Genomic DNA, 57,671 nt, shown 5'->3' with positions numbered 1-57,671 from the left:
GCGCACGCCGGCCGAGCTCGACGCGGGCGCGCCGAGCGTCGCCACCGCGAGCGGGCCGGCCGGTATCGGCGCGTGACCGGCGAGGGCGCTGCGCGCCGCGGGCGACAGCGGCGCATAGCCGAACTGCCGGATCGGCGAACGCCCGCTGTCGAGCTCGAGCGTGTCGGCATAGCGGCGCCATTGCTCGGGCGTCATCTGCGGCGCGAGCGCGAACGCGCCGCGCGTGCTTTCGAGCACGGCGACGCCGGCTTGCAGCTCGTGGCGCAGCATCGCCGTCACGTGCGTGGTGCGTCGCTCGAAGCGCGTATGGACGGCGCCTTGCCACTGCTCGCGAACGAGCAGCGCGACGCCGAGCGACAGCGCCGCGCCGGCGAACAGCGTAACGACGCCAGCCGCGAGCGGCTGGCGTAACATGATCTGGAAGCGCGTGGGCCCTCGGGCGTCACGCGGCGGGGTTCCACTGGCGGTCATTCGATGGCCATTCTGGTGTCGGGGCCGCCCGTGGCACTCGGGCGGCGCGGCATAACCGGGAAAAATCGCACCGGCCGCGTACGGCGTCTATTTTCAAGATGAAATTGTGCGCGTTTTATGCGTTTTTTGTAATAGGGTCAGCTAAAAATGAGATAGCCGGGCGGTGCAGCGGGCGTCCCGGCCGCGATTGACACGCGTCAACCGGCGTGTCGGCACGTGGGGCAGACTGTTCGGCAGGCGAGCCGGCATCGGGCCGGCTTGCGATGACGGGGGCGTCGTGCGCGCGATGCGCGACGCGCGCCCGGTCGGAGGGTGGACCATGTACAAGCGGATTTTCGTCGGGCTCGATGGCAGCCCGAGTGCGCGTCTCGCGCTGAACGAAGCGATCAGGATCGCGGCGGCGTCCGGCGGCGAGGTGACGTGCGCGTATGTCGTCGAGCACCGGCCGCAGCTCGTCGACGTCGATGCGGGCTTCGCGGCCGAACACGACGGCGACGCGGCGGCAACCGATGCGGCGACGCCCGTGCTCGACGATGCGAAGGCGGCGCTCGCGCAGCGGAACGTGCCGGGCACCGTGCGCGCGCTCGACGCGTACGGCGAGGACATCGCCGCGGTGCTGATGCGCACGGCGGCCGAGGCCGGCGCCGATCTGATCGTGATGGGCACGAGCGGGCGGCACGGCCTGCGCCGGCTGCTGCTCGGCAGTGTCGCGGAATCGCTGCTGCGCGCGGCCGACCGGCCCGTGCTGCTGGTGCGCCACGACGAGCCGGCCGCGGCGGCATCCGCGTAACGGGGCGGTGCGGCGTCGCGCCGTGAGCGGCGGGCGGGTGGTTGCCGCGCAGATGCCGGTGTGATGGCGCGTGCGGCGGTGCGTCCGCTGCATCGATCGACGTGCGGCCGATATCTGGCGTCGCTATGGTGTGATCGCGCAGCGCCGGTTGCATCGCGGCCCGCACTTCTGGCAGCATCGGCCGGTGTTCGCTTCATCGTCGCGCGCCGCGTTTCGCGCGCGATTCAGTCGCCGCGTGCATGGTCGCGGCGATCGACGCAGCGGCACGCGACGTCGGCCGACGGGATTCCCGAACGGCCGGGGCGTGTGCCGCGTGCCCGGTTCATTCCTTCACCGACGTCATCCGCCATGCCGATCTCCGCCGCCGACCTGATTCACCAGTTCGATCTGCAACCGCACCCCGAGGGCGGCTATTTCCGGGAAACCTACCGCGCGGCCGACACGGTCGTGCGTCCGGCCGACGGCGCGCCGCGCGCGGCGTCGACCGCGATCTACTACCTGTTGTGCGACGGCGCGTATTCGTCGTGGCACCGGATCCGTTCCGACGAGGTCTGGCATTTCTACGCGGGCGATCCGCTCGAAGTGTGGGTGCTCGACGAGCACGACGGCCTGACGATCCACCGGCTCGGCAACCCGCTCACGCACCCCGGCACCGTATTCCAGGCGGTCGTGCCGGCCGGGCGCTGGTTCGGTGCGCGCTGCGCGTCGCCGGAGCATGTCGCGCTCGTCGGCTGCACGGTCGCGCCGGGGTTCGAGTTCGCGGAATTCGAGCTTGCGGACGCGACGGCGCTGGCCGCCGCGTTCCCCGAGTACGCGGAATACGTCGCGGCGCTCGCGCAGCGCCCCGACGCGTGAGCGCGGCGGCCGCCTCCAACGGTAGCCGTTGCGCGCGGTCCCGGCCAAACCCGTTTAGAATGCACGATGGTGCGGGATCGGCCGCGGACGTACCGCGGCGATCGCTGCCAGCCGTATCGACGGCCGCCTCCGTCGCACGGTCAGCATGTCTTCCAGGAGCGCCGCCGTGTGGCACTTTCCCATTGCGATTCCCTCGTCGCTCGGCCCGTGGGCCGTGTTCGCGAGCGTACTGATCACGCAGCTCGGCGTGCCGGTGCCGGCCGTGCCGATGCTGATCCTCGGCGGTACGATGGCGGCGATGGGGCAGGCGTCCTGGACGAGCATGTTCGCGGCGGCGATCGGGGCGACGATGCTTGCCGATTCGCTGTGGTTCTTCATGGGCCGCACGCGCGGCCGGCGCTTGCTGAACGGGCTCGTGCGATTCTCGCTGTCGCTCGACACGACGCTGCGCTTCGCACGTAACGTATTCGAAAGATACGGCGCGCCGCTGCTCGTCCTTTCCAAATTCCTGCCGGGCCTCGGCCTCGTGTCGGCGCCGCTGCTCGGCACGACCGCGATCGGCATCGGCGTGTTCCTGTTCTGGGATCTGGCCGGCGCGTCGCTGTGGGCTGCGTTCTGGCTCGTCGGCGGCGCGGCCGTGCATGACCAGATCGTGCAGTTCGTGCTGTGGGTGCGCGCGAGCGGCGGCACGATCCTCGATGCGTTCCTCGCGATCTTCATCACGTTCCTGCTGTACCGCTGGGTGCGCCGCGTGCAGTTCCGCCGCTATCTCGCGCAGGTGCGCATCTCCCCGCCGCAGCTCGTCGAAATGATGACGTCGAGCGAGCCGCCGCTGATCTTCGATGCGCGACCGCGCGCGATTCGCGAACGCGAGCCGTACCGGATCGCCGGCGCGGTGCCGGTCGATCTCGATTCGCCGGACCTGCTGGATCCTGAGCTGCTGAAGCGGCCGATCGTCGTGTATTGCGTGTGCCCGAACGAGGCCACGGCCAAGCGTTTGATCGCGAAGATGCAGCGCAAGAAGATGATCCACAACATCCGCGCGCTGAAGGGCGGCCTCGATGCGTGGGAAAAGCACGGCTATCCGGTCGAGCCGCTGCCGGCCGATCTCGATTCATCGCGGTATTTCGTGCGGCCGGAACATGGCGTCGCGCTGGAAGGCGAATATACGGTGCGCGCGACGTTGTCGAAGTGATGTCCGGAGGCTGTTCCGGACTTTCATCAAACGTATGTCGGCATCGTGAGCGCGGCACTGCAAATGTGTCGCGCGATTACCACACTGCTCCGATGATGTTGTGCTGCAGACGGCAGCCGGTCTCGACATTTGCCGTGGAGCAACTTGCTACCCCGATTTGTCATTTGCTGACGGCCCAACATCTCAAATTTGGGCCGTGTCGCGTAAGCGAACCGCGTACTGGTCAAGCGGGCAGTCGTCGATCAGACGCGCCTGCATAGTATTTTCTTTGATTCGCGCTGTGCATTGAGTAAATGTGCATCCATCGACGGATGGGGCGCCGGCTATCTCGAATTAACATCCGAAAAATTATATGGAAATGTTAATTCTGATTTTCTCAAAAATAATCAACCGCATTCCAGCGTGGAAAATCATCCCGCGTCAGTCAATCTGATGATTTCTGACACCGTGGCATAGCCGCCTTCTGGTACGCTCGCGTCCACGGATTGCGGGAGACCAATAGCATGCGCATTCGGAGTTTGGATGCATAACGGGGGGAGCAGCCATTACCTCGCGAGTCCTGCACAGCCCCGGCCATGGCTGTGCAAAGCGACGATCGATTCGCCCCGGATGTCGATTTCAAGAAAAATTGAAGCAGCGACGTGATTTGCGTCGAATGACTAATGAATAAAAACCGCTATCGGGTTGTGTTCAATCGCGCACGAGGCGCGATGATGGTTGTTCAGGAAAACTGTAGTTTGCCGCATGCAGCCGGGAATTCGCAGGGCATAAGCGCGCCGCGGAGGTTGTGCATCGTTTGGCAACCGATCGCGACGGCGGCTGCGTTGCTGTTCGGTGTACCGTTATTCAGCTTCGCGCAAATCGCGCCGACTCCGGGCACGAGCGCACACGTGATCCAGACGCAGAACGGCATTCCGCAAGTGAATATTGCCGCGCCATCTGGTGCGGGCGTGTCGGTGAACACCTACAACCAGTTCGATGTTCAAAAACCCGGCGCGATCCTGAACAATTCGCCGACGATCGTGAACACGCAGCAGGCGGGGATGATCAACGGCAACCCGAATTTCGGTGCAGGCCAGTCCGCGCGGATCATTGTCAACCAGGTCAACAGCACGGCCGCGAGTCAGATTCGCGGTTACGTCGAGGTTGCGGGAAATCGAGCGGAGGTCGTGATCGCCAATCCGGCAGGCATTGTCGTAGATGGAGGGGGCTTCATCAATACGTCACGTGCCACGTTGACGACAGGACAACCTTACTACGGCGCAGAAGGCTCGCTTGCCGGGTACAACGTCAATCGCGGTCTCATCACCGTGCAAGGCGCGGGTCTCAATGCGTCGAACGTCGACCAGGTCGATCTGATCTCGCGCGCGGTGCAAGCCAATGCGGCGATCTATGCGAAAAATCTGAACGTTATTGCCGGTGCGAACCGGGTCAATCATGACACGCTGGCGGCAACTTCGATAGCGGGTGACGGTGCGGCACGCGCTATCGCAATCGACGTGAGCCAACTCGGCGGGATGTACGCAAACCGCGTGTTTCTCGTAAGCAACGAGTTTGGTGTCGGGGTCGCGAACGCGGGGACGATTGCAGCACAGGCAGGCGACCTGACGTTGCAGTCGAACGGCCAGCTCGTGCTGACCGGCAAGACAACGGCAAGCGGTAACCTTGGTGCAACCGCGAACAGTATTCAAAACAGCGGTACGACGTATGCGCAACAGAGCGCGAATGTTTCGGCGGTCGGTGTGTTGTCGAACAGCGGCACGCTGGCTGCGCAACAGAATACGACGGTCAATGCGGGCGCGATCGATTCGACGGGAACACTCGGCGCGGGCGCAAACAGCGATGGTTCAGTCCGAGGAAGTGGCGACCTGAATCTGTCGAGCACCGGCCAACTGACGGCGACCGGGCAGAACATTGCCGGCGGTAATGCGTCGATTTCAGGCGGTGCCGTGAATCTTGCAGGTAGCCAGACGGCGGCGAACGGTAATGTGTCGTTGAGCGCGAACGCCGGGAATCTGAATCTTTCGAACGCGACAGTGAGTGCCCAAGGCGCCGTCAATGCAAATGCGGCCGGCGCTCTGATGAACGATCACGGCACGCTGTCGAGCCAGGGCAATGCAACACTGGCCGCAGGCAGTATTTCGAACCAGGGCGGCAAGATATCGGCGCGCGGTCCGCTGAACGTGCAGTCGAACGGCGCAATCTCCAACCAGGGCGGCACGTTGGTTTCCGAAAGTTCGATGCGCGTGCGCGGCGGTGCGATCGCGAACACCCAGGGCACGATCCAGAGCGCCGCGGGAATGAGCATTTCGGGAAGCTCGCTGGACAACAGCGCCGGTCGCGTTACGTCGCTGAATTCGGATGGTTTGTCGATCACGACGACAGGCCAACTGACGAACGCAGCCGGCACGACTGTACTCGGTGCACCGGGCGGCGTCATTGGCGGCAACGGTGACGTGACAATTCAGTCGGGCAGCGTCGTGAACCACGGCATGGTCAGTGCGCAAACGAATCTGCAGGTCGATTCACAATCACTCGACAACGGCAGCGGTGCGTTGTCGGCTACCCAAAACGCGGTGATCAATGTGGGCGCGCAACTGACGAACGGCTCGGGCAGTATCGCGGCCGGGCAATCGGCCACGGTCAGTGCGGCGACGCTGAGCAATGATGCGGGTTCGATACAGGCAGCGCAGTTGTCTCTTGCCGCGACGAATTTATCGAACCACGGCGGCTCGATTACACAAACCGGGACCGGCGCAATGAATGTCGCCGTCTCGAACACGCTCGATAATTCGAGCAACGGCGTTATTCAGACCAACAGCATGGACCTGAACCTGACGCCCGCGACGCTCGTCAACGACCACGGGAAAATCACCCACGCCGGCAGCGGCACGTTGTTGATCGCAACCGGTGCACTGTCGAATCAGGGTGGCACGATTGCGACCAACGGTGCGTTGAGCGTGAAGGCCGCCGCCGTTTCGAATAGCGCCGGTACGCTGGCCGCACAGCGACAGGCTGCGCTCGACGTGCAATCGCTCGATAACCACGCCGGCGGTTACATCGGCGCCGACAGCATAACGTTGAAGGCGCAAGGCCCAGTCGATAACCGTGCAGGCACGCTCGAAGCAAACAACGGCGTTTTGGTGACGGCGGACAGCGTCGCGAACGACGGTGGTTCGGTCAAAAATATCGGTACGAGCGCATTGTCGGTTACGACGGCAAACACGTTGACGAATACGGCTGGTGGCACGATCGGCGGGAATGGTGATGTTACGTTGTCGGCGGGCAGCGTCGATAATTCCAGCGGTTCGTTGCTGGCGGGCCGAGCGCTTTCCGTGCAGTCGAATGGCGCAATCACGAATGCGGCAGGGCTCGTTCAAGCGAATGGAAATTTGGCGCTGCGAGCACAAGGCATGATCGACAACCACGCAGGACAAATCGAAGCGAACGGTCCGAATTCGACGCTCGCATTGTCGGGGAGCAGCGTCGACAACACGGATGGCCGCATCGTCAATATCGGTAACGGAGCAACAACGGTCGATGGCGGCTCATCGATCATAAACACGAACGCGTCCGGCAAAGCGGGGGCGGGTACGATCGGCGGTAATGGCGATGTTACGCTCAGCGCGCAAACGTTGACGAATGCTCAAGGCGGCCAGACGCTTTCCGGGCACGATCTGACGCTGAACGTGGCAAACAGCATAAATAATGCGAATGGCGTACTGTCGGCTGCGAACAACCTCAAATTGATTGCGGCAAACGCTGCGCTATCGAACCAGGCCGGGGCGATACGTGCAAATGGTGCGCTGTCGCTGAATACCGCATCGATCGACAACTCGTCCGGCAAAATCGGTAACGACGCAGGCAGCGGGGGCAGCGTTTCAATCCAGACCGGTGCGCTTGCCAACCAGAATGGCGCCATCGGAAGCGATCAGGACCTGTCGCTGAGCACCGGCACGTTAACGGGCGATGGCGCGATCGTAGCCGGTCGAAACGGCACCGTGGCGCTCGCCAGTGACTACACACAGACAGCAGCGAACAAGCTGCACGCGAACGGCGATCTGAGTTTCTCCACGTCGGGCAAGCTGACGAACCAAGGTGTGCTGGATGCCAACGGCGCGTTGACGGTGAATGCCGCGAACGTCGAAAACCAGAGCGGCGCGGGTTTGAATTCCGCAAACACGACGGTCAACGCGAGCGGCGGCACGATCGATAACGCGGGCCGGATCGAGGGCGATTCGGTTACGACCAACAGTTCGACGCTGAACAACACGGGCACCGTGATCGGAGCCAATGTCACCGCGATTGCCAACACGATCACGAATACGGGCGCCGCTGCCGTATTCGCCGCGGCCAATCGGCTGAATCTGTACGCGACGAATCAGTTGTCGAACACGGGTGGAGCGAGCCTGTTCAGCGTCGGCGATATCAATATCGCCGCAAATGGTCAGCGCGATGCCAACGGCTTGCTTGCCAACCGCGCGCAGAACGTGCTGAACGACCAGTCGACGATCGAAGCGCAAGGCAACATCGAACTCGCTGCGGGGACGTTCACCAATTCGCGCCCCGCGCCGACCGTGACGACCGAAACCACCGGCACGACGACCAAGCACGAAACCAAGCGCCAGAAATACATCGTTTGCGCGACGATGAACGCGGACCCGAACGGAGGCTGTTCGCAGGCGATGTGGGTGAACGGCTATAAGACTCCGCTCACTACAACCTATAGCCCTTCGCAGGTTGTATCCGAAACGTCCGGACCGAACGCGACAGACAAGGTATTGGTCGTGAACGTGAACGGCAAGCAGCAGACGATTTACTACAACACGCTGACGACCAACGTGGACGGCACGGTTACGGTCAACTATTGGGATGCGTACGATCCGCACGTCAACTATGTTCCGGATACGGAATACACGACGCGCAGCGACGGTCACAACGGCTATCAGCGCGTCGAAATCTGGCGCGATACCACGTCCACGACTCAGCAAGACAAGGTAACGAGCGAAGCGAAACAAGCGCAGTTGGTAGCCGGCGGAAGCATCACGATGGCGAACGTCGGGACGCTCAACAACAACTACAGCGCCATCACGGCCGGCAAGTCGATTCAAATCGGCAGCACGCAGCAAAACGGCTCAGTCGGCAGCGGGAGCTATGGTGGCACGGTCGTGAACAACGTCGGCCGAACGCTGTATCAGTATCAGACTGACAATATCGTGTCGATGTACGCGTGGAACGAGGACACGACTCAGGATCGCGGCACCGTTGTTGAGCCGTCCGTAGTTCACATGCCGATTGCGATCGGTGGAACGGGTGGCACGATCATCGCAAATCAGTCGGTGTCGATCGACGCGCAGAACGTCAATAACCAGAACGTCGCCGCGCAAAATTCCGCGACTGGCGCGACGGGGGGCACGCTTGGCAACAACGCGGCCAACCAGCGCGTATCGGGCAGCAATCCGTCCAGGGTCGGCGCTGCCGACGGAACGACGAATGTACCTGCATTGCAATCGGTCGCGAGCGCGACGGGCGCTTTGTCGATTGCGCTGCCGACAAGCGGGATGTATTCGATTCATCCCGCGCCAGGGCAACCGTATTTGATCGCCACCGATACGCGCCTCACGAGTTACACGAACTTCATTTCCAGCGACTACATGCTCGGCCAGCTGAACCTGAACCCGGCGAGTATCCAAAAGCGCTTGGGTGACGGGATGTATGAGCAGCAGATGGTGCGTAACCAGATTACACAGTTGACGGGGCGTACCTTCCTGCCGGGTTACGAAAGTGCTGAAGACGAATATCGCGCGCTGATGACGAACGGCGCGAATTATGCGAAGGAATTCGGGTTGATGCCGGGGATGGCATTGACGGACGCGCAGATGGATGCACTGACGAGCGATATCGTATGGTTGGTCGACCAGACCGTGACTTTGCCGGATGGCAGCACGACGCATGTGCTGGCCCCAGTTGTCTACATGGCGCAGACGCACGCGAACGATCTGCAACCGACCGGCACGCTGATCGCGGCGGACGATGTCGAGATTCATACGGCCGGCAGCACGACGAACTCGGGTGTAATCAAGGGCGGCACAAAGACCGTGCTGACGGCGACGGATATTTTGAACCGCGGCGGCACGATTTCGAGTAGCGGCAAGAATGGCACGACGGTCGTGTCGGCTAGCAACGATGTGGTCAATGCATCCGGGCAGATTTCCGGAAATCGAGTCGCCGTAATTGCTGGCCGCGATATCTTCAATACCACGTTGGTCGATACGAAGGGCGTTTCGGCTGCCTCTGGCGATAGCAAAGTCAAGACCGGCCTGTTGGGGCAGCAAGGCACTATTGCTTCAACCGGCGACATGATCGTCGGCGCCGGTCGCGACCTCACGATACACGGTGCGAATCTGTCGGCGGGCGGTGACGCACTGATAACGGCGGCGCGCGATATCAACGTCGATGCGGTTCAGTCGAACACTTCGCAATCCGTGACGAAGAATGCCAATCACCATTGGGAAGAAAACAGTACGATCAACGAGACGAGCGCAATTTCCGCGAGCGGCAATCTCGCGGTTCAGAGCGGCAACGATGCGACGTTCAATGGCGCGGACGTATCGGCCGGGAAAGAGCTGAGCGTTATTGCCCGTGGCAATCTCACGGCGACGACCGTCACCGACACTGCGCGATACAACAACGTCGCGACTGACGGCAAGGCCCGCAAGGAAGTCGATCGAACTTACGATGAGCGCGCGGTCGGCACGACTTTCTCGTCTGGCGGGAATGCCACGCTCGCAGCAGTCAGCGCGGACACGAACAAAGGCAACATGACGTTGACCGGTTCGTCGTTGACGGCAGGTGTCACGAACGGGAAGGACAACGGCACGGGTACGGCCAGCATCGCGGCAACGGGCAATGTCACCATCGATGAAGGTCGCGAGCAGCACGATAATTTCGTTCAGACGCAAGCTAAACGCGGTAGCTTCGTTTCGGGTTCCACCACGGACACGATGCAGGACACCCACGCGAATGTCGGCATCGCGAGCACCGTGTCGGGCGATACTGTTTCGATCCGTTCGGGGAAGGATCTGACGGTGCAAGGCAGTAATGTCGTCGGGACCAACGACGTGAGGCTCGCTGCTGCGGGCAATGTGAATGTCACCACGTCGCAGGACACGCAAACTTCCGAAAGCTACTATTCGAAGCGCGAATATGGTTTCCTGTCGGGCCTGAATCCGTTGAATCAGCTCGACGGCGGATTGCAGGGTTACACGATCGGCGTGCGCAAGACCACGGATGCACAGCAGGCAACGCAGGTCACGAACAACGCCAGCATGATCGGTTCGCTGAATGGCAACCTGAACATCAGTGCGGGCGAGGGTTTGCATGTCACCGGCAGCACGCTGCACGCAGGGAACGACATCAATCTCGGCGCCAAGAAAGTAACCATTGATGAGGCGCGAAACATCGCGACACAAAGCGAACAACAATCGTTCAGTCAGACGGCAATCTCCGCAGGCATCAGCAATCCCGTTATCGCGGCAGTGCAGACGGCAAACCAGATGCGCAAGGACGTCAAGCAGACGAAGGGTGATGCACGACTGACTGCGCTGGCGGCGGCAACGACCGGCCTTGCGGCGAAGAATGCCTACGATGCTGTCGCGAGCGATCCGACGAGTGCGGGAGGTGTCGGTATCAATGTGTCGCTTGGAACGAGCCACAGCAATAGCAGTTCGTCGGCGTCGTCCAATACGGCAGTCGGCAGTACGGTATCGGCTGGCCATAATCTGAACATCGCCGCAGCCGGTGCAGGGGCCGATAGCGATATCAATGTGACAGGCAGCACGCTCAGCGCAGGCCACAATGCGACGTTGAACGCGCAGGGCGATATCAATCTGCAAGCTGCGCAAAATACCGATAGCCAACAGAGCAGGAACAGCGGCTCGAGCGCCAGTATCGGCGTGACGTTCGGAGTCGGCAAATCGAACGGCATTTCGTTTCAGGCGGGTGTCTCTGGTACGAAGGGTCATGGCGACGGCAGCGATACGACGTGGACGAACACAAACGTTGCGGCGGGCAACAAACTCACGCTGCAATCGGGCGGCGATACGAACCTGACCGGCGCTGTTGCGAGCGGTAAGCAGGTAATCGCCGACGTTGGTGGCGATCTAAATATCAAGAGCCTGCAAGACACGAGCCATTACGATTCGAAGCAGGCGAGCGGTGGTGTGTCTGTCAGCGTTTGCGTGCCGCCGATTTGCTACGGCGCATCGAGTGTGTCCGGGAACATCAGTCAGCAGAAGATGAACAGCGACTACGCAGCGGTTGGCGAACAGTCGGGTATCAAAGCTGGCGACGGCGGATTTCAGGTCAATGTGAACGGTAATACCGATCTGAAAGGCGGGGTGATTGCGAGCAGCGATAAAGCTGTTCGCGATGGTGTGAACAACCTGACGACGGCAACGCTCACTTCGAGCGATATCCAGAATCACGCGTCCTACGACGCGTCCTCGGCCGGGATTTCGGGCGGCTACGGCGGGGGTATCGGTAAAAACCAGAAGGGCACCGCTGACAACGTCAATCCCGTTTCGGGCACGACGTTGCCGAAGACCAACGGCGGCAGTGCGCCGGGTTTGCAAGTCGCGCCACCGATCGCGATGAGCGCGTCCGATGATGCCAGTTCGGTAACCCGCAGCGGTGTGAGCGGCGGCGCACTGACGATTACCGACAGCGAGAAGCAGCAGCAGTTGACGGGCCAGACTGCAGTCGAAGCCGTCGCGAGCATCAACCGCGATACGTCCGACACGGGTGGCGCGCTTGCGCCGATTTTCGATAAGGACAAGATTCAGGCTGGGTTTGATATCACGAGCCAGTTCGTCAATCAGGTTGGGACGTTTGTATCGAACAAGACGAGCGAGATCGATAGACTCAAACAGACGGCGAACGACCCGAATGCGAAGGATGCGAGCGGCAACCCGCTGACAGATACGCAGCGTCAGCAGATGCTCGCACAAGCGAACGATATCGAACAGACCTGGGGGCCGGGGAAGCCAGGGCGTCAGATCATGACGGCGTTGACGGCGGCGGCTGGTGGAAATGTAACGGGAGGAACGGGGCAGTTTGCGGCGAATGCCGCGATCGGCTACGTCCAAAGCCTTGGGGCGAACAAGGTCAAGGAACTGGCGGATTCGTTCGGTCAGGGAACGCCATCGGCGGAATCAGCGCGAGCGGCGCTGCATACGATTGTGGGATGTGTGGGAGCCGTAGCCGGAGGTCAAGGATGTGGTTCTGGCGCGATGGGTGCGGCGGCCAGTTCGTTGATTGGCTCGGCGCTTGGCTCGGCTGAAGGGCTGACGGAGCGGGAGCGGCAAGCGCGGATCGATCTGGTAACGAGCATCGTGGCTGGGATCGCGACGGTGGGCGGGCTGGATGCGGCGATAGCGGGGAATGCGGCGAAGATCGAGGGGGAGAACAATTGGGCGGCGATGGTTGGCGGAGCGCCGCAATTATTGCCGCCGGGGATTCCGGGCTATAAAGGAGAAGCGGGGCAGAAGGGCGAAGGTGTGATCGTTGACAATGCGACGGAGCTTGATCCAAGTGCGAAGGCGGGGCCGATCATTACGCCGAATCCGGGGCCGAAGATGCTCGAGGCGCTGATTACAGCGGCTGTGCCAGATAGTATCAAGCAGCTTGTGCAGGCGGTTGTGAATGCGATCGGAGGGGATGGTGACGGTAGCCCATTCTGGTCTTCTACAAAGAATAAGACGCCGGTTGAAAATGCATATGGCCATTCGACCAAGCACGGCGGCGAGTTTACGGAGCATCAAAATTCCGTACAATATGTTAAGGGTGCGCAGGACTTTGTGAATAACCCGCCACCAGGAACGTTAATCAAAAACCGACCGAACGGCGATACACTGTATTACGATCCTTCAACGAACACCTTTGCTGTAAAAACACAGGACGGTGCTCCGAAGACAATGTTTAAACCCGATCCTGCCCAGCACGGATATCCAACTAATCTGGACTACTTCAATGCGCAAAAATAACTGTCGAGTATGTGGCTATGAGTTGTCATCTGCCCCTTGGGGGGATGATGGAGATACTCCATCTTGGGATATATGTCCATGCTGCGGCACCGAATTTGGTTATGAGGATTGCACTTTGGTAAGTGTCAAAAATAAACGAAACCGGTGGTTTGCCGATGGATGCAAGTGGTTTGAGCCGAAGAGTAGGCCATTGGATTGGGATTGTGAGAATCAGTTAGAAAATATTCCGGATGAATTTAAGTGAGAATGGGTAATGTGAAACTTTTATTCAATGGGGGTAGGGTGAAATGGCGATGATTGAGTATATTTACTAATTAATTGGATGGATTGAAAGGTGTGTGCAACATGGATTTCCTGTCAAGACCCGAACATGGATCCGAGAGCGCTTGTTGCAAAAAATGTTTTCTCATTGTCCGCCTACGATGAAAAATCCTTTGCTAGTGTCTTGCATGAGCGAGGAATCTGGCACGAGTAACAATATTGGCTGCTGGAATTGGCGTTGTATGCGCTTGCCCACGAAGAGGCGATCGAAGTCGATCTATATGCGGCGGTTTTTCGGATTTTCAATTTCGTGACAAATGCTATTTTTTTCTCATCTCGACCAGAATGATCTGTACGAGATGGAAAATCTTGATCGTGAGAAAGTTTATGATTTGCGCGAGCGAATCCGCATGGTCTTTGAGGGCTTCTACATCAGAAAAATGCCGGATCAAGAAACATGCTTCGATGAGAAAAATCCGTTGCTCGCAAACATGAGGGGCAATTGAAAGATTTGGAGTTGAATCGAATAAAAACCTTGTTACGGGACTTGGCGCTGTTGCGCGGTTTGACGGATGCTGAGTTGAATTCCTGCAGTGTACGAAAAGATGATAACGAATGGCATATCAATTGGAAGAGAGATCAAGGCGAGGCATTCGATAAGAGAATGCAATCTCTCGAAGGGGCAATGGATCTTTATGAATCAGCGATGGCGAAAATGGGATGCGTTGACAGCGAAATCGGGATTAATTCATGCTGGAATCGATCTTCAAGACCCGTCGAATTTCTTCGATGGTTTAATGTATGACGTCAAAAGGGCTTATCGCGGTCCTCGCTTCGGTTGGCCAAAATTTCCAAGTGATGATTGGAAAATTACACCTGAATATGAGTTCACGGAATGACCGATCAAATCGGCGAAGTGAAATCGACGGTATGGTCTATTAAGGTCAAGTCATAAAAAATGCGAGAGACCAAAAAACTTCCGCTCGTCGTTGATCTGGATGGCACGTTGACGGTCTCGGATACCTTGATGGAATCCGTGATATGTGTCGTCAAGCGAAAACCTGAAAACCTACTGCGCCTGCCTTTCTGGCTCGCGGGCGGTCGCGCTGCGTTTAAGGCTAAGGTCGCAGAGCATGCCGACTTTCGAGTGGAAACCCTTCCATATCGCGAATCGCTGATCGACTACCTCGCCCGCGAACGTGAGGGCGGTCGGAAAATCGTACTCGCAACTGCAGCACATCGTTCGATCGCAGAGCGTGTGAGTATGCATCTTGGCCTGTTCGATCGCGTCATCGCTACCAGTGACGACACGAATCTGAAGGGAGAGGCCAAACTGGCCAGCATTCGCCAGCAAATCGGCAACGACTTCGTGTATGCGGGCGATAGCAAAACCGATTTGCCGGTTTGGGCTGGCGCGAGAGGTGCCGTCCTTGCTGGCGTTTCATCTGATGTCGCCGCCGATGTCCGGAGACACGTTCCCATCGAGCACGAATTCGCGAATGTACGCGCAACGTTCACCACATGGTGCAAGGCCCTGCGTGTTCACCAATGGCTCAAGAATCTGCTGTTGTTGGTCCCACTATTGACGGCCTTTGAATTCCTCGATATCGACAAGGTCGGTTTGCTTGCGCTTGCGTTCTTGTCAATGTCGCTCGGCGCGTCGGCGACCTACATCGGCAACGATCTTTGGGATTTGGACAACGATCGCCGCCATCCAAGAAAGTGCAATCGTGCCTTTGCAAGCGGAGTGTTGTCGATCACCCAAGGCGTTGGCTGCGCAGTGCTGTTGCTGACATTGGCGTTTGTCCTGGCGTTCGCGGTGTCGGCGAAATTTGCTGGCATGTTTGTGCTGTATCTGTTGCTCACGTCCGCGTATAGCTGGTACCTGAAATCGATTGTGCTACTCGATGTCATTGTGTTGTCGTTGCTATACACGTTGCGCATTGGTGCAGGAGCCGTCGCGGCGGAAATCGAGGTCAGCCGTTGGCTTCTTGCGTTCTCCGTGTTCGCCTTCCTGAGCCTCGCGCTCGTGAAACGCTGTTCTGAATTGGTGTTCTTGCGACAGAGCGACAAGGCCGCATCGGCCGGACGGGATTACCGCGTGGGTGATCTCGAAGTGCTTTGGCCGTTTGGCATCGGCGCATCGCTTGCTGCGGTGGTCGTGTTCGGTCTGTTCATCAATGCCCCGGAAACGGCGGCCCGTTACGCGATTCCTCACCTTCTCTGGTTTGTACAGATCGGCTTGATCTACTTGTTCGGCCGACTATGGATCGCAACAGTGCGCGGCACGATGCACGACGATCCGATAGTTCATATTCTCGAAAATCGCGGTAGCTTCAGCATGCTTTGCGTCATGGTAGCGATCGTGCTGGCTGCTCACTTCTTGCCAACGCCGTGAGCGGCACAATTCCTATGACAGAACAAAACCGAAACCGCATGCTGGCGTTCTGCCGCTTCGCCATCATCTATGTGCTGCTGTTCGTGTGCGCGGGAAACATTACCAACAGCATGTTGCTGAAGTGGGGGTTCCGCGACGATCAGAAGGGCGACTTTGCAACAAGCTACAGCCTCGTTGGCATGATGAACGGCGAGGCACCGAAGCCGTATGTTTACCGCTCGTCGTTTCCGAGGGCCGCAAAATGGATCGCCATGCGGCTTGGTCAGGAAAAGCAGGAAAAACTTTTCAGATCGATCAAACGGCACGATTCGCTGCGCACCGCGTACTTCACAAGTGTGCCGGATGAATACTGGACGCCGGTCGTAGCGCTCGTCTATCACTTGACGTACATCGCGATTGTACTGTCGACCTTGTTTTCGTTGTTGCTGGTCTACAAGTTCGCCAGGCTGCACGGACTGAGCTTTGGGCATTCCGTCGGCTTTCTGACGGCGTTTAGTTTTGCCTATCCGCTGACGTTTCAGCAGGGGGGGTATTACTATGATTTCTTCGAGCTGCTAGGTGTACTTGGGGCATGCTACTTCTTGTTGAAGAAGCGGATGCTGGCATGCACGTTGATGGTCTCCATCTTCTCCCTGAACAAGGAAACGTTCTTCCTTGTTCCGCTTGCGCTGTTCTTCCTGCATGAGCGAGAAGTCCCGTTATGGAAGAGAGTCGGTTGGCTGATGCTGCAACTTGCAATCTGCGTCGGCACTCGCCATTTCATCATGAGCGGATACGACACGAATGCAGGCGGTTTCGTCGAATTTCATGTGTGGGACAACCTGAAATTCTGGCTCAATCCCTTGTCTTACCTGTCGTTCTACAACCTGATCGGCAAAGGCATCTTTACGCCAAGTCTCGAAAATCCGCTGATGCTTGTGCCGCTGACGGTGTTCTTCGGCTCGGCGTGGCGTGCGACGCCACATCGATATCGCATCTACTTTTTTGCGGCATTCCTGCCGGTTCTGGTGTTGTTCCTCTTTTTCGGCTACCGAGACGAAGCGCGAAACTTTTCGGTCGTATTCCCTGCCATCGTGCTGATCGCCCTTCATGGCGCGAATCGGTTCAATGCGATTTTTGGTGGGAACGCGGGCGCAACCGATGACACCAGCATAAATGCCAATCCACGGCCCGATGCGGCAGTAGTAACGGAGGCCGCAAGGTGAACTGGGTGAGCGTTGTCGCAAGTGGTTTTTTCGGCGGTCTCGCGAGCATAATGCTCCGAATTGCCGCCCTGAAGGGAATCACGCTTGGCGAGTCGAGCATATTGCCGTGGATCGCACGCGGCGCGGCCGTCGGCGCCTACGGTGCCGGGTTTGTCCTTTACGCGATTGCGCTGCGCAAAACAACGCTTGGCGTTGCGTACCCAACGATGGTGGCGATTTCCATGCTTGTGGTGCTGTCGTTCACGGCGTTACACGAACACCTTTTGCAGCCGATGCAGGCCGTCGGCGCTGTCGTCATCCTGATCGGGGTCTGGATGGTCACGTGGTACGCGTAATCGAGAATCAAATACATGAAGAAGAAAATCCGAGGGGGTAACTTTGTCGCCGGATCGTTGCTTATCGCATCGACCTGCGCGATGGCGCAGTCGGTACAGCCGCTTGGTAACGAACAACGGGCCCGTCAGCAGGAAGAAGCGCGCGAGCGTGAACGAGCCGTTTCCGCGCCGGGAGTTCGTTCGAGTGTCGCAGCGAGTGCGGGCCATCCGCTGCTTCCGACCGAAACACCGTGCTTCCGCATTGATCGGTTCATGGTCGACGTTCCCGATTCACTGCCGGACGGCGTGAAAGCGCAGGGCGCATCCGCGTTGCCGATGGATCGCTTCGCATTTGCGCGCGAATGGCTTGAACACTACACGGGGCAATGCGTCGGCAAACAAGGGCTCGATCGTCTCGTCAAGGCGTTGTCGCAAGACATTCTGTCGCGCGGCTACATCACGACGCGCGTGCTGCTGCCCGAACAGGACCTGTCGACGGGCACGCTGAAAGTCGCACTGATTCCCGGCACGATTCGGCACGTACATTTCGCCGACGAGCCGCTACGCGGCACATGGAAAACCGCGTTTCCGACGCGCGACGGTGCACTGTTGAACGTGCGCGACCTTGAGCAAGGTCTGGAGCAGATGAAGCGCGTCACGAGTCAGGACGTGTCGATGCAGATCGTTCCGGCGGACGTTCCTGGCGAAAGCGATGTCGTGCTCGAGGTGAAGCGTGGCAAACCGTGGACGGTTGTCGCATCGATCGACAATTCGGGTACGCGCGCGACTGGCAGGTTGCAGGGCAATCTGTCGATCGGTATCGACAATCCGCTTGGCCTGAACGACATCTTCAACATCGGTGTGAGCCAAGATCTTGAACTCGGCGACAAGCGCCTGGGTTCTCACGGTTGGAACGGTTTCTACTCGATTCCATGGGGTTATTGGACGGCAACCCTTTCCGCGTATACGAACACGTACTACCAGCAAATCGCCGGAGTCAATCAGACATTCGTCGCGAGTGGTAACTCGAAGACGGTCGATTTCAAGCTCGCACGTGTGCTTGCACGTCGCCAGAACGACGTATTCGGCAGCTATGTCCGCTTGTCGCGCCGCTTCGGCCAGAGCTTCATCGAGGATACGGAAATTCCTCAGCAGCGCCGTAACACCACACTGATCGAACTCGGATTGACGGACCGGCACTATTTCGGCGGCGCGCAATTCGATGGCTCCCTCGCGTACCGGCAGGGCGTTGGTGGATTCGGGGCGCAAGACGATGTACTCGCTGCCGGTGGCGGCCCGACGTACCGCTACAAAATGGCCGTGCTCGATGCAAACCTTGCAGTGCCGTTCGCAATCGCGCAGCAACCGTTCCGCTACGTTGCAACCGCCCACGGGCAGTTCACCGGCAACACGCTGTACTACATCGATGACATGACCATCGGAAGTCGCTATACCGTGCGCGGGTTCGACGGCGAAACGATGCTGGCGGCGGCACGCGGCTTCTACTTGCGCAACGAATTGCAAATGCCCATCGGACAGACCGGACAGGTGATTTACGCAGGACTCGATTACGGCCGCGTTTGGGGGCCACAGCCGGTCGCGCTGCTCGGTACGCAGTTGGCCGGGGCAGTAATCGGCGTCAAGGGCAGTGTAACGACACGTTTCGGCGGCTATGGGTACGACCTGTTCGCAGGAGCCCCGGTCTACAAGCCGTCCGGATTCCCGACAGCGTGCGTGACGGTCGGATTTCAGGTTACGGCGCAGTTCTGACTTCGTGCTCGATACGGAAACTTTCGGGATGTTTCGCGGGCTGTCGCCGCTTGCGCGGCACTCGGTCGATCTCACGACCCGGACACACATTAACCTGAGCCTGTCGATCAATCCGAAGAACACGCCATACACGCATGACGAACGTGCAGGCGCCGTAGAACGGGGTGTCGAAAACGGGGCAGTTGTCCGTTCAATCGGCCGTCGGGCACGATGCGACTCAGCCGTTGACCGCCGTCGGTTAATCCGCGACGTTGCCCAACACGGACGGAATTGGCGGCGTTGTCGTTCTGTTGTGCAAGTGATGCGGGCTGTCGACGGGTTGTCCCGTTTCCCAATCGCTCGGTTGCCGGCCGGATTCGAATGACGAATGCAGATCCAAAGCGTCGATGTCCGACAACACACGTTGTAACGCGGCGAGAAAACTTCACTAGTCAAATTCCCGACTTCACGCTCCCGATTTCCCCGTAAAACCGGCTGGCGCAAAACATCCGATTATTCATATAATCCCGCCTGCATATTGCGTGCGCTTGACCGCGCACATTCGACGTGCGTTCGTTCGCACCGAAAGCGATTGATCCCGTTGCTGCCCGTCACGCGCACAGCCGCGTCGCGCGGGCCAGACGGGCGTATTCCGTGAAAGGCCCGATCCGTTTTCCGGATTGTTCCGGAAAATGTCGATAATCAACGGCGATTCCAATCGGAGTGATGCAATATCCGCAACGTTTTTCACCGAAAAACAGCGGGTGGGATTTTTCGTTTTCGGTTTGCCGGTATCGGCATGAACGGCCGCGCATTGACATCCACAATGACGGCGGCCCGTTCGCGGCTGCCAGGAGACGGACTTGAAACAACCAGAAGACCAGCTGCACCGCGGGCTGGAGGAGCGACACATCAACCTGATGGCGCTCGGCGCGACGATCGGCGTCGGCCTGTTCCTCGGCTCGGCCACAGCGATCCGCACGGCCGGCCCGGCCATCCTGCTGACCTACCTGTTGGGCGGCATCGCCATTTTCCTGATCATGCGCGCGCTCGGCGAAATGGCGATCTCCAATCCGGTCGCCGGCGCGTTCAGCCGCTATGCGCGCGACTACCTCGGCCCGCTCGCGGGCTACCTGACCGGCTGGACCTACTGGTTCGTGTGGATCGTCACCTGCATGGCGGAGATCACCGCGGTCGGCGTCTACATGCACATGTGGTTCCCAGGCGTGCCGAACTGGATCTGGGCGCTCGCGGCGCTCACGGCGATGGGCGCGGTGAACTTCGTCGCGGTCAAGCTGTACGGCGAATTCGAATTCTGGTTCGCGCTGATCAAGATCGTCACGATCGTGCTGATGATCATCGGCGGCGGCCTCATGATCGCATTCGGCATCGGTAACGGCGGCGTCGCGACGGGCATCTCGAACCTGTGGGCCCATGGCGGCTTCATGCCGAACGGCATCGACGGCGTCATCGGCGCGCTGCCGATCGTGATGTTCGCGTATCTCGGCGTCGAGATGCTCGGCCTCACGGCCGGCGAGGCGCGCAATCCGGAGAAGTCGCTGACGAAGGCGGTGAACTCGGTATTCTGGCGCGTGCTGATCTTCTACATCGGCGCGCTGTTCGTGATCATGTCGCTCTATCCGTGGGACCAGATCGGCACGCAGGGCAGCCCGTTCGTGATGACGTTCTCGCGACTCGGGATCCCGGCCGCCGCCGGCATCATCAACTTCGTCGTGCTGACCGCGGCGCTGTCGTCGTGCAACAGCGGCCTGTTCAGCACCGCGCGGATGCTCTACAACCTCGCGCAGCAGGGCCAGGCGCCGGCCAGCCTCGGTCGCGTGAACCGCAACGGCGTGCCGGTGTACGGCGTCGCCGTGTCGGTCGCGCTGCTGCTGATTGGCGTGCTGCTCAACTATCTGGCGCCGCAGCAGGTGTTCACGTGGCTGACGTCGGTGTCGACGTTCGGCGCGATCTGGACGTGGTGCGTGATCCTGATCGCGCAGATGCGCTTTCGCCGCACGCTGTCGGCCGACAGGATCGCGCGCCTGCCGATCCGCGTACCGTTCTATCCGCTCGGCTCGTTCGTCGCGCTCGGGTTTCTCGCGCTGGTCGTCGTGCTGATGGCATTCACGCCGGACACGCGTGTCGCGCTCGTGATCGGCCCGGCGTGGATCGTGCTGCTCGGCATCGCATACGCGGTGTTCTACGCGAACCGAGCAGGAGCGCCCGCGTCGACGAAGTCGTAAGCGGGCAGGGCAAAAGTCGCCGCGCCGCGCATCGCGGCCCGCACGGGCATTGATTACGATCATGCACGTGCGGGCCGGACGACATATGCTGTCTGAATCGCTTGTCCGCGCTTCGCGTGGCCGTCCGCCCATCCCTGCGACCGCGTCGGCCGTTCGTCCGCCGCGCGCCGCTGCCCGCGCGAAGCTCCGGTCGTCGTCCGCGACGACGCGTCCGCCAGGAGATCTTCGCCATGCCATCCAGCCCGACCATCCCGCCGCTCGCCCGAATTTCGCTGGCCGTCGACCTGACGCCGGAGTCGCTGGCCGCCGCGCGCTACATGCGCACGCTGCTGCGTCCCGGCATGCAGGTGCGCATCGTCTGCGCGATCGACAATCCGCGTCTCGTGCTGCCCGACATTCCGCGCGTCGACGCGCTGCTGACCTCGGCGCGCGAGGAGATGACGCGCGAGGCGCAGGCGACGCTCGAGCGCATCGCGGCGCTGTTCGCCGGGAGCGGCGCGGAGATCGAGCAGGTGATCATCGATACGTCGGTCACGGGCGGCACGGTGGCCGATGCACTCGCGAACGACACGTCGGCATCGCGCGCCGACGTGCTCGTGGTCGGCGCCAATCCGCACCATGGACTGCTGCGGCTCGTCGAGGGCGCGGTGTCCGACACGCTGGCCTCGCGCGCACGCTGCGCGCTGCTGATCGTACCCGCCGACTACACGCGGCCTTCGGAGGGACCGCTGCAGCGCCTGATGTTCGCCGTGGACGGCAGCGAGCCGTCGCTGCATGCGGTGCGCGTCGGGCTCGGCTTCGCGGCGCCGACGACGCTGCTGTATGCAGCCTATGTCGTCGATCGGGCGGTTCGTCTGACGGATCTCGTGCCGGTGCGCGCGCTCGAGGATGCGTATCGCGCGGAGGGCGAGGATGCACTGGCGCGCGTCGGCCCGCTGTTCCATGCAATGGGGAATCCGACCAAGCGCGGCATCGTCGAAACCCGTCCGACCAGCGACGACGTCGCCCATGCATTGATGCGCGACGCGGTGCACTGGCATGCGGAACTGCTGGTGGTCGGCACGCATGGCCGGCGCGGCATCGCGGCCTGGCTGATCGGCAGCGTGGCGCGCCGGATCGCACATCTCGCGCAGGTGCCGGTGCTGCTCGTGCGCGGCGCGGAGTGAACGTCGCGACGCGATGGTGGCGAAGCGGCCTTTCATTGACCTGCATCAGAATCGCCGTGCACCTCGCATGAGATAGTGACAGAACGTCCGTCGTCCTGTTTTGGGGCGCGACGATTCGATACGTCGGGTCCAGAACCGCGCGAACGGGCGCATATCCGACGCGGTTGCGCCCGCTTCAACCGATTTCCGGCGCCGTGCCACGCAGCGCGTGGCGCATCGCCGATCACGAACTCTCTGGCGCGAGGGTAGGCAGCCGACGGCTGCCTTGGAATGACGGACGGGGTGATTTTCACCCCGTCCGCTTCCTGGCCCCGTGCAGACTACTTTCCTCGCAGGTACTTTTTGGTCGATATCGCCGTGCGGAACGGCGTGTGGCGGCACGCGATGTGCCGTCGCGCGGTCGGCGCGCGGCGGTCGCCGCCGATTGAGGTGACAGCCTTCGCAACCATCGCGCGGCCTCGTGCCGCGTCGGCTGCGTTCGGCTTTTACGCGAGGCGAGGCGCTCGCAGGTCGTGCCGACTGCGGCCGCCGCGGCATCCGCGTGCGCGCCGACGCGCGCCATTCAGCCGTCCTCGTCCGCCCGGCGTGCGATTGCGCAGCCGTGGCCAGCCGGGGCGCGCCTTGCGGCGCGGCCTGACGACGACCGGTGCGTCGGCACGGGCCCGCGCGCAAAGGGCGGCGGCGAAGCGCTGCAGCGCGAGCACCGATCCCATGACGCTCTGGTATTTCTCGCGGCCGATCTGCCCGTCGAGCGTGACGAGCAAGCCCGATTCGCGCGCGAGCGCGAGTAACGCGTCGAGATCGTCGGGCGGGCGGATTGCGACCGGCACGGCAGGCGCGGACAGCATGCGCGTGCGCCGCTGTCCGTCCCGCGCCGGGAAGTTGCGATGGGCCATGATGGTCTCCTGCGCCCGACCCCGCGTGCCGGCTCGATGGCCGGCTGAGCGATGACCGGGTATGAACGCTTTGTTCATGACGTCAGTATCCGCCGCGCAGGCCGCGCTGCCAATCGGCGCGCGCTGAAGTCGCTGTCAGACATTGCGTGCGAGGTATCGGAATCCGCTGACAAGAACGGACGGCACGCGATGTGCGGCGCCCCGATCCGGTGCATTCGAACAGACGAATCGCCGCCGGCGAGCGTCGCTTGACGCAGGATTTCGGCCGGTCTAAGTTTCTGAGTGCATCGCCGTCGCGCGACGGTCGTCTTCCGCGCAATCGGCGACGCCGCGCCTCGGGGGGCGTGGGCAATCCTTCCAGTCGTTCGCGGGCCACGCGCGCCGCGAATCCTGCGCGCGAGCCGATCCAGCGACGGATCGGCGCGGCGGCACGCAACGTGCCGTTGATCGCGCGCAAACACGCTTCGGCGCATCGCACGCCGAGCGGCTATCCAGTCTCTAATCTTCCGGTAAGTCATCTTTGCCTTTCGTTCCTCGACCGCCAGGAGCCCGTCGATGTCACAGGACAATCTGCTTGATGCTTTGAAGGCCGTCGCCGAAGCGCGCGCGATCGGCGCCGACCAGTTGCGCACGATGCTCGACGACGAAGTGCGTGCGTTGTCGTCCGATGCGCGCGTGCACGACTACATTCACGTGTTCGCGATCCGCCACTTGCGCGAACGCATGCGCAGACAGGACGACCTCGAGCGCGACACGCCAGCCAGTACGCCGAACCGGGAGCCGGACACGAATACCAGTCGCCGTCTGTGAAGGGGGGCCGGCCGCGGCCGGCGCCACCACCGCCGACGCGCCATGCCGCATAGGCAACCGCCGCGCGCAAGCTTGCGGACAACGCCCCTGTGGCCGTCGGCGTTTTTCGTCATACGTTTCATCGAATCGACACAACGGCCTCAAGTAAGCGGCGCGAATGCCGTTTACCCGGTGAATCCGTCCACCGGGCGTTCGCGCTCCCTTACCGAGTCGTTGCCATGTTCTCGTCCATCCGCACCCGCATTCTTGCAGCGTGCGTCGCCATCGTCGTATTCGCGCTCGTCGCCACCACGCTGATCAATTACTTCATCGCGCATGCGTACAACGACGATGCGATCGACCGCAACCTGAAATCCGTCGCCAGCGGCCATGTGGTCGGCATCGGCGACTGGGTTGCGACCCGGAGCCGGATGATCGCATCGCTGCAGGACGCCGCGCTGTCGCCCGATCCGCTGCCTGTGTTCAAGCAGATGGCCGCGGCCGGCGGCTTCACGAACGTCTACGCGGGCTATGCGGACAAGGTGTTTCGTTTCTCCGACCCGACCGGCATCCCGCCCGACTACGACCCGACCGGCCGCCCGTGGTACAAGCAGGCCGCACAGGCCGGCAAGCCGGTCGTCACGCCGCCGTACGTCGATGCCGGCACCGGCAACCTGGTCGTCACGTTCGCGGTGCCGATCCTGCGCGACGGCGCGCTGAAGGGCGTCGTCGCGGCCGACGTCGCGATGGACAGCGTGATCGCGAACGTGAAGTCGATCCGCCCGACGCTCGCGAGCTTCGGGATGTTGATCGACAGCAGCGGCCACGTCGTCGCGCATCCGGATGCGAAGCTCACGCTGAAGCCGGTCGCCGACGTGTCGCCCGACCTCGGCGCTGTGAGCGCCGCGTCGCTGGCCGCGGCCGTCGCGCCGGTCGAGGTGCAGGTGGGCGGCGACGCGAAGCTCGTGCGCGCGCAGGCCGTGCCCGGTACCGACTGGTACGCGCTGGTCCTGCTCGACAAATCGGAAGCGACGGCAGGGATGCGCTCGCTGCTGACCGCGTCGCTGATCACGCTGGTGGTGATCGTCGGCGTCGCGTCGCTGATCGTCGGCGCGATCACGGCAACCGCGTTCCGCCGGCTGTCGCAGGTGCGTCAGGCGATGGCGTCGATCGGCTCGGGCACCGGCGACCTGACGCAGCGCCTGCCGGCCGACGGCCGCGACGAGGTGGCCGACATCGCGCGCTCGTTCAACAGCTTCGTCGACAAGCTGAACGACGTGATGCGGCAGATTCGCGATGCGAGCGAATCGGTGCGCACGGCCGCGAACGAAATCGCCGCGGGCAACCAGGACCTGTCGTCGCGGACCGAATCGGCGGCGGCGAGCCTCGAGCAAACGGCCGCATCGATGGAAGAGATCACCGCGACGGTCGGCCAGTCGGCCGCCGCCGCCGGCCAGGCCGACGAACGGGCGGCCGCGGCGTCGCGGATCGCGTCGCACGGCGGCGTGGTCGTATCGGATGTCGTGTCGACGATGGGGAAGATCGAGGAGGCGTCGGGCCGGATCGGCGACATCATCGGCGTGATCGACGGGATCGCGTTCCAGACCAACATCCTCGCGCTGAACGCGGCCGTGGAAGCCGCGCGTGCCGGCGAGCAAGGGCGTGGTTTCGCGGTCGTCGCGCAGGAAGTGCGCAGTCTCGCGCAACGCAGCGCGCAGGCCGCGCGCGAGGTGAAGGTGCTGGTCGAGTCGACGGTGGCGAGCGTGTCGGCCGGGTCGGGGCAGGTGCGCCAGGCCGGCGACACGATGCGCGAAATCGTGTCGAACGTCGCCAACGTGACGACGATCATCTCCGAGATCACGCACGCGGCGAACGAGCAGACGCGCGGCATCCAGGAAGTGAACCGCGCGGTCACGCAGCTCGACGAAATGGTGCAGCAGAACGCGGCGCTCGTCGAACAGTCGACCGCGGCCGCGACCGCGCTGCAAACGCAGGCGAACGCGCTCGCGACGACGGTCGGGCAGTTCAAGGTCGCGTGACCTGCATCGGTTGATGCAGGTCGAGCGCGCCACGCGCGACGCCCTCGGCGATGCTCAGCCGTTGCCGCCGTCGCGCATCAGCGCCAGCCGGTTGTAGAGCGTTTTCAGGCTGATGCCGAGCGCTTTCGCCGCTTGCGGCTTGTTGCCGTCGAAGTGCTGCAGCGTCGCCGCGATGAAACGCTGCTGCGCGTGGTGCAGCGTCGCACCGAGCGGCAGCGCCATCGCATCGTCCGACGTATGGTCGGGCAACGTCGTCGGCTTCGGCAGCGCGACATCGATGCCGTCGTCCGCGAGGATGTACGCGCGCTCGATCGTGTTGTGCAATTCGCGCACGTTGCCGGGCCACGAATATGCGCGCAGCGCGGCGATCGCCGCGTCGGTCAGACGCTTGTGCGAGCGGTGCCGCACGTTGAGCACATCGACGAACTCGTGCGCGATCGCCTCGACGTCGCCGTTGCGCTGGCGCAGCGGCGGCACGTACAGCGCGAACGCGGCGAGACGGTAGAACAGATCCTCGCGCAGCCGGCCGTCGCGCACGGCTTCGGCGGGATTGTGGCGGGTCGCCGACACGATGCGCACGTCGAGCGGAATCGACTCGGTGCCGCCGACCCGCACGATCGTGTTCGATTCGAGCGCCCGCAGCAGCTTCACCTGCAGCGACGCGGGCATCTCCGCGATCTCGTCGAGCAGCAGCGTGCCGCCGAACGCGGCTTCGAAGAATCCCTCGCGTTGCGCGATCGCGCCGGTGAAGCTGCCTTTCTCGTGGCCGAACAATTGCGCTTCGGCGATGTCCGCCGGAATTGCGCCGCAGTTGACGGGGACGAACGGCCCGTTGCGTTGCGCGCTCAGGTCGTGCAGCCGCCGCGCGACGATATCCTTGCCGACCCCGCTTTCGCCGGCAATCATCACGCTGGCGCGGGTCGGAGCGATTTTCTCGATACGGCCGAGCAGCGTGCGCATCGCCGCGGAGCGGCCGGACAGCCGGCGCGCGTCGGCGCGTTGCTTCGGACGGTTTGCGGATTCGGCCATAGGCGTCAGCGGGCCATTTTGAAAATCGGCACCGCGCATCCCCTTCTTTGCAATATCTATCATCGACAGCGAAACCGCGCGGAAGGTGCCGCGATTTAGAAATTTCCAATGCCCGGTGCGATGACGGAAGAAATATGCGATCGCTGGGGCACGATGCCGCCGCCGGTGCTTTTTTACAGCCGACGAATGAGAAATTGAAAGATATCTGCCATCGCGTTCCCCCCAAGCACGGCAGGCCGCTGAGCGACGCGACGCGACGGCACGCACACCGGACTTTGCCGCGAAGTTGCCGGGCGCGATGCGGCGGGTACGCGCATTGCGGCGTTCATAGGCTCGCCCGGTCCGCTCGGCGGCATGCCTTCGAGCGACGGTCGCAGGCGATGCAGGGAAACGATGAGAACTTTTACCCGCGAGCTGTTTCGGCAAGGCGCATGGGTCGCGCTGGCCGTCGGGCTGGCGTCCGCGCTGCAGGCGTGGGCGATTCAAGTCGTCGGCATGCGCGAACCGGTTGCACCGCTGCCTTTGTACGTCGGTGTCGCGGCTGCGGCCTGGCTGACTTCGTTCGGCGGCGGTCTGGCGGCGACCGCCGCCAGCGCGGTCGTGATCGGCGCGTTGTGGTGGCGCGACATGCCGCTGCCCGCGCTGCTCATGCGGGCCGGCGTCTTCGCCGCGATCGGCTTCGTCGAGTGCATGCTCGTGCTGGCCGTCAAGCCGCTGCTCGCGAGCGACCGGCTGCGCGGGGCCGACGATGCCGACGGGGATGACGCGCGCACGCCGAGCCGCGAACCGGCGCCCGCGCCGCGTGCACTCGACGACATCCTGCTGCGCCGCGTGGTCGAAGCATCGCCCGACGCGATCGTCGGCGTCGATGCCGCACGGCGGATCACGAGCTGGAACCCGGCGGCGCGGCGCCTCTTCGGCATGGAGGTCGCGGCGGTGATCGGACACGACGTCACCACGCTGATCGCGCCGCGCTGGCTGCGGCTGCATCCCGTTCCCGCTTCGTTCGCGAACGCGCGCGCGCCCGCCGGCCCGCTCGACGTTCTGTGCGTGCGGCGCGACGGCGGCCGGTTTCGCGCGACTTTCGCGGCAGCGCCGATCGTCGACGCACAAGGAAACTGCACCGGCCTGTCGATGACGCTGCGCGAGGCGCACGAACGCCGCCGCGACGAGCGGCGCTATCTGCGCTCGCTGCGCGGCGCGCGCGACGCGCGCGTGCAGGCCGACGAATCGAACCGGTTGAAGGACGAACTGCTGGCCACCGTGTCGCATGAATTGCGCACGCCGCTCAATGTGATCTACGGCTGGGTCGAGGTGCTGCGCAACGCCGACGGCCAGAACTTCGCGCACCAGGCGATCGACGCGATCGATCGAAGCGCGCGGTCGCTGTCGCGGATGGTCGGCGACTTGCTCGACGCGTCGTCGCTCGCGACGGGCCGGATGCGGCTCGAACGCACGCCCGTCGATCTGGTGCGCGTCGTGAACGAGGCGGTGCGCGAGCTCGGCGCGACTGCGGAGGCGAACGGACTCGAACTGTCGACCGCGTGCGCGATGTCCAACTGCGTGATCTACGCGGACGGCGAGCGCATCCGTCAGGTGCTGTCGAACCTGCTGTCGAACGCGATCAAGTTCACGCCGCCGGGCGGCCACATCAAGGTGTCGCTGACCCGGGCCGGCGCGCGCGTGCGGCTGTCGGTCGCCGATTCGGGGCAGGGCATTTCCGCGGAACGCCTGCCGCATCTGTTCGATACGTTCAACCGGCCGGAAGGCGCGTCCGCGTCGCCGAAACGCGGCCTCGGGCTCGGCCTGTCGATCGTGCGCAACATCGCGCGGCTGCATGGCGGCGAGGTTGCGGCCACGAGCGAAGGCGCCGGGCGCGGCACGACCGTGACCGTCATGCTGCCGGTGGAATGGGGCGCGGACAATCTGACCGGCCAGCCGTTACGTCCGAGCGGCGCGTCGACGGCGGTCGCACTCGACGGCCAGCGCGTGCTGGTGGTCGACGACGACGCGACGTCGCGCGCGAGTCTCGCGGCGGCGCTCGAAACGCTGGGCGCCCACGTGTCGACCGCACAATCGGGGCGCGACGCGCTCGACGTGGTGGCGCGGCAGCGCCCGAGCGTCGTGCTGTCCGATCTCGCGATGCCGGACGGCGACGGCTTCTGGCTGCTCGACAACATCCGCCATTTGCAGAACGGCAGCGGGCGTCTGCCCGTCGTCGCGGTGACCGCACACGCGGGCACGGCGGACCGGAACCGCGTGATGGCCGCCGGCTTCGACGCGTATCTGTGCAAGCCGGTCGACATGCCGACGCTGGCCCGCGTGATCGTCGACGTGGCGGGCGCCGGACGGCACCGCTGACGCACGGCGGCCTCCGCAACACCCACCGGGAGGCACGATGAAGAGATCGAACAATATGCAGCGCGACGTCACCGGCAGCAAGCCGGCGCGCGCCGGGCGCATGCCGCTGACCGTGCGGATCCCGTTTTCCGGTAAGGCCTGCTTTCGGGTATCCAGCGTGCTCGCAGCGCTCTGCGCATCGGCATTCACGCCGGCGCATGCGCAGGCGCCGCCTGCATCGTCCGTTCATGTCGCGCCGGGCGTCGTCCGTCCCGGCGAGACCGCCGACGAGGCGGACATGACGCGGCGGCCGAACGGCATCGACGCGGAATTCGTCGACAAGGCGGGCATCGTCGGCAAGACGGAACTGCAGGCGAGCCAGCTCGCGCTCGATCGGTCGTCGAATCCGGACGTGAAGGCGTTCGCGCGCCGAATGATCGACGATCACGGTCGCGTCGCCGCGGAATTGCGCCGACTCGGCGCGCAAAAAGGCTTGCCCGTGCAGACGCGCATGCTGGTCGATCCGGCGCTGACGGCCCTTCGAACCATGAGTGGCGACGCATTCGACAAGGGGTACATCGCGCTGGCGGGACCGAACGCGCACGAGGCGGCGCTCAGGCTCTACGAAGCCGAAGCGCGCAACGGCCACGACCCGCAGCTTCGCGCGTTCGCGGCCGACACGCTGCCGACGCTGAAGGCGCATCTGGGCGCCGCGCGCGCGCTCGAGCGTTCGATCGCGGCCGCGCACTGATCCGCGATCAGTGCCGCCGCGTGTCGTTCTCGGGGCCGCCCGGCGAGGCCTCGTACGGCGGCGAGTCGAGCGCCGTTTCGCCTTCCTCAATCAGCCAGTAAGGCGACGCGCCGTAGTGCGCATGCAGCGCCTCGGCCCACGCGGGATCGGCCATCGTCGGCCAGCGGTCCTTCTCGAAGCCCGGTGCGTCGCGCACCCGCTCGGTCGGCACGGGCAGCACGAAGCAGCGGCGCTCGACGTCGAGCGTCAGCACGCTCCACGGCACCGCGAGCAGCTTGTCGCCGATCCCCGCAAATCCGCCTGACGATAGGACCGCGTACGCGATCCGGCCCGAGCGGATGTCGAGCATGATGTTCGTGACCTTGCCGATGTCGTCGCCGTCCATCGTCAGCACGCGATCGTTTTCCAGCGTGCCGGCGGCCATTACGTCCGGCCCGGGCCCGCCGGCCGAACGGCCGCGGTCGCCGACAATGCGCGCCTGCGTGCGCGACGGTCTGTCCGTTGTCATCGCTTTTCTCCTGGTCGAAGCGGCGCGGCGCACACGGCGCGCGGGCAGCGCGGTTGGGGTGGCCGCTCAGCGGCGGCGCGGCAGGGACACATCCTCGAGCGTATTCGCCAGCTCGTCGCGTGCCGGGCCGCCCGCGCGCGTCGCGATGTCGCCGAGCGACACCATCCCGACGATCTGGTGGTTGGCGTCGAGCACCGGCATCCGATGCAGCTGTATGTCGGCCATCCGCTGCTGCACGTCGCCGACGCCGTCATCCTCGACGCACCACTGCACCGGCGCCGATGCGACCACTTTCACGGGAGTGTCGGGCGGATGCCCGTGCGACAGCGCGCGTATCGCGAGGTCGCGGTCCGTCACGATCGCGACGAGCCCGCTGCCGTCGCACACCGGCAGCACGCCGATGTCGAAGCGCTGCATCAATTCGGCTGCATGGCGAATCGTGTCGGTGGGCGCGACGCACACTACGTCGCGCGACATGATTTCATTGACGCGATACATGAACGCCTCCTTCGTGAGGGAGACGATGCGGAAGCAGGACGCGTGCCGCGTTCAATCGACAGGCGCGGGACCTGCGCGGCCGTGCCACGGAGAAATTTGCCAGCCGGGTTGTACATCTTCCACGGCGGCAGCCGTGGCCGGGCCGCGTGCCGCGCTCAGTGGCCGACCCCCGTCATCACGACGATGGCGAGGACCAGCGCACTCTCGATCGCGGCCAGCGCTGCGACGCCCGCGGCGCCGCTGACTTCGTGCCATGCACGTTCAATGCGTTTCATCATTTCACTCCGGTTGTGCCGGCCCGTCGCCACGCTGCCGCGCATCGCGGGCCGGGGTGCCGCCGTCAGCCGTGATCGCGGGGCGGTGGCGGGGCGTCGGGCGCGCGACGGTCGCGTTCGCCGGACGGCTTGCCGGGGTCGATGCGGGTCGCGCCGCCGACGGCGGGCGGATCGCTGGCCGGGAATGTCTCCTCGAGCCCTTCGTCGATGCGTTTCTCCGTCTTGTCTTCGGACGGTTTGCGCGACGCGGCCAGAGAGAGCGGGCCGGCAGCCGGTGACACGGCGCTGCGGCTGTCGGGGGCGGATGCGGTCATGATCGAACCTCCTTACGGGTACGACGGCCGCAAGCGCCGTGCCTGCGCGGCAGGGGCGGCATGACGCTTGCAGTCGTCGAGGCGGCCGGACGGGCGCAGATGCGGGCGGCCCGCCGCCTGTGTGGACGAGAGGACATCGTGATGATTGAACCCAGGAAAAGGATACGTTACGACGCGAACGTGTGCGGCGGCGATTTCCGTGATGTGCGCGAACGGTTCGACACGTGGAAGCGTGAGTCGCGGATCCATCGGCCCGAGCGGCGAGTGTTCGACGGGAAGGACGAAGTCCGCGAGCTGAACCATACCGTCTACGCGGGGCCGGAAAGCGCGCAGCGGGCGCTGGTCGCGCGATGCGCGCCGTCCGATCCGTTCGCGCTCGCGGTGCGGCTCGCCGCCGAAGGGCGCACCTTGTGGCTGGTGATGGCGGCATACGACGCATGACGGCGTGCGCGGTTGCGCCGCCGGGCAGGCACACCGGTTGCGTGCGCTCGCCGCGCCAATCGACACGCGCGAGCCGCCGCGCAGGAGTGACATGAGCATGCGATCCATGCTGCACCGACCCGAGCCGACGCCCGACGTCGATCCCGACCCGGCGCTGCCCGAGCACGACGATCCGTTCGATCCGCCCGTGCCCCCGGGGCTGCCGCAAGGCGATCCGCCGTCGCAGCCGCCGCCGATGCGAATGCCGGGCGGGCGCAGCCAACCACGGCCGGCCGCGCGATCACTGAAAGGAGGACCATCATGGACATTCACGTGCAATCGCCCGACAAGCGCGCGATCGCCCAGGTTCTGGGCCGCTATTTCGAGTCGCGTTCGCTGCGCTATCACATCGAGGAGTTGCCGGGCGGCGTGCTGCATATCGGTTTTCGCGCGAGCGGGCGCCCGGTTGCCGTCACCGTGTCGTTCGACGACACGGCCTACGACACCTACACGCACTGGGACGCGAGCCAGAAGCAGCTCGCGCTCGGGCGTCTCGCCGACGGCTTCTCGCGCATGATGGCGAAGCGCAGTCCGGCCGCGCTGGCCGGCGACTATCACGTCGAGCGTTTCTGATTCCGCAATCCTGCGCCCGTTCGTACCGGAAACCGGCAAAGTGCCCGTGCTCAACGGGCGCTTTGCGGCTACGCGCGCGTCGCGTAGGATGTTCACTATTCAGCGCACGCTACGTTCGCGCCGTCGGCTGCCTGCCGCTGCAGCCGATCGGGATGCGACGCGCTTTCCCTCAGGTTCGTTTCATGCAACCGACGGAGACCGCCTTGATGACCGTTGCCCGCCCGTTGTTGTCGCCCGGCGCTCGCCGGTTCGTGTCCGGCCTGTCGGCCTTCGCCGCGCTCGCAGCGGCGGGTGCGCGCGACGCGTCGGGGCAGACGCCTTCGCCGCTCGGCGAATGGCAATACTCGGCGGGCGTTCCGCTGCAGAAACTGTTCAGTCCGACGGTCCCGACGTGGCAGGTCAGCGTCGGCGCGGCGATGACGCTCCAGCCGCGCTACGCGGGTTCCGACCGCTACCGCGTGATGGGCGGCCCGAATGTCGACGTGCGCTATCGCGACCTGTTCTTCCTGTCCACGGGCGAGGGGCTCGGCGCGAACGTGCTGCGCGGGCCCAACTGGCGAGTGAGCCTGTCGGTCGGCTATGACCTCGGGCGCCGCTCGGCCGACGACCTCGACCACCTGAACGGGCTCGACAACATCAACGCGGCGCCGGTGATGAAGCTCGCGGCCGATTACGTGATCTCGAAGGAATTTCCGCTCGTGCTGCGCGCGGATGTCCGGCGCAGCATCGGCGGCTCGAACGGCTGGGTCGGCGATTTCTCCGCGTACATGCCGATGCCGGGCAGCAACGAACACTTCTTCTGGTTCGCCGGGCCGACGGTGTCGTTCGCCGATTCGCGCTACATGAACAGCTGGTTCGGCGTGAATGCGGGGGCGTCCGCCCGTTCGGGGCTGCCGACCTATTCGTCGGGCGCGGGGATGAAGTCGTTCGGCGCGGGCGTGACGATGGTCTGGTTCATCGACAAGCACTGGTTCGTGACGATGGACGGCGCGATCGAACAGCTCGTCGGCCGCGCGCGGCGCAGCCCGGTCACGCAGCAGTCGACGAATGGCGTGTTCGACATGTCGGTGAATTACCAGTTCTGATCCGGACCGGCGGGGGCAGCCGTGCGCGGCGCGGCATGCGGTATTTTTCGTCACATTTGATATGATTCCGACCTGTACAAACGTACAGTGATCGATCCCCGTGACGCCTGCATCGCCGACGCCCCCGGCGTTTTACTACCTGACCAATTTCGAACGCGCGCTGGCCTGGCTCGGCGAGCGCTACGACGACCTGCTCGATGCGCGCGAACACGCGTTCCTTCGGGATTTCGCGCAGTTGCCAAAAGCGTCGCGCGCGTTGCTCGTGCGGATGCTGATGCGCAGCGGGTCCGACTTCCGCGCGAGCAAGCTCGTGTACGACGAGATCGGCAGCACGCTCGACGCCGCCGCGCCGCTCGTCGAACTCGGCTGGGTCGATCCGGCGCCCGCGCTCACGCTCGACGAGCTGTTCGCGCTGTCGACCAAGGCCGACCTCCTGAAGGTATTCCCGTCGCTCGCCGCGCACGCGGGCGAGCGCAAACCCGACTGGCTTGAGCGGCTGCGGCCCGCGCATGACGTGGCGCAGCCGCTCGACGCATGGTGCGCGCAGGCCGACGATCGCGTGCTGCGCGTGACGGTCGGCGCGCTGTGCGACCGGCTGCGGTTGATGTTCTTCGGCAATCTTCATCAGGACTGGAGCGAATTCGTGCTCGCCGATCTCGGCGTGTTCCAGTACGAAAGCGTGCCGTTCGCGCCGTCGTCGCGCGCGTTCCAGCAGCGCGACGACATCGAGACGTATCTTGCGCTGCAGACCTGCCGCGAAGCACTCGATGCGTGGCCCGACGACCTGCCGTTCGACGCGCTGCTGCAGGCGATCGACGCGGTCGGCTGCGTGCAGCCGTGGCTCGCGACGCGCCGCGCGAAGCTGCTGTTCACGCTCGGGCAGACCTGCGAGCGGCGCGCCGACTGGACCGCCGCGCTCGACGCATATGCGCGCAGCGCGTGGCCGGGCAGCCGGCACCGGCGCATTCGCGTGCTCGAACGCTGCGGACGCGACGACGATGCGCTCGCGCTGGCACTCGAGGCGCGTGGCGGCTTCGAGAGCGACGAGGAGCGTCAGCGCGTCGAGCGGATGCTGCCGCGCCTGCAGCGCCGTCTCGGGCAGCGGGTTGAACGCGCGGGCAGCGCGCCGGACGTGCCGCGCGAAACGCTCGTGCTTGCGCGCCCTGAAGCGTTCGTCAGCGTCGAATACACGGTGCGCGACTACCTGGCGCAGCCCGACGCGCCGGTTCACTACGTCGAGAACACGCTGATCAATTCGCTGTTCGGGTTGCTGTGCTGGGAGCCCGTGTTCGCGGCCGTGCCCGGCGCGTTCTTTCACCCGTTTCAGCGCGGCCCGGCCGACCTGCACGCGCCCGATTTCGCGGTACGCCGCACCGCCGCATTCGCCGCGTGTTTCGCGCAACTCGATTCGGGTGCGTACCGCGACACGATCCGTCGGCACTACGCGACGAAGATGGGGCTGCAATCGCCGTTCGTGTTCTGGGGCGTGCTGACCGACGAACTGCTCGACGAGGCGCTGGCATGCCTGCCGGCCGAGCACCTGCGGCTGTGGTTCACGCGCCTGCTCGCGGATATCCGCGGCAATCGCTCGGGGCTGCCCGACCTCGTCCGTTTCTGGCCCGGCGAGCGGCGCTATGAACTGATCGAGGTGAAGGGGCCCGGCGACCGGCTGCAGGACAACCAGACGCGCTGGCTCGCGTACTGCATCGCGCACGGCATGCCGGTGCGCGTCGTCGATGTCGAATGGGCGAGCGCGGGCGTCCCGCAGGACGAGGCGGCGGGGTTGTCCGCATGAGCTATGTCGTCGCGGTGCGGGCGATGTGCGAGTTCACCGCGCGGCGCGGCGATCTCGACTTGCGCTTCACGCCCGCGCCGACCGCGCTCGAAGGCATCGCGGGTCACGGCGCCGTCACGTCGAAGCGCGGCGCACGCTACGAAACCGAGATTCCGCTGACCGGCACGTGGGGCACGCTCACCGTGCGCGGGCGCGCGGACGGCTACGATCCCGTCGCGAACCGGCTCGAGGAGATCAAGACCTATCGCGGCAGCCTCGACGCGATGCCGGCCAATCATCGCGCGCTGCACTGGGCGCAGGCGAAGGTCTATGCGCACCTGATGTGCGACGCACGCGGCCTCGCGGAAATCGACGTCGCGCTCGTGTATTTCGACATCGTGTCGGAGCGCGAGACCGTGCTGACGGAGACGCTCGGCGCAAGTGCGCTCGCCGCGTTCTTCGCCGAACAGTGCGCGTGCTTCGTCGGCTGGGCCGAGCGCGAGACCGCGCATCGCGCGGCGCGCGATACGGCGCTGCGCGCGTTGACGTTCCCGCACGGGCAATTCCGCAGCGGTCAGCGCGAGCTGGCCGTGTCCGTCTATCGCGCGGCGCGCGACGAACGCTGCCTGATGGCGCAGGCGCCGACCGGCATCGGCAAGACGCTCGGCACGGTGTTCCCGCTGCTGAAGGCATGCGGCGAGGGCGAGCTCGATCACGTGTTCTTCCTGACCGCGAAGACGCCCGGCCGGGCGCTCGCGCTCGAAGCGGCGACTACGCTCGGCGCCGGCACGCCGGCGCTGCCGCTGCGCGTGCTGGAGCTCGTCGCGCGCGACAAGGCGTGCGAGCATCCGGATCGCGCGTGTCACGGTGAATCGTGCCCGCTCGCGCAAGGCTTCTACGATCGGTTGCCGGCGGCGCGCGACGCGGCGATCGGCGCCGGGCTGCTCGATCGCGATACCGTGCGCGAGGCGGCCCTCGCGCATGACGTCTGTCCGTACTACCTCGCGCAGGAGCTTGCGCGCTGGTCGGACATGATGATCGGTGACTACAACTACTACTACGACGGCAGCGCGATGCTGCATACGCTCGCGCTGCAGAACCAGTGGCGCGTCGGCGTGCTCGTCGACGAGGCGCACAACCTGCTCGATCGCGCCCGCAAGATGTACAGCGCATCGCTCGACCCGTTCGCGTTCGCGGCCGCGCGCGAAGCGGCGCCCACGGCGCTGCGCAAGGCGTTCGACCGGCTCGCGCGCGCGTGGGGCACGCTCAATCGCGCACAGGCCGAGCGCTATGCGGCGTATCCGGAGATTCCGGGGCCGATCGTGACGGCCGTGCAGAACCTCGTCGCGGCGATCGGCGAACACCTGACCGATGCGCCGCGTGCGAACGGCGATGCGCTGTTGCGTTTTCATTTCGAGGCGATCCAGTTCGGTGTGCTCGCCGACGCGTTCGACAGCGCGTCGATCTTCGACGCGACGCTGCACGGCGAGCCGCTGCCGCGCCAGTCCGGGCTCGACGGCGTCGCGCCGGCCGCGCGCCGGCGCCGCATCCAGTCGACGCTGTGCGTGCGCAACGTGATTCCGGCCGGCTTTCTCGCGTCGCGCTACGAAGCCGCGCGCGCGACCGTGCTGTTTTCCGGCACGCTGAGCCCGTTTCATTTCTATCGCGACACGCTCGGACTGCCGGCCGACACGGGCTGGCTCGACGTCGACGGACCGTTCCGTGCCGAGCAACTGACCGTGCGTGTCGCGAGCCACGTGTCGACGCGCTGGCGCGACCGCGACCGTTCGCTCGAACCGATCGTGGACCTGATCGCCACGCAATATGCGACGCGGCCCGGCAACTACCTCGGTTTTCTCAGCAGCTTCGACTATCTCGGGCGCGTCGTCGCGCTGATGCGGACGCGGCACCCGGACGTGCCCGTATGGGCCCAGGCGCCCGGCATGGCCGAAAGCGAGCGCGACGCGTTTCTCGCGCGCTTCGACGCGGGCGGGCGTGGGGTCGGCTTCGCGGTGCTGGGCGGGGCGTTCTCGGAGGGCGTGGATCTCGTCGGCGAGCGGCTGATCGGCGCGTTCATCGCGACGCTCGGGCTGCCGCAGGTCAACGACGTCAACGAACAGATGCGGCGCGCGATGGATGCGCGTTTCGGCAACGGATACGACTACATGTATTTGTACCCCGGCCTGCAGAAGGTCGTGCAGGCGGCCGGGCGCGTCATCCGCACCGAACACGACGAGGGCGTCGTGCATCTGATCGACGATCGTTACCGGCGGCGCGAGGTGCGCGATCTGTTGCCGAGGTGGTGGCGGATCGGGTGACCTGCCGGACGGGCGTCGTGCGCCCGCTTGCGCGAATTCCTAAAGCACGTTCAGCATCGCGAGCGCGGCTTCCTGCAGATGCGGCAGCACGCGCCGCACGGCCGCGTCGGTCGACTCCGCACCGATCGGCATGTTCGTGCTCAGCGCGGCGACGAGTTCGCCGTGACGGTTCTTCAGCGGCACCGCGATGCCGCGCACGCCGACCTGCAGTTGCTGCTCGATCACCGCGAAGCCCGCGTCGCGCGCGTGGTCGACCTGTTCGAGCAGGCGTGCCTTGTTGGTGATGGTGTGCGGCGTGAAGGGCGCGAGCTCGGTGGCGTCGAGCCACGCGCGGACGGCCTCGCGATCCGGATGATGCGCGAGCAGCACGACGCCCGGCGACGTCAGCGGGGCGGGCACGCGCGCGCCGAGCACGAAGCCGGTCGTCATCACGCGCGACACGCCGTTGCGGGCGATGAATACGAGTTCCCAGCCGTCGAGCACGCTCACGTACGCCGATTCGTTCAGCGACGCGCTCAGCTGCTGCAGATAGGGCTGGACCGTGCGCGGCAGGCGCGCCGAGTCGAAGTACGACCAGCCGACCCGCAGCACGCGCGGCGTGAGGCCGTACAGCTTGCCGTCGGTGTACACATAGCCGAGCGATTCCAGAGTCAGCAGGTAGCGTCGCGCGGCCGTGCGCGTGAGACCGGTGCGGGCGGCCGCCTGGGTGGGCGTCATCCGCGCGTGCTGGCTGTCGAATGCTTCGAGGATCATCAGGCCCTTTTCGAGGCCGGCAATCCAGTCGCGTCGGTCGAGGTCGGGCTTTTTCATCGTCGGTGGCGCACGGGTGGGCGCGCGGTGTTCGCGCGGGAATGCGCGATTATCGCGCAGTCCGAAAGCGTGCGAAAGCGATCGACGGACGTGCGACGGGCGACGAAGAGGGGGAATGTGCCGGGCGGCGACGGTACGGCCGGTTGGAACCGGTGGCCGCTGTCCTTGTTCGTCAGGGGTGCGCGGCGGATTGTCGGGGCGTCCGGTGAATGCGGGGGAGGCAGGATACGCGGCGCGGACTTCGCCCACGCCGCATCCGGATCGACGTTACTCGCTGCTCGTCCACTCGACGTTCGCCCCGACCGAACGCAGGTTTTCGACGAAATGCGGGTGCGCGCGGCGGATCGGCAGCGCGTTCATGATTTCGGAGCGTCCTTCGATGCTCGCGGCCACCATCAGCAGCGCGATCGCGACGCGGATGATGTACGGGCTCTCGACGCGCGCCGGCGTCAACTGCAGCCCGCCGAACGTGATCAGCCGGTGCGGATCGGACAGCAGCACGTGCGCGCCGAACTTCGACAGTTCGCCGGACCAGCCGAGCGCGCCGTCGTAGACCTTGTTCCAGAACATCGCGCTGCCTTCCGCGCGCACGCCGAGCGCGATGAAGATCGGCAGCAGGTCGACCGGCAGGTACGGCCACGGCGCGGCTTCGACCTTGGTCAGGATGTTTTGCGTGAACGGCCGCCGCACGCGCAGCGGGCCGTCGCGTTCCGCGCGCGACCAGCCGTCGCGGTGCGTGACGGTCACGCCGAACTTCGCGAATGTGCGGTCGATCAGCGGGAAATGCTCCGGCGACGAGTTGCGCACGGTGATGTCGCCGCCCGTGATCGCGCCGAGCGCGAGGAACGTCGCGATTTCGTGGAAATCCTCGGCGAAGCGGAATTCGCCGCCGCCGAGCTTGCCGCCGCCCGTCACGCACAGGCGCGACGTGCCGATGCCTTCGATCGCGACGCCGATCATCGCGAGGAACTGGCAGAACTCCTGCACGTGCGGCTCGGACGCCGCATTCATCAGCGTGGACGTGCCGCCTGCCGCCGTCGCGCACAGCGCGAAGTTTTCGGTGGTGGTCACCGATGCGTAGTCGAGCCAGTGATCGTTGGCGGTCAGCGGGCCGTCGGCACGGACGATCAGCGAATCGGGCGTGCGCTGGATGTGTGCGCCGAAGCGCTCGAACACTTCGACGTGCGGATCGATTTCGCGCACGCCGAGCGTGCAGCCCTTCACGTCGTTCTCGAGGCGCGCGACGCCGAAGCGCGCGAGCAGCGGCGGAATCAGCATGATCGACGAGCGCATCGCCTCGGGCAGGCGGTGCACGGCCGGGTCGAACGTCGTGTGGCGATGGTGGAGATCGAGAATGCCTGTCGTGAAGTCGACCGACACGTCGCTGCCGAGCGTGCGGAAGATGTCGAGGATCTTGCGCACGTCGGTGATGTCAGGCACGCCGACGAGGCGCAGCGGCTGATCGGTCAACAGGGTGGCGCACAGAATCGGCAGGACGGCGTTCTTGTTCGCGGACGGCTTGATGTCCCCGCGCAGCGGAGTGCCGCCGTGGACGATGAGATTCGACATGATATGGGGGCGTATCTGTGACTGACGTAGGCCCATATGATGCCATTGGTCGGCGGGTGGTGTGGAATGTTCAGAGGGGAAAAGGGGCTTCTGCCCGCGGGATTGACCGTGTTTGACGTTGGGCGGGCGCGATCCGCTTGCTCGGCCGGCGACGGCAGCCGGTGCGGAAACGGCCGGCGCGTATCGCGGCCGGCCATCCGGTCATGGCATCACTGCGCCGCCCGCATCCGCGCGGCGACCACCAGCGAGATCAGGCAGCCCACCGCGAGATAGCCGGCGACGAAGTGCCACGAACCGCCGGCCATGCTGACCAGCGCCACCGCGATGAACGGCGTGAACCCGCCGCCGACGACGCTCGCGAACTGATAGCCGACGCCCGCGCCGCTGTAGCGGTATTCCGCACCGAACAGTTCGGTGAAAAGCGGCTGCTGGACGCTCACGACCATGTCGTGCGCGGCATTGGCGAGCAGGATCGAGAAGACCACGATCCACGCGATCGAGCGCGATTCCAGCGCGACGAAGAACGGCACCGCCGACGCCAGACCGATCAGCGCGCCGATCAGGTAGATGCGGCGCAGGCCGAAGCGGTCGGCGAGCCACGCGAAGCACGGGATCGTCACGCAGCTCACCGCGCCGACCAGCAGGCCGATGTTCAGGAACAGGTCGCGTGACATGCCGAGGTTCGACGTCGAATAGCTGAGCGCGAATGCGGTGACGATATACATCGTGAACAGCTCGGCGAGCCGCAGCGCGACGATCAGCAGGAACGCCTTCGGATGACGCGTCAGCGCCTCCAGCACCGGCAGGCGCAGCTTACGGTTGCCGTGTTCGACCTTCTCGACGAACTCCTGCGACTCGTCCATGCTCTTGCGGACCCACAGCCCGATCAGCACCAGCACGATGCTGAACACGAACGGCAGGCGCCAGCCCCACGACTTGAACGCGGCCTCGCCGAGCGTATGGCTCAGGATCGACACGATCCCCGTCGCCAGCACGAGGCCGACGCCGTAGCCGACCTGCACGCCGCTGCTGTAGAACGCCTTCTTCTGCTTCGGCGCGCTCTCGACGGCCATCAGCGCCGCGCCGCCCCATTCGCCGCCGACGGCGAAGCCCTGGATCGCACGCATCAGCACCAGCAACACGGGCGCCCACCAGCCGATCGTCGCGAAGCTCGGCAGCAGACCGATCGCGACGGTCGACAGCCCCATCAGCATGACGGTCAGCACGAGCATCCGCTTGCGGCCGAGCCGGTCGCCGTAATGGCCGAACACGACGCCCCCTAGCGGGCGGAACAGGAAACCGACGCCGAAGGTCGCGAACGCCGCGAGGGTGCCCATGGTCGGGCTGACCTTCGGAAAGAATTCGGAATTGAAGACGAGTGCGGCGACGATCCCGTACAGCAGGAAGTCGTACCAGTCGACGACGGCGCCGACAAAGCTGCCGATCGCGGCCTTGCGCGCCTGGCTGCGCGCGCGGGCGCCGGCAGCGGCGTCGAGGGTGTCGAAGGTTGGGGTCATGGCGATGTCTCCTGGCACGGCGCATCGTGGAATCGTGGCGGCGCCGCGTCCGATGCTGCATTGAAGTCGATGAGTGAACGGAGAATAGGGCGCACGCCGCACGGCGGCAATTGGCCGATCGGCCAAAATGCGCGATTATCGTTCAGTTGTGTGCGATTATCGAACGCTTTCCGGGTTTGCACTAGGCGCGGCACCCATATCCCGTTCAGCCAGGGTGTGCCGCCGTGAACGATCTGGTTAAAATCGGGACCATCAAAACCTCGCCCGAATCGGGCGGATGTCCGGCCGTCACATCGGTCGGGCGTGCCGCGCGAGCCGGGCGTCATCCCATCGACCGCATGCCTCCGGAGACTGGAATGCCCGGCAATTCCCACCCCCTGTCCAGCGATACGCCGCCCGTTGCCGATCCGGCCGCCAATCCGCTCGGGATGGCCGGACTCGAATTCGTCGAGTTCGCGGCGCCGGTGCCGGACGCGCTCGCGCAACGTTTCGAGCAACTCGGGTTCAAGGCGATCGCGCGCCATGTGAGCAAGAACGTCACGCTGTACCGGCAGGGACAGATGCAGTTCCTGATCAATGCCGAGCCCGATTCGTTCGCCGCGCGCTATGCGGAGGAATACGGGATGGGCGTCTGCGCGATCGGGCTGCGCGTGGCGAGCGCGCGCCGCGCGTTCGAGCGTGCGATCGAGCTCGGCGCGTGGGCGTTCGAGGGCGAGCGGATCGGGGTCGGCGAGCTGAAGATTCCCGCGATTCAGGGGATCGGCGATTCGCACCTCTATTTCGTCGACCGCTGGCGCGGGCGGGACGGCCAGCGCGGCGGCGTCGGCGACATCTCGATCTTCGACATCGATTTCCGGCCGATCGACATCGCGACTGCCCATACCGATGTCGAGTGCGTCGGCACGGGCCTGCAGCAGGTCGACCACTTCACGCAGACGGTCGGCGCGGGGCGCATGCGCGAGTGGCTGGACTTCTATCACGACCTGCTGCACTTCCGCGAAATCCATGAAATCGACGCGCACTGGCATGTGTCGGAAGAATCGCGCGTGATGGTGTCGCCGTGCGGCGCGGTGCGGATTCCGGTCTACGAGGAAGGCACGCGGCGCACCGAGCTGATGCACGCGTATCTGCCCGACCACCCGGGCGAAGGCGTCCAGCACGTTGCGCTCGCGACCGACGACATCCTGGCGAGCGTCGATGCGCTGCGTGCGAACGGTGTCGAATTCATCGAGCCGCCTGCGCGCTATTACGACGAAATCGATGCGCGGCTGCCGGGGCACGGCGTCGATCTCGATGCGCTGCGCCGCCGCGCGGTGCTGGTCGACGGCGAGATCGGCAGCGACGGCGTGCCGCGCCTGTTCTTCCAGACCTTCGTGAAGCGCCGGCCCGGCGAGATCTTCTTCGAGATCGTGCAGCGGCAGGGGCACCACGGATTCGGGGAAGGGAACCTCGCGGCGTTGGCCCGCGCCCGCGACGCCGGCTGAGCGGCAGGCGCACGATCGGCCGCGTAACCTCAAGCGCCCACGGCCGGCACGCGGTTCGGCGCCGGGTCGTTCGGTGCCTTGAGCACGCACGCGGTGCCGCCCGGCGTGTACATCGACACGACGCAGCGGTTGCATGACGTGCAGCCCGACTGCGCGAGCCGGCCGTCATGCAGGCCGTTCACGAAATCCGGCTCGAACACGAGCGCGCGGGCAAGCGCCACCGCGTCGAATCCTTCGCGCATCGCCAGCGCGACGTTCTCGCGGGAACGCACGCCACCGAGATACGCGAGCGGCATCCGGACGGCCGCACGCACCTGCTTCGAATGCTCTAGGAAATACATCTCCCGAAACGCGCCCATCTTCGGCTCGGTGAGCTTCTGCAGCGCCATCGCGGCGCGCACGATCGCGTTGTCGGCGTTCGCGCGCGCATCGCCGGGCAGCGGGCTGCCGAACAGTTGCCACACCGACTCGACGTTCATCCCGCCGCTCAGCACGAGCAGATGCGCGCCCTCGGCCTCGAGCCGCCGCGCGATCTCGCACGCGTCGTCGGCGGTTCCGCCGCCGCGCACGCCTTCGGTCACGCCGATCTTGCAGACCACGGCGAGATCGCGGCCGACCGCGTCGAGCACGCGGCCCAGCACCTCGACGGGAAACGCCGCGCGGCGCGGCGCATCGCCGCCGTACGCGTCGCGACGACGGTTGTACAGCGGCGACAAAAACTGGCTCAGCAGATATCCGTGCCCCATGTGGATCTCGACCGCGTCAAAGCCCGCGTCGCGCGCATGTCGCGCCGCCCGGGCGAATTCGTCGGCGATCGCAGTCATCTGGTCGCGCGTCATCGCCTGCTTCAGGAAACGGCCGCTCATCACGCCGACCTTGTTGAAGCCGCCCGATGCGCTCAACGGCCGTTTCGTCGACAGCGACGGCAGGAACGTGAAGCAGCCGCCATGCGTGATCTGCGCGGACGCCGCCGCGCCGTGACGATGCACCGCGTCGGTCAGCGCGCGGAATTGCCGGACCGTCGGCGCATCGAGCCGCGCCTGGTCGACGAACGTGCGGCCGTCGTCGCTGACCGCACAGTACGCGACGGTCGTCAGCGCGGCGCCGCCTGCGGCGATGCGCTCGTGAAACCCGACGAGCGCGCGCGACGGCACGCCGTTCGGCGTCATCCCTTCGTTGGTCGCGGATTTGATCAGCCGGTTGCGCAGCGTCAGGGGGCCGATCTGCAGCGGGCTGAATGCGGTATCGAGCGTGACGGGTTCCATGTCGGGCGGGCGTCGGGAATGGGCACGGCGACCATTGTGCTGAGTCGGTGCGGGGCTGCATCGTCCACGTGGACGACCCGCCGCCGGGGCCGTGCCCGCACCGCCTACTCGGCCGTCCTCAGCTTGCTCGCCTGACGACGCATCCCGTCGAAGATCGCATCGGCGACGTCCGCCGGGAAATCCGCCGGAATACGCGACGCGACGGCGGCGATCGCCGGCTCGGTGCGCGCGGCCACATCGGCCATGGCCGCGCGCACGTCGTGTTCGGTCAGACCGACGCGCGCGCCTTGCGCGATCCAGTGACGCGGCTGGATGTCGCCGATCACGTAATGGCGATTCTTCCCGCATACGGCCATCGCGAGCCGTGCACGTCGCGGCGGCAACTGGTTGCGTCGCGTGCCGATGATCGGATGCGCGGACAGCACGTCGTACAGCGGCGTGCTGCGATACGTGTTGCCCGGCAGGTGCGCGATGCTGAAATTCTTCGCGTGGCCGTCGATGGCCGCGAGTACCCAGAACACGAACTGCGTAACGAAGAAATTCCTCCGGTCCTGCGCGGCATCGGCGGAATTCGCGAGGATGCCCATGATCGTCGCGATGCCCGGGCCGCCGTCGGATTCGTATTTGGCGCCCGACGGCGTGCCGGTCGCCTGGCACATGTCCTCCTGCGGCAGCCGCAGGATCCACGTGCCGTCGCGGGACGGGCGGCGGTCGAAGCGCTCGACGATCAGCGCCTTCTGGTCGTCGAACCGGCCGATGTCGCACGCGGCGACGGGCAGGCCGTACGCGGCGACGATCTTCGAGCACAGCCATTCGTTCTCGACCGACGTGCGCATGTCGGCCTGCATGTTTCCGACACGCCCCAGCGGCAGCTTGAAGATATGCGTGGTCGGCGTGCTGCCCGCCGGCAGCAGCCAGCGCTTGCCGTCGCGCAGCAGCGCGGTCTTTTCCTGCGCGCCGGCGATCGAGAGGCGCAGCTCGCCGTCCGGCTCCGCGTGGCCGGGCAGCGGCGCGGCGGTCGCGTGGCGCAGCACGTCGGCCACGGCCGCGTCGTCGAGCGCGGTGCCGTCGATCGATTCGAGGTCGACCGGGGTTTCGTCGGGCGGCAGCAACTGCAGCGCCCCGACGCAATCGCGGCCGATCGACGCGAGCAGTTCGAACGGCGCCGTCGACCCGAGCCGGTAGCGCTGCGCGATGCGGCGGCGGATCGGCTGGCTGTCCGGCAGCAGGTTGTCGAAGTAATCGGCGACGATCGCGCCCTGATGCGGCTGGTTGCCCGGCGTGAACGGCAACGACAGCGACAGCGGACGGCCTTGCGGATCGTCGACCCACGCCGGCAGATAGACGAGGCGCTCGACGCCGCGCCGGACTTCCCAGTATCCGACCGGGATGCCGTTCATCCAGAGGTCGAGGCGGTCGTGGCGGGGGCGGCGGGCCATCGTCACCAGTCCTCCCGCGTGGGGTTCCGGGACTTGCCGGGCGTCGCCGCGGCAGGCCGTTTCCGCGCGGCGGCGGATGGAGCCTTCGCGGCGGCCGGCGGGCGGGCCGGCACATCCGACGAACCGGAGGAGCCGGACGACCGGCCGCGCGCGGCCGGTGCGCGCTTGAGCGCCGGCGCGGTGTCGTCGGGCGCCGTTGTGTCGTCCGGGGTGCCCGGCACGAGCGTCAGGCGAACGCCGAGCACGTTCAGCACCTTGAAAAGCCGTTCGATGCTGACCGCGGACGGATTGGCTTCGAGCTGCGCGTACGACTGTTGCGTCACGCCGAGGCGGGCGGCGAGTTGCGCCTGCGTGAGCCCCGCCGACTTCCGGAAGCCGACGAGGATCGGGCGCAACTGGCTCAAGGTCTGGACTGGGAATGCCATGGGCTCTCCGCGAAATGACAGGCGATCGCTTGTAATCGAAAAATACAGTCTATGGTATGTATCGTCAAAATACAAACCCAAGACTGTAAATAATAAAAACAAACGATAGCCTGTCACGCGGAAACCAGTGGATCGGTGAAAGGGCCTGCGGCGTGCGTTCGTCAGCCCGCCATCACGCCACCCGCAGCGGGCTCGCGTGGGCGGCGCGCGCGCTTTCCGGATCGTCGTCGCCGAGCGGGATGAACGCCATGATTTCCAGGTCGTGTCCCGACAGCGCCGGCAGCCGGAACGGGCTCGACAGCACGTTCAGCCGCCGTACGCCGAGGTCGCGCAGGATCTGCGATCCGATCCCCGTCACGCGGCCGTCGCGGCGTGCGTGGCCGGCGGGCGTTCGCATCGCGTCGCCGCGCATGTCGCAGTCGAGCAGCACCGCGACGCCGCAGCCGGCCGCATCGATCCGCTGCAGCGCCGCGTGCAGCGGCCACGAATGCGCGGACGGCTCCGCGTCGAGCAGGTCGAGCAACGAGTGGCATTCGTGCACGCGCGTCAGCACGGGCGTCGACGGATCGGGCTCGCCTCGCACCAGCGCGAGATGCGGCGCGCCATGCACGGTGTCGCGATATTCGATCGCGCGGAATCGGCCCCACGGCGTATGCAGCGGCCGTTCGCCGACACGTTCGACGAGCGACTCGTGCTCGCGGCGGTAATGGATCAGGTCCGCGATCGTGCCGATCTTCAGCCCGTGATGCGCGGCGAACGTCTTCAGTTCGGGCAGCCGCGCCATCGTGCCGTCGTCGTTCATCACCTCGCAGATCACCGACGCGGGCGTGAGCCCGGCAAGCGCCGCGAGATCGCAGCCGGCCTCGGTATGCCCCGCGCGCACCAGCACGCCGCCCGGGCGCGCGGCGATCGGAAACACGTGGCCGGGCTGCACGAGATCGTCGGGGCGCGCGCCTGCGCGGACCGCCGCGCGGATCGTCCGCGCGCGATCGGCCGCGGAAATGCCGGTCGTCACGCCTTCGGCCGCCTCGATGCTGACGGTGAACGCGGTGCCGAACGGCGTGCCGTTGTGATCGGCCATCGGCGGCAGGCGCAGTTGCTCGCAGCGCTCGGCGGTCAGCGTCAGGCAGATCAGCCCGCGCCCGAAGCGCGCCATGAAGTTGATCGCGTCGGGCGTCACGTGATCGGCCGCGATCACGAGGTCGCCTTCGTTTTCGCGATCCTCTTCGTCGACGAGCAGGACCATCCGCCCCGCGCGAAGCTCGTCGACGATTTCCAACGTGCTGGCGAGCGTCATTGCACCTCCGTCGCGTCGAATGCGCGACGCAGCGCATCGGCGCCGAAGGTCAGCGCGCGATCGGCCGCGTCGACCGCGCCGAGCATGCTCGCGAAGCCGTGCAGCTGGCCCGGCCAGCGCACGAGCGAGACCGGCGTGCCGGCCTGCGCGAGACGCAATGCGTACGCTTCGGCCTCGTCGCGCAACGGATCGAATTCCGCGCTCACGATCGTGGCCGGCGCCGCGCCCGACAGGTCCGCCACGGCGAGCGGGCTGGCGAGCGGCGATGCGCGGTCGGCGCCGTCGTCGAAATACTGGCGCTTGAACCAGCGCATCGCGTCCGCCGTCAGGAAATAGCCTTCACCGAGCGCTTCGTATGACGGATGCTCGGTCGCGCAATCGGCGACCGGATACAGCAGCAACTGGTGCGCGATCGCGATGCCCGAGCCGCGCAGCTGCAACGCGGCGACCGCGGCCAGGTTGCCGCCGGCGCTATCGCCGGCCACGGCGATCGCACCGGCGCGCGCACCGAGATCGCGCGCACTGGCGGCTGCCCAGCGCACGGCATCGCATGCGTCCTGCGCGGCCGCCGGGAAGCGCGCTTCGGGCGCGAGCCGGTAATCGACCGACAGCACGAGCGTGCGCGCCCGTCCGGCAAGACTGCGGCACAGGTTCGCGTGCGAGTCGATACCGCACGCGACGAAGCCGCCGCCGTGGAAAAACACGGTCAGCGGCAACGGCCCGTCGGCATCGGGCCGATACAGCCGAGCGGACAACTGACGACCCGGTGCCGGGATCTGCCAGTCCTCTTCGGCGGCAATCGCGTCGCCGGGCGCGAACGCGCTGCCGCCGGCGAGGCTCGCGCGGTACGCGGGCACGGTCAGTTGATCGAAATCGATCGCGGGCGCTTGGGCGAGCGCGGCGAGCAGCGCCTGCGCCTGAGGGTCGAGCGGCATTGGAACTCCTGTCTGAATCGGATGCGGTCTGAATCAGGTAAACCCGCATCGCGGTTTTCCCTGAGCCCGCGCCGGACGCTTGTCGGCACGGCCTGACGGGCATTCCAGCGCAGCGGGCAGGGCGCCACATCATCCGATCGGACGATGGTTCGCGCGTCCGATTGGCCAAAGCTCACCATTCAGTGAATGTCCCGATGACGCCGGAATTAAGACGCGTCTTAATCATGGCGGCGCGGATGAATCGCACCGACCACAAGTTGCATGGAGGATGGAGCGTGCTGATGGAGACGAGATGGGCTCCGCAAGAGAGCCAGTCAACAAGCGAGGAGGCCGACATCGGCGTCGCGGATTTCAGCGAGCTGATGGCGCGCATCTACCAGGGACCGTTGGAAACGCCGCCGTGGGCGGGGGCGCTCGAGCTGGTTCGCCGGTTGCTGCAGGCCAACTACGTGACGCTGATCCTGCGCGCGGCCGCGAGCGACCGCCGCGCGCCGCTGTCCGTGCACGCTTCGGAATACGGCCCGGTCGTGCCGGGTGACGGCGAGGCGTCGTACAACAACTACTACTATTCGCTCGATCCGTTCGTCGGCCTGCCGGCCGATCGCGTGGTCACGGTCGACGACGTGTTCGGCGACACGGGCTGGCTGTCGAGCGAGTTGTACAAGCAGTTCCTGAAGCCGCAGGACGTGCGCTACATCCTCGGCGCGGACCTGCGCACGCCGTCGGGCGTCGAGTGCCGGTTCCGCGTGTGCCGCAACCATGCGTCGAAGCAGTTTTCCGCGCGCGACAAGGCGATCTGCGCGCTGCTGCTGCCGCATCTGAAGCGCGCGGTCGAGCTCCATTCGCGGCTCGACACGGCCGAGGTCGAGCGGTCGATCTACGCGAACGCGATCAACCGGATGCAGATCGGCACGATCACGCTCGACGAGAACGGCACGATCATCGACATGAACAGCGTCGCCGACGAGATCCTGAAGCAGAACAACGGTCTGACGATTGCGCGCGGCACGATCGAGGCGACCGATGCGCAGGAGAACCGCACGCTCAAGCGGCTGATCCGCCACGCGGTGATGGGACATCACGGCACGGCGGCGGCGACCGTCGAGGCGATGCCGATCACGCGCAGTTTCGACAAGCCGCGTCTCGGGCTGCTGGTGCGCACCGTGCTGCTGTCCGACTGGTCGGAGGACAACAAGCGCCGGCCGGCCGTCACGCTGTTCCTGCGCGACCCGGACCGCAAGCCGCAGGGCGCGCAGGAAATCATCCGCAAGCTGTTCGACCTGACGCCGGCCGAGACGTCGCTCGCGCTGCTGCTGACGAACGGGCTGACGCTCGAGGAAGCGGCGGAGGAGTCGGGGATCAGCAAGAACACGGCACGCACGCACCTGCGCGCGATTTTTTCGAAGACGGGCGTGACGCGCCAGGCGACGCTCGTGCGGATCCTGCTCGGGAGCGTGGTGCCGCTCGGTTGATCGGAGCGGCACGTCGTAGACAGCCGCATTGGGATCGTGCGGAGCCGTTTGCCGATACATCGACCGCGGTCGGCGCGTGCGGTACGTTGCGGCGATCACGGCATCATGAACAAGAGGCTCGCGCAGTGCAGGCCTCTTTCATTTCATGCGCAGTCACTGGCGGGCATCGAGCATTTCGAGTCACCACGCCTAACGATGCCGCACACATCGTCATGACTCGCGCGTCGAGCGACTCGTCGTCCACGCCGGCAATGCCGGCCATTGCACGCAACCGCGCCCGATGCATCCGACGCCCGTCCGGATCGCGATCGCACCGATCGTGAATGCGGCCAGCAGCGTGGACAGTGCGTCGGTGCGCAGATGCCAGCCGCTCGCTTCGCGCAGCGCCGAGCCGAGCCGGTTTCGCATGGCTTGCGCAGCAGACAGCAGCGGGGGCGCCGGATCGGCAGGTCACTGCGATCAAATCAACTTTCGAGGCGCAGTTTCACCGGCGGTTGTCGACAGGAACTTGATGAGGTGGCGGCGAGCCACATTCGGAAATAACGAAGCGCGCCCCAAAAACCGCAACATTATAGAAATAATGTCAAACCAAAAGAGGCGCATGATTGGATATTTGACGGTTTACGTTATATTATTAACGAAACTACTGACTCAACCCGCCATGCCCGACCTCACCCCCGACGATTCCCGCCTGATCGCCGAAATCGACCGCCTGAAGGCCGATTTCCCGAAAACCCGCGAGCTGTATCGCGAGGTCTGCGCATTGATGTTCTTCCGCTTCGGCATCACGCCCACCGCGAACCGCCTGTACCAGCTCGTGCGCAAGGGCAGCATGAGCACGCCGACGGCGGTTCTCGGCGAGTTCTGGGCCGAGTTGCGGGAGAAGAGCCGGGTGCGCATCGAGCATCCCGACCTGCCGGCCGACCTGCAGGCTGCGGCCGGCGAACTCGTCGCCGCGTTGTGGAGCCGCTCGACGACCGATGCTGCCGCAGCGCTCGATGCACTGCGCGCCGAAGTCGAAGCTGAACGGGCGACAGCGAAGGCGGAAGTCGTCGCATCGCAGGCCGACCTGTCCCGCACGGAAACCGCGCTGGAGCACCGCACGAGCGCGCTGCTGGCGGCCCAGGTGCGCATCCAGGAGCTCGAGCAGGCGAGGGCGGCCGACGAAGCATCGCGCCGCGCGCTGCAGGCGGAGGTCGAAAGGCTGAAGTCCGACAATGCGGACGCCGATCGTGCGCTGGCGCAGGCGCGCGCCGACTTCACGTCACAGCTCGACCGGTTGCGCGACGACGCAGGCCGGGCGGAGGAACGCTTGCGTGCATCGGAGAAGCGGGCGCTTCAGGAGATCGACCGCGAACGGCTCGCGGCCGCGCGCGTTCAAAAGGAACTCGACGCGGCCGCGACGCGCGCTGAACAGCACGATATGCAGCACCGCATGGATCTCGCGGCGCTGCAAGCGCAATTGGCCGACGCACAGCACCGCTGCGGCGTGCTCGAAGGTCAGCTCGACGGCGCCCGCGCGGCCAACGTCGCGTATGTCGGCGAGCTCGACGCATTGCGTGCCGAACGCGCATTACGCCCGCCCGTGCGCAGGGCGCCCGGTCGGCCGGCGGGCGGCAGCCTGCGCGCGGCGAAACCGGTCGCCAGGAAGCGCATTCCCAAACCCGCGTGACATGGACGCCACGGTGCGGCGACAACGCATCCGCGGCGCGGCGCGATTCGGGTAAAGTGCCGCTCAACTTGCCGGCTCGACGTTACTAGACGACCGGTCTAATCGTTGCTAAGATACGCTATCATGAATGCATCTTCAGGCGCGGAAGTCCGCCAGCACATCCTGAATATCGCGAAGCCGATCATGCTCCACAAGGGGTTCTCGGCGGTCGGTCTGAACGAGATTCTCGCCGCGGCGGGCATCCCGAAGGGCTCGTTCTATCATTACTTCGGCTCGAAAGAGGCGTTCGGCGAGGCGCTGCTCGAATCGTATTTCGAAGGCTATCTCGCGCATCTCGACAACCTGCTCGGCCATCAGGCCGGCACGGGCGCGCAGCGCCTGATGACGTACTGGGGCAACTGGCTGCACACGCAGTGCGCGGACGATCCGGAAGGCAAGTGCCTCGCGGTGAAGCTCGGCGCGGAAGTGTCCGATCTGTCGGAGGCGATGCGCGCGGTGCTACGGCGCGGCACCGGCCAGATCATCGAGCGGCTCGCGGGCGGGATCGAGGCGGGGCTGGCCGACGGCTCGCTGAGCGGTGTCGACGATCCGGCGCATACGGCCGCGATCCTTTACGAGCTGTGGCTGGGTGCGACGCTGCTGGAGAAGATTCACCGCAACCGCAAACCGCTTGAACGCGCGATGCTCGAAACACGGCGGATGCTGAACCTGCCGTCCTTCGAGCCAGATGGAGCGCAGTCGTAACGTGGGCGCGCGCAGGCGCGCCTTGTTTTTTGAATGAGCACTAGACGACTGGTCTACTTACGCTGAAATCCCGTTGCCTTACCCGCGAGGCTGCGGCTCCGCCGGCCGATTGGCCGGCACGGCCCGCGGCCTCACGCATCACGGTTGTCCAAGTTGATCCGATCGTGCCCGGTGCACGTCCCTTCCTGTTGACGGAGGTTCCCATGCCGCAAAGCAAGGCAGCAAACCGCAGAATCATCCTGAACGCGCGCCCGGTCGGCGCGCCCACCCCGAACGACTTCCGTACCGAGACCGGCGACGTGCCGGTGCCCGGCGCCGGCCAGGTGCTGTTGCGCACGGTCTGGCTGTCGCTCGACCCGTACATGCGCGGCCGGATGAGCGACGCGCCGTCGTATGCACCACCGGTCGAACTCGGCGACGTGATGGTCGGCGGCACGATCAGCCGCGTCGTGGCGTCGAACCTGCCCGCGTATCGCGAAGGCGACCTGGTCGTCGCCGGCGGCGGCTGGCAGGACTATTCGCTGTCCGACGGCAGCGACCTCATTCCGCTCGGCCGCGACTTCCCGCATCCGTCGTATGCGCTTGGCGTGCTCGGCATGCCGGGGTTCACCGCGTACACCGGGCTGCTGACGATCGGCGAGCCGAAGGCCGGCGAAACCGTGGTCGTGGCCGCCGCGAGCGGGGCCGTCGGCGCGGGGGTCGGCCAGATCGCGAAGCTGAAGGGCTGCCGCGTGGTCGGCGTCGCGGGCGGCGCCGACAAGGTCGCGTACGTGAAGGGCACGCTCGGCTTCGACGAGTGCGTCGATCACCGCGATCCGCAATTTGCCGCCCGGCTGAAGGACGCCTGCCCGAACGGCATCGACGTCTATTTCGAGAACGTCGGCGGTGCCGTGTTCGACGCGGTGTGGCCGCTGCTCAACGATCACGCGCGCGTGCCGGTGTGCGGAATCATCGCGCATTACAACGACGCGGCGTACGACGACACCGCGGTATCGAGCGGCCGCGACCGCGTGCCGGCGTTGATGGGCACGATCCTGCGCAAGCGCATCCGGATGCAGGGGTTCATCATTCTGGATCACTATGCGACCGGTTATGCGTCGTTCCTCAAAGAGATGAGCGAGTGGGTCGCGCAGGGCAAGGTGAAGACGCTTGAAGATGTGGTCCCCGACCTGGCTGACGCACCGCAAGCACTGATCGGCTTGCTCGCCGGGAAGAATTTCGGCAAGGTCGTCGTGCGCGTGGGCCCGGACGAACTGGCCTGACACTGGCGCAAGACGACACACAACGATTGCACGCTGGCGTCGCGAGACGCCGGCTTGTGGCATGCTCGATTCCGTTTCGAAAGGAGTGACAAGATGGCGCTTCACGTGATTGCTTCCCTGTTCCTGAAACCCGAACACGCGCAGGCCGCCGAGGCCGAATTGCGCAGCATGGTCGCCAAGACGCGCGTCGAACCGGGCAACCGGCGCTACGACCTGTTCCGCGAGCAGGACGGTTCGCCGAACCTGCACCTGTACGAAATCTACGACGACCAGGCCGCATTCGACGCGCACCTTGCCAGCCCGTATTTCGCCGAATTCCGCGTGAAGTCGGCCGACTGGTTCGCGGCGCCGCCCGTCATCAAGGTGCTGTCGGGCATCGACGTGGCCGAGTAACGACGCAGCACCGTCGTCGCGGCTCGCTCCCGCCCCGGCCGCGCGGCAGCCGTCACGCATGACGCGACGGCAATGACAACGACAACGCGGTGCATCGTTCGCGCCGCTTCCCCAATACATCGGCCCCGGAGTCTGAATGGTCACCCTCAATATCAACGGCGAGAACCGCACGGTCGACGCCCCCGACGACATGCCCCTGCTGTGGGTCCTGCGTGACGTCGTGGGTCTGACCGGCACGAAATTCGGCTGCGGGATCGCGCAATGCGGCGCGTGCACCGTCCATCTCGACGGCGTCGCCGCGCGCTCGTGCGTGCTGCCGGTCGCGGCCGTCGCGGGCCGCAGGATCACGACGATCGAAGCCGTCGGCGCGACCCCGGCCGGGCAGAAGGTTCAGGAAGCGTGGCGCGAGCTCGACGTCGTCCAGTGCGGCTACTGCCAGTCCGGGCAGGTGATGGCGGCCACGGCGCTGATCGCGTCGAATCCGAACCCGAGCGACGCCGACATCGACGCGGCGATGGCCGGCAACATCTGCCGCTGCGGCACGTACAACCGGATTCGCGCGGCCGTCAAGCAAGCTGCGAAGGGAGCGTGACATGTCGCGAGGACTCATCGAAGCAGGTAAGGCGGCCGGCGCGGGCGTGTCGCGCCGTTCGTTTCTGAAGGCGGGCATGTCGCTCGGCGCGGCGGCGGGCGGCGGCTTGCTGCTCGGTTTCAGCCTGCCGGCGGCCGGCGATGACGCACGGCGCTCGGTGATCGGCGGCGATGCGGACGAAAGTGCGCGCGCCGGCGTATTCGCGCCGAACGCGTTCGTGCAGATCGACCGCAGCGGCAAGGTCACGCTGGTGATGCCGAAGGTCGAGATGGGGCAAGGCGTCTACACGGCGCTGCCGATGCTGATCGCCGAGGAGCTCGAGGTGCCGCTGTCGAACGTCACGCTCGACCACGCGCCGCCCAATGAGAAGCTGTTCCTCGATCCGCTGCTCGGCGGCCAGTTGACGGGCGGCTCGACGTCGGTGCGCTACGCGTGGGAACCGCTGCGCCGCGCGGGAGCGACCGCGCGCACGCTGCTGGTTTCCGCTGCGGCGAAGCAATGGAACGTCGATCCGGCCACCTGCCGGGCGGAAAACGGCGAAGTGCGGCACACCCCGAGTGGCCGGCGCGCATCGTACGGCCAGCTCGCGGACGCCGCGTCGAAGCTGCCGGTGCCGAAGGACGTCGCGCTGAAGCAGCCGGCCGATTTCAAGCTGATCGGCAAGCCGGTGAAGCGGCTCGATTCGCCCGAGAAGGTCGACGGCACCGCGCAGTTCGGGCTCGACGTGCGTCTGCCGGGCATGCTGTACGCGGTGATCGTGAACAGCCCGGTGTTCGGCGGCACGGTCGCGAGCGTCGACGAGTCGGCCGCGAAGAAGATTCCGGGCGTGCGCCAGATCGTGCGCGCGGACAACGCGGTCGCGGTGGTCGGCGATCACACGTGGGCCGCGAAGCGCGGCGCGTCGGCGCTCGTCGTGAAGTGGAACGAAGGTGCGGGCGCGAAGGTATCGACCAGGGACATCGTCGCCGATCTCGCGCAGGCCGCGGCGAACGGGAAGGGCGCGGTCGCGCGCAAGGACGGCGACGTCGGCCACGCGTTCGCGAATGCGAAGACGCGTATCGACGCCGTCTACGAACAGCCGCTCCTTGCGCACGCAACGATGGAGCCGGTGAATTGCACGGTGCACGTGCGCGCCGACGGCTGCGAAATCTGGGTCGGCACGCAGGTGCCGACGCGCGCGCGCGACACGGTGCAGCAGCTCACGGGCTTTCCGCCGGAAAAGATCGTCGTGCACAACCATCTGCTCGGCGGCGGCTTCGGCCGGCGGCTCGAAACGGACATGATCGGCCAGGCCGTGAAGATCGCCAAGCAGGTCAATGCGCCGGTGAAGGTCGTGTGGACCCGCGAGGAAGACATCCAGCACGACATGTATCGGCCGTATTACTACGACCGGATTTCGGCCGGCCTCGACGCGAACGGCAAGCCGATCGCGTGGCAGCACCGCATCGTCGGTTCGTCGATCCTCGCGCGCTTCGCACCGCCCGCGTTCAAGGACGGCGTCGACCCCGACGCGGTCGAAGTCGCGACCGACCTGCCGTACGACCTGCCGAACCAGTTGATCGATTACGTGCGGCAGGAGCCGCGTCACGTGCCGACCGCGTTCTGGCGCGGCGTCGGCCCGACGCGCAGCACTTTCGTCGTCGAGAGCTTCATCGACGAGCTCGCCGCGCAGACCAAGACCGATCCCGTGCAGTACCGCCGCGCGCTGCTCGGCAAGACGCCGCGCGCCCTGAACGTGCTTGACGTGGCGACGAAGGCCGCCGGATGGGGCACGCCGCTGCCGAAAGGGCAAGGACGCGGCGTATCCGTGATGCACGCGTTCGGCAGCTTCTTCTCGATCGTCGTCGACGTCGCGGTGGAGGGCGGCGAGGTGCAGGTCAAGCGTGCCGTGTGCGCGGTCGACTGCGGGATGGCCGTGAATCCGGGCACGATCGAGGCGCAAGTGCAGGGCGGCATCATCTTCGGGATCACGGGCGCGCTGTATGGCGAGATCACGATCGAGGACGGCCGCGTCGTGCAGAGCAACTTCACCGACTACCGGATGATGCGCATCAACGAGACGCCGCCGATCGACGTGCATCTCGTGAAGAGCGCCGAGGCGCCGGGCGGAATCGGCGAACCGGGCACCGCTGCGACCGCGGCGGCACTGTCGAACGCGATCTTCGCGGCGACCGGCACGCGGCTGCGCAAGCTCCCGGTCGGCAACCAGCTGAAGACGGCTTGAGGGGAGACACACACCATGCGAAACCTCACCCCGAACAGCCTGAATCGCGCCGCTCGCACACTCGGCGCATCGTTGATCGCGCTGTCCGCGTCGATGGCCGGCACGGCGGCGCATGCCGCGCAAACGGCGCCCGCCGACAGCGCGCTGGTCGCACGCGGCGCGTATCTCGCGAAGGCCGGCGATTGCGTGGCGTGCCACACCGCGCCGCG

At 65.3% G+C, this 57,671-nt stretch carries 44 protein-coding genes and 1 pseudogene (2 of these 45 cut by a window edge); 30 read left to right on the top strand and 15 right to left on the bottom strand.

From position 1 onward, the window contains the following. Positions 1 to 471 carry the 5' portion of a PAS domain S-box protein gene (locus HWX22_RS10040; protein ID WP_175915553.1) on the bottom strand. The gene continues 1,641 nt to the left of window position 1, outside the view, so only the first 471 of its 2,112 coding nucleotides appear in the window; it begins with the start codon at positions 469 to 471; its stop codon lies beyond the left edge, outside the window. Positions 472 to 790: 319 nt separating this feature from the next. On the opposite strand from HWX22_RS10040, the gene HWX22_RS10035 reads away from it, so the two are divergent. The 12 genes from HWX22_RS10035 (at position 791) to HWX22_RS09980 (ending at position 22,693) form a co-directional block, all read left to right on the top strand. Further along, positions 791 to 1,261 carry a universal stress protein gene (locus tag HWX22_RS10035; RefSeq protein WP_059525714.1) on the top strand — a complete coding sequence of 157 codons (471 nt, stop codon included), beginning with the start codon at positions 791 to 793 and terminating at the stop codon, positions 1,259 to 1,261. A 348-nt stretch (positions 1,262 to 1,609) separates the two neighbouring features. Then, positions 1,610 to 2,116, top strand: a complete 507-nt coding sequence (locus HWX22_RS10030) for a cupin domain-containing protein (RefSeq protein WP_059525716.1) — start codon at positions 1,610 to 1,612, stop codon at positions 2,114 to 2,116. Between the two features lie 166 nt (positions 2,117 to 2,282). Further along, positions 2,283 to 3,311 (top strand): DedA family protein/thiosulfate sulfurtransferase GlpE, encoded by a 1,029-nt coding sequence (locus HWX22_RS10025; RefSeq protein WP_175915552.1) that lies wholly within the window; start codon positions 2,283 to 2,285, stop codon positions 3,309 to 3,311. 662 nt (positions 3,312 to 3,973) lie between these two features. Then, positions 3,974 to 13,354 (top strand): hemagglutinin repeat-containing protein, encoded by a 9,381-nt coding sequence (locus HWX22_RS10020; protein ID WP_244135205.1) that lies wholly within the window; start codon positions 3,974 to 3,976, stop codon positions 13,352 to 13,354. A 620-nt stretch (positions 13,355 to 13,974) separates the two neighbouring features. Beyond that, positions 13,975 to 14,121, top strand: coding sequence for a hypothetical protein (locus HWX22_RS10015; RefSeq protein WP_175915551.1), 147 nt, complete (start codon positions 13,975 to 13,977; stop codon positions 14,119 to 14,121). Between the two features lie 189 nt (positions 14,122 to 14,310). Continuing rightward, positions 14,311 to 14,514 (top strand): hypothetical protein, encoded by a 204-nt coding sequence (locus HWX22_RS10010; RefSeq protein WP_175915550.1) that lies wholly within the window; start codon positions 14,311 to 14,313, stop codon positions 14,512 to 14,514. Positions 14,515 to 14,573: 59 nt separating this feature from the next. Further along, entirely contained in the window at positions 14,574 to 16,013 is a 1,440-nt protein-coding gene (locus tag HWX22_RS10005; protein WP_175915549.1) for a UbiA family prenyltransferase, read from the top strand. Beyond that, complete coding sequence (locus HWX22_RS10000; protein ID WP_322038734.1) at positions 16,010 to 17,218, top strand: hypothetical protein; 1,209 nt, start codon at positions 16,010 to 16,012, stop codon at positions 17,216 to 17,218. The genes HWX22_RS10005 and HWX22_RS10000 overlap by 4 nt, the downstream gene beginning before the upstream one ends. Continuing rightward, positions 17,215 to 17,553 (top strand): small multidrug resistance protein, encoded by a 339-nt coding sequence (locus HWX22_RS09995; protein WP_175915547.1) that lies wholly within the window; start codon positions 17,215 to 17,217, stop codon positions 17,551 to 17,553. Before HWX22_RS10000 ends, HWX22_RS09995 begins: the two co-directional genes overlap by 4 nt. Before the next feature lie 81 nt (positions 17,554 to 17,634). Beyond that, positions 17,635 to 19,302 (top strand): ShlB/FhaC/HecB family hemolysin secretion/activation protein, encoded by a 1,668-nt coding sequence (locus HWX22_RS09990; RefSeq protein ID WP_244135207.1) that lies wholly within the window; start codon positions 17,635 to 17,637, stop codon positions 19,300 to 19,302. Positions 19,303 to 20,144: 842 nt separating this feature from the next. Beyond that, positions 20,145 to 21,527, top strand: coding sequence for an amino acid permease (locus tag HWX22_RS09985; protein ID WP_175906992.1), 1,383 nt, complete (start codon positions 20,145 to 20,147; stop codon positions 21,525 to 21,527). A 230-nt stretch (positions 21,528 to 21,757) separates the two neighbouring features. Further along, positions 21,758 to 22,693 (top strand): universal stress protein, encoded by a 936-nt coding sequence (locus HWX22_RS09980; RefSeq protein WP_059700346.1) that lies wholly within the window; start codon positions 21,758 to 21,760, stop codon positions 22,691 to 22,693. A gap of 485 nt (positions 22,694 to 23,178) precedes the next feature. On the opposite strand, the gene HWX22_RS09975 is transcribed toward HWX22_RS09980, so the two are convergent. Further along, positions 23,179 to 23,589 (bottom strand): hypothetical protein, encoded by a 411-nt coding sequence (locus HWX22_RS09975; RefSeq protein ID WP_175906989.1) that lies wholly within the window; start codon positions 23,587 to 23,589, stop codon positions 23,179 to 23,181. A gap of 555 nt (positions 23,590 to 24,144) precedes the next feature. Between HWX22_RS09975 and HWX22_RS09970 the strand changes: the two genes are divergently transcribed. Then, positions 24,145 to 24,399: a DUF3562 domain-containing protein gene (locus HWX22_RS09970; RefSeq protein ID WP_059819058.1), complete on the top strand. Its 255-nt coding sequence runs from the start codon at positions 24,145 to 24,147 to the stop codon at positions 24,397 to 24,399. 218 nt (positions 24,400 to 24,617) lie between these two features. Then, entirely contained in the window at positions 24,618 to 26,417 is a 1,800-nt protein-coding gene (locus tag HWX22_RS09965) for a methyl-accepting chemotaxis protein (protein WP_175906987.1), read from the top strand. Between the two features lie 54 nt (positions 26,418 to 26,471). Here HWX22_RS09965 and HWX22_RS09960 read toward each other — a convergent pair whose 3' ends face one another. Further along, positions 26,472 to 27,509: a sigma-54 dependent transcriptional regulator gene (locus HWX22_RS09960; RefSeq protein ID WP_175906986.1), complete on the bottom strand. Its 1,038-nt coding sequence runs from the start codon at positions 27,507 to 27,509 to the stop codon at positions 26,472 to 26,474. A 330-nt stretch (positions 27,510 to 27,839) separates the two neighbouring features. Between HWX22_RS09960 and HWX22_RS09955 the strand changes: the two genes are divergently transcribed. Continuing rightward, on the top strand, positions 27,840 to 29,807 hold the full coding sequence (locus tag HWX22_RS09955; RefSeq protein WP_175915545.1) for an ATP-binding protein: 1,968 nt from the start codon (positions 27,840 to 27,842) through the stop codon (positions 29,805 to 29,807). 37 nt (positions 29,808 to 29,844) lie between these two features. Beyond that, complete coding sequence (locus HWX22_RS09950; protein ID WP_175915544.1) at positions 29,845 to 30,537, top strand: DUF4142 domain-containing protein; 693 nt, start codon at positions 29,845 to 29,847, stop codon at positions 30,535 to 30,537. A gap of 7 nt (positions 30,538 to 30,544) precedes the next feature. On the opposite strand, the gene HWX22_RS09945 is transcribed toward HWX22_RS09950, so the two are convergent. From HWX22_RS09945 to HWX22_RS09935, 3 genes are all read right to left on the bottom strand, one after another. Further along, positions 30,545 to 31,045, bottom strand: coding sequence for a PRC-barrel domain-containing protein (locus HWX22_RS09945; protein ID WP_175915543.1), 501 nt, complete (start codon positions 31,043 to 31,045; stop codon positions 30,545 to 30,547). A 66-nt stretch (positions 31,046 to 31,111) separates the two neighbouring features. Then, on the bottom strand, positions 31,112 to 31,543 hold the full coding sequence (locus tag HWX22_RS09940) for a CBS domain-containing protein (protein WP_059525418.1): 432 nt from the start codon (positions 31,541 to 31,543) through the stop codon (positions 31,112 to 31,114). A gap of 340 nt (positions 31,544 to 31,883) precedes the next feature. Then, positions 31,884 to 32,132, bottom strand: coding sequence for a hypothetical protein (locus HWX22_RS09935; RefSeq protein ID WP_175906983.1), 249 nt, complete (start codon positions 32,130 to 32,132; stop codon positions 31,884 to 31,886). 141 nt (positions 32,133 to 32,273) lie between these two features. Between HWX22_RS09935 and HWX22_RS09930 the strand changes: the two genes are divergently transcribed. From HWX22_RS09930 to HWX22_RS09910, 5 genes are all read left to right on the top strand, one after another. Next, complete coding sequence (locus tag HWX22_RS09930) at positions 32,274 to 32,573, top strand: hypothetical protein (protein WP_059525422.1); 300 nt, start codon at positions 32,274 to 32,276, stop codon at positions 32,571 to 32,573. A gap of 300 nt (positions 32,574 to 32,873) precedes the next feature. Continuing rightward, positions 32,874 to 33,185 (top strand): hypothetical protein, encoded by a 312-nt coding sequence (locus HWX22_RS09925; RefSeq protein WP_044843100.1) that lies wholly within the window; start codon positions 32,874 to 32,876, stop codon positions 33,183 to 33,185. Between the two features lie 206 nt (positions 33,186 to 33,391). Continuing rightward, on the top strand, positions 33,392 to 34,270 hold the full coding sequence (locus HWX22_RS09920) for a MipA/OmpV family protein (protein ID WP_175915542.1): 879 nt from the start codon (positions 33,392 to 33,394) through the stop codon (positions 34,268 to 34,270). A gap of 100 nt (positions 34,271 to 34,370) precedes the next feature. Then, positions 34,371 to 36,065, top strand: coding sequence for a VRR-NUC domain-containing protein (locus tag HWX22_RS09915; protein ID WP_175906981.1), 1,695 nt, complete (start codon positions 34,371 to 34,373; stop codon positions 36,063 to 36,065). After that, positions 36,062 to 38,362, top strand: a complete 2,301-nt coding sequence (locus HWX22_RS09910; RefSeq protein WP_175915541.1) for an ATP-dependent DNA helicase — start codon at positions 36,062 to 36,064, stop codon at positions 38,360 to 38,362. Before HWX22_RS09915 ends, HWX22_RS09910 begins: the two co-directional genes overlap by 4 nt. 39 nt (positions 38,363 to 38,401) lie before the next feature. Here the strand turns inward: HWX22_RS09910 and HWX22_RS09905 are convergent, their stop codons facing one another. The 3 genes from HWX22_RS09905 to shiA form a co-directional block, all read right to left on the bottom strand. Beyond that, positions 38,402 to 39,172: an IclR family transcriptional regulator C-terminal domain-containing protein gene (locus HWX22_RS09905; RefSeq protein WP_175915540.1), complete on the bottom strand. Its 771-nt coding sequence runs from the start codon at positions 39,170 to 39,172 to the stop codon at positions 38,402 to 38,404. A 267-nt stretch (positions 39,173 to 39,439) separates the two neighbouring features. Continuing rightward, the gene (locus HWX22_RS09900; RefSeq protein ID WP_175906977.1) at positions 39,440 to 40,741 is read right to left on the bottom strand and encodes a UDP-N-acetylglucosamine 1-carboxyvinyltransferase; all 1,302 of its coding nucleotides are present in this window, start codon (positions 40,739 to 40,741) and stop codon (positions 39,440 to 39,442) included. A 209-nt stretch (positions 40,742 to 40,950) separates the two neighbouring features. Next, positions 40,951 to 42,258: a shikimate transporter gene (shiA, locus tag HWX22_RS09895; protein ID WP_175906976.1), complete on the bottom strand. Its 1,308-nt coding sequence runs from the start codon at positions 42,256 to 42,258 to the stop codon at positions 40,951 to 40,953. A gap of 356 nt (positions 42,259 to 42,614) precedes the next feature. Here shiA and HWX22_RS09890 point away from each other — a divergent pair, with 356 nt between their 5' ends. Continuing rightward, the gene (locus HWX22_RS09890) at positions 42,615 to 43,742 is read left to right on the top strand and encodes a VOC family protein (RefSeq protein WP_175906975.1); all 1,128 of its coding nucleotides are present in this window, start codon (positions 42,615 to 42,617) and stop codon (positions 43,740 to 43,742) included. 29 nt (positions 43,743 to 43,771) lie between these two features. Here the strand turns inward: HWX22_RS09890 and HWX22_RS09885 are convergent, their stop codons facing one another. From HWX22_RS09885 to HWX22_RS09865, 5 genes are all read right to left on the bottom strand, one after another. After that, positions 43,772 to 45,007, bottom strand: a complete 1,236-nt coding sequence (locus HWX22_RS09885; RefSeq protein WP_175915539.1) for an NADH:flavin oxidoreductase — start codon at positions 45,005 to 45,007, stop codon at positions 43,772 to 43,774. Positions 45,008 to 45,111: 104 nt separating this feature from the next. Continuing rightward, complete coding sequence (locus HWX22_RS09880; RefSeq protein WP_175915538.1) at positions 45,112 to 46,446, bottom strand: type II toxin-antitoxin system HipA family toxin; 1,335 nt, start codon at positions 46,444 to 46,446, stop codon at positions 45,112 to 45,114. A gap of 2 nt (positions 46,447 to 46,448) precedes the next feature. Continuing rightward, entirely contained in the window at positions 46,449 to 46,871 is a 423-nt protein-coding gene (locus HWX22_RS09875) for a helix-turn-helix transcriptional regulator (protein WP_059819071.1), read from the bottom strand. 172 nt (positions 46,872 to 47,043) lie between these two features. Further along, a complete protein-coding gene (gene ribBA, locus HWX22_RS09870) occupies positions 47,044 to 48,168 on the bottom strand; it encodes a bifunctional 3,4-dihydroxy-2-butanone-4-phosphate synthase/GTP cyclohydrolase II (RefSeq protein ID WP_175915537.1) in 1,125 nt (374 codons plus the stop codon). After that, a complete protein-coding gene (locus HWX22_RS09865; protein WP_175915536.1) occupies positions 48,165 to 49,103 on the bottom strand; it encodes an alpha/beta hydrolase in 939 nt (312 codons plus the stop codon). Before HWX22_RS09865 ends, ribBA begins: the two co-directional genes overlap by 4 nt. A 281-nt stretch (positions 49,104 to 49,384) precedes the next feature. On the opposite strand from HWX22_RS09865, the gene HWX22_RS09860 reads away from it, so the two are divergent. Continuing rightward, positions 49,385 to 50,575, top strand: coding sequence for a LuxR family transcriptional regulator (locus HWX22_RS09860; RefSeq protein ID WP_059525725.1), 1,191 nt, complete (start codon positions 49,385 to 49,387; stop codon positions 50,573 to 50,575). Between the two features lie 210 nt (positions 50,576 to 50,785). Here HWX22_RS09860 and HWX22_RS09855 read toward each other — a convergent pair. Further along, a pseudogene (locus tag HWX22_RS09855) lies at positions 50,786 to 50,968 on the bottom strand (cation transporter); the annotation flags it as partial. Between the two features lie 268 nt (positions 50,969 to 51,236). Between HWX22_RS09855 and HWX22_RS09850 the strand changes: the two are divergent. The 7 genes from HWX22_RS09850 to HWX22_RS09820 all read left to right on the top strand — a co-directional run. Continuing rightward, positions 51,237 to 52,247 carry a DNA-binding protein gene (locus HWX22_RS09850; protein WP_175915562.1) on the top strand — a complete coding sequence of 337 codons (1,011 nt, stop codon included), beginning with the start codon at positions 51,237 to 51,239 and terminating at the stop codon, positions 52,245 to 52,247. A 123-nt stretch (positions 52,248 to 52,370) separates the two neighbouring features. After that, positions 52,371 to 52,991, top strand: a complete 621-nt coding sequence (locus HWX22_RS09845; protein ID WP_059525468.1) for a TetR/AcrR family transcriptional regulator — start codon at positions 52,371 to 52,373, stop codon at positions 52,989 to 52,991. A gap of 203 nt (positions 52,992 to 53,194) precedes the next feature. Continuing rightward, a complete protein-coding gene (locus HWX22_RS09840; RefSeq protein WP_175915535.1) occupies positions 53,195 to 54,253 on the top strand; it encodes an NADP-dependent oxidoreductase in 1,059 nt (352 codons plus the stop codon). Positions 54,254 to 54,346: 93 nt separating this feature from the next. After that, complete coding sequence (locus HWX22_RS09835) at positions 54,347 to 54,646, top strand: putative quinol monooxygenase (protein WP_059525472.1); 300 nt, start codon at positions 54,347 to 54,349, stop codon at positions 54,644 to 54,646. Between the two features lie 136 nt (positions 54,647 to 54,782). Further along, the gene (locus HWX22_RS09830; protein ID WP_059525474.1) at positions 54,783 to 55,238 is read left to right on the top strand and encodes a (2Fe-2S)-binding protein; all 456 of its coding nucleotides are present in this window, start codon (positions 54,783 to 54,785) and stop codon (positions 55,236 to 55,238) included. 1 nt (position 55,239) lies between these two features. Then, a complete protein-coding gene (locus HWX22_RS09825; protein WP_175915534.1) occupies positions 55,240 to 57,462 on the top strand; it encodes a xanthine dehydrogenase family protein molybdopterin-binding subunit in 2,223 nt (740 codons plus the stop codon). A 15-nt stretch (positions 57,463 to 57,477) separates the two neighbouring features. Further along, on the top strand, positions 57,478 to 57,671 hold the 5' portion of the coding sequence (locus HWX22_RS09820) for a cytochrome c (protein ID WP_175915533.1). 1,126 nt of this gene lie beyond the right edge of the window; only the first 194 of its 1,320 coding nucleotides appear in the window; the start codon lies at positions 57,478 to 57,480; its stop codon lies off the right edge, out of view.

Source organism: Burkholderia sp. BCC1638, from assembly GCF_902833195.1.
Taxonomy (GTDB): domain Bacteria; phylum Pseudomonadota; class Gammaproteobacteria; order Burkholderiales; family Burkholderiaceae; genus Burkholderia; species Burkholderia diffusa.
Note: the sequence above shows the minus strand (reverse complement) of the source record. Positions and strands in the feature narration are given on the sequence as shown.

What these genes read in the sequence shown, in the direction of transcription:
- HWX22_RS09875 (WP_059819071.1), bottom strand. Translation starts at nt 46,871, where the DNA reads ATGGCATTCCCAGTCCAGACCTTGAGCCAGTTGCGCCCGATCCTCGTC.
- HWX22_RS09900 (WP_175906977.1), bottom strand. Translation starts at nt 40,741, where the DNA reads ATGTCGAATCTCATCGTCCACGGCGGCACTCCGCTGCGCGGGGACATC.
- HWX22_RS10005 (WP_175915549.1), top strand. Translation starts at nt 14,574, where the DNA reads ATGCGAGAGACCAAAAAACTTCCGCTCGTCGTTGATCTGGATGGCACG.
- HWX22_RS09980 (WP_059700346.1), top strand. Translation starts at nt 21,758, where the DNA reads ATGCCATCCAGCCCGACCATCCCGCCGCTCGCCCGAATTTCGCTGGCC.
- HWX22_RS09950 (WP_175915544.1), top strand. Translation starts at nt 29,845, where the DNA reads ATGAAGAGATCGAACAATATGCAGCGCGACGTCACCGGCAGCAAGCCG.
- HWX22_RS10020 (WP_244135205.1), top strand. Translation starts at nt 3,974, where the DNA reads ATGAATAAAAACCGCTATCGGGTTGTGTTCAATCGCGCACGAGGCGCG.
- HWX22_RS09955 (WP_175915545.1), top strand. Translation starts at nt 27,840, where the DNA reads ATGAGAACTTTTACCCGCGAGCTGTTTCGGCAAGGCGCATGGGTCGCG.
- HWX22_RS09830 (WP_059525474.1), top strand. Translation starts at nt 54,783, where the DNA reads ATGGTCACCCTCAATATCAACGGCGAGAACCGCACGGTCGACGCCCCC.
- HWX22_RS09925 (WP_044843100.1), top strand. Translation starts at nt 32,874, where the DNA reads ATGGACATTCACGTGCAATCGCCCGACAAGCGCGCGATCGCCCAGGTT.
- HWX22_RS09840 (WP_175915535.1), top strand. Translation starts at nt 53,195, where the DNA reads ATGCCGCAAAGCAAGGCAGCAAACCGCAGAATCATCCTGAACGCGCGC.
- HWX22_RS09920 (WP_175915542.1), top strand. Translation starts at nt 33,392, where the DNA reads ATGACCGTTGCCCGCCCGTTGTTGTCGCCCGGCGCTCGCCGGTTCGTG.
- ribBA (WP_175915537.1), bottom strand. Translation starts at nt 48,168, where the DNA reads ATGACGCTCGCCAGCACGTTGGAAATCGTCGACGAGCTTCGCGCGGGG.
- HWX22_RS09975 (WP_175906989.1), bottom strand. Translation starts at nt 23,589, where the DNA reads ATGGCCCATCGCAACTTCCCGGCGCGGGACGGACAGCGGCGCACGCGC.
- HWX22_RS09905 (WP_175915540.1), bottom strand. Translation starts at nt 39,172, where the DNA reads ATGAAAAAGCCCGACCTCGACCGACGCGACTGGATTGCCGGCCTCGAA.
- HWX22_RS09885 (WP_175915539.1), bottom strand. Translation starts at nt 45,007, where the DNA reads ATGGAACCCGTCACGCTCGATACCGCATTCAGCCCGCTGCAGATCGGC.
- HWX22_RS09890 (WP_175906975.1), top strand. Translation starts at nt 42,615, where the DNA reads ATGCCCGGCAATTCCCACCCCCTGTCCAGCGATACGCCGCCCGTTGCC.
- HWX22_RS09945 (WP_175915543.1), bottom strand. Translation starts at nt 31,045, where the DNA reads ATGACAACGGACAGACCGTCGCGCACGCAGGCGCGCATTGTCGGCGAC.
- HWX22_RS09935 (WP_175906983.1), bottom strand. Translation starts at nt 32,132, where the DNA reads ATGACCGCATCCGCCCCCGACAGCCGCAGCGCCGTGTCACCGGCTGCC.
- shiA (WP_175906976.1), bottom strand. Translation starts at nt 42,258, where the DNA reads ATGACCCCAACCTTCGACACCCTCGACGCCGCTGCCGGCGCCCGCGCG.
- HWX22_RS09990 (WP_244135207.1), top strand. Translation starts at nt 17,635, where the DNA reads ATGGCGCAGTCGGTACAGCCGCTTGGTAACGAACAACGGGCCCGTCAG.
- HWX22_RS09865 (WP_175915536.1), bottom strand. Translation starts at nt 49,103, where the DNA reads ATGCCGCTCGACCCTCAGGCGCAGGCGCTGCTCGCCGCGCTCGCCCAA.
- HWX22_RS10035 (WP_059525714.1), top strand. Translation starts at nt 791, where the DNA reads ATGTACAAGCGGATTTTCGTCGGGCTCGATGGCAGCCCGAGTGCGCGT.
- HWX22_RS09835 (WP_059525472.1), top strand. Translation starts at nt 54,347, where the DNA reads ATGGCGCTTCACGTGATTGCTTCCCTGTTCCTGAAACCCGAACACGCG.
- HWX22_RS09970 (WP_059819058.1), top strand. Translation starts at nt 24,145, where the DNA reads ATGTCACAGGACAATCTGCTTGATGCTTTGAAGGCCGTCGCCGAAGCG.
- HWX22_RS09860 (WP_059525725.1), top strand. Translation starts at nt 49,385, where the DNA reads ATGGAGACGAGATGGGCTCCGCAAGAGAGCCAGTCAACAAGCGAGGAG.
- HWX22_RS10015 (WP_175915551.1), top strand. Translation starts at nt 13,975, where the DNA reads ATGGAAAATCTTGATCGTGAGAAAGTTTATGATTTGCGCGAGCGAATC.
- HWX22_RS09880 (WP_175915538.1), bottom strand. Translation starts at nt 46,446, where the DNA reads ATGGCCCGCCGCCCCCGCCACGACCGCCTCGACCTCTGGATGAACGGC.
- HWX22_RS09960 (WP_175906986.1), bottom strand. Translation starts at nt 27,509, where the DNA reads ATGATAGATATTGCAAAGAAGGGGATGCGCGGTGCCGATTTTCAAAAT.
- HWX22_RS09850 (WP_175915562.1), top strand. Translation starts at nt 51,237, where the DNA reads ATGCCCGACCTCACCCCCGACGATTCCCGCCTGATCGCCGAAATCGAC.
- HWX22_RS10030 (WP_059525716.1), top strand. Translation starts at nt 1,610, where the DNA reads ATGCCGATCTCCGCCGCCGACCTGATTCACCAGTTCGATCTGCAACCG.
- HWX22_RS09940 (WP_059525418.1), bottom strand. Translation starts at nt 31,543, where the DNA reads ATGTATCGCGTCAATGAAATCATGTCGCGCGACGTAGTGTGCGTCGCG.
- HWX22_RS09965 (WP_175906987.1), top strand. Translation starts at nt 24,618, where the DNA reads ATGTTCTCGTCCATCCGCACCCGCATTCTTGCAGCGTGCGTCGCCATC.
- HWX22_RS09930 (WP_059525422.1), top strand. Translation starts at nt 32,274, where the DNA reads ATGATTGAACCCAGGAAAAGGATACGTTACGACGCGAACGTGTGCGGC.
- HWX22_RS09845 (WP_059525468.1), top strand. Translation starts at nt 52,371, where the DNA reads ATGAATGCATCTTCAGGCGCGGAAGTCCGCCAGCACATCCTGAATATC.
- HWX22_RS10010 (WP_175915550.1), top strand. Translation starts at nt 14,311, where the DNA reads ATGAATCAGCGATGGCGAAAATGGGATGCGTTGACAGCGAAATCGGGA.
- HWX22_RS09910 (WP_175915541.1), top strand. Translation starts at nt 36,062, where the DNA reads ATGAGCTATGTCGTCGCGGTGCGGGCGATGTGCGAGTTCACCGCGCGG.
- HWX22_RS09825 (WP_175915534.1), top strand. Translation starts at nt 55,240, where the DNA reads ATGTCGCGAGGACTCATCGAAGCAGGTAAGGCGGCCGGCGCGGGCGTG.